Here is a 53,158-nt window from a genome sequence, read left to right as displayed (position 1 = left end):
ATTTTATTTATATTTTTTTACATAAAAAACAAATAATTATAATAGTGGCACAAAATCAGCTTATAAGTATTCAACGTATCTAAGCAGCAATAATAAAACCCAATAGTTGGAGGACACATGTCACAATCGGTTTTAGATTTTATTAAAGAAAATGACGTTAAGTTCATTGATTTACGCTTTACTGACACAAAAGGTAAAGAGCAACATGTTTCTATTCCTCATCATCAAGTTGATGAAGACTTTTTTGAAGATGGAAAGATGTTTGACGGTTCTTCAATTGCTGGCTGGAAAGGCATCAACGAATCAGACATGGTGCTATTACCCGATGCAGATTCAATTAAACTTGACCCTTTCACAGAAGAAACAACGCTCATCGTTCGTTGTGACGTGGTTGAACCTTCTACATTACAAGGTTACGAACGCGACCCTCGCTCAGTTGCTAAGCGCGCTGAAGAGTACATGCGCTCTACGGGTATTGCTGACACCGTTTTATTTGGCCCAGAACCAGAGTTTTTCGTATTTGACGACGTTAAATACAAATCTGACATGTCAGGTTCAATGTACAAAATTGATTCTAAGCAAGCAGCTTGGAACTCAGATAAAGAATATGCAGATGGCAACACAGGCCATCGCCCAGGTGTTAAAGGCGGTTACTTCCCAGTTGCACCTGTTGATGATTTCCAAGATTGGCGTTCTGCAACGTGCCTAGTTTTAGAAGAAATGGGTCAAGTTGTTGAAGCGCATCACCACGAAGTGGCGACTGCCGGTCAAAACGAAATTGCAACGCGCTTTAACACTATGGTGTTAAAAGCCGATGAAATCCAAGAAATGAAATATGTTATCCACAACATGGCTCACCTTTACGGTAAAACGGCAACGTTTATGCCTAAGCCGGTTGTTGGTGATAACGGTTCTGGTATGCACTGTCACCAGTCTTTAGCAAAAGATGGCGTAAACTTATTCGCAGGTGATAAATACGGCGGCCTTTCTGAAGACGCACTTTACTATATTGGCGGGATTATCAAACATGCTAAAGCGATCAACGCATTTGCTAACGCATCAACTAACTCGTACAAACGTTTAGTACCGGGTTTTGAAGCACCGGTCATGCTTGCATACTCTGCACGTAACCGTTCAGCGTCAATTCGTATTCCAGTGGTTCCATCTGCAAAAGGTCGTCGTATTGAAGTACGCTTCCCAGATCCAACTGCTAACCCATATCTTGCATTCTCAGCAATGCTTATGGCTGGCCTTGACGGAATTAAAAACAAAATTCACCCTGGCGATGCTATGGATAAGGATTTATACGACTTACCAGCTGAAGAAGCAGCAGAAATTCCAACAGTGGCAGCCTCATTAGATGAAGCACTAGCGGCATTAGATTCAGACCGTGAATTCTTAAACCAAGGTGGTGTATTCACCAATGACTTAATCGATGCTTACATCGCACTTAAGTCAAAAGAAGTTGAAAAACTTAACATGACAACTCACCCAGTTGAGTTTGAAATGTACTACAGCTGTTAATTTATTAACCGATAAATAATGTGTGTTTTAAGCCCGCTTTGCGGGCTTTTTTTATGGTAAATTTAACGGTTCTACACTAAAGTGAAGTTAGTTTAAACAATGCAGGATAGCTGGATGGTAGGTAAGATTTTGTTGCTATTAATAGCTTTAATGTTAAGCCTTAATAGCCATGCGAGCGATAAAAAAATTTACGCATGGAAAGACAAAAATGGGGTGCTGGTTTTTTCAGATACTCCTCAGCCTGGCGCTAAAGAGGTTAAACTCACGAGCCAACACTTAAACATGCCTGCAACTAATACTGACATACTTGATACTTCACCAACTAAAACAGCAGTAAAGTTTAGTATTAGTATTTCATCGCCAGAGCCCAACCAAACTATAAGAGAAAACACCGGCTCTGTGTATGTCTCTACCCGTATTGCCCCTCGATTTGAAGCTGGATTTACCATTGGTTTATTTTTAAATGGCGTTGCCATTGGTGAACCTAGCGACACCACTACGCTGGCGTTAAGAGATGTAGAGCGCGGGCAACACACACTGCAAGTTAAACTTTATAATAAACAAAATCAGGTAATTGCAACCAGTCCTGAAAGTGTATTTTTTATGCACCGTAAAGGCCTTAACATAGGTCGATAATTACAATTAAGTACGCGTGTTTAGCGTATATTTTCTAAAAACCTTGCCTACCTTCCCAGGCGCACTAAAATGGTGCAATGATGATTAATAAAACACATTTTAGCCCAGAGCTACTGAATATAATTTGGCAAAACCAAACCACCGCCCTGATGTTACTCAATGAAAGCTTTAAGCTTATTTACGCTAACACCAGTGCCAGTGAATTACTTGGCTTAGGCGAAAAACGTTTGCTAGGACAAGCATTCGACGATTTATTTAACTACCATTCTATCGACTTAAAACGCATTGCACAGTACTCGTTAGTTGATGGTGTAGACTGCCACCAGCACAGAGCTGACGTGGTGTTTATCGATTCTCGCCATGCAAAATTAGCGGTAAGTACTCGGCGAATAAAACATAACGACACCTATTATATTTTATTTGAATGTCGACAAACCGATGACGAAATAAAGCACGACCAAGTCTCAAATCAAATGCATCAATACCAAGCTGCACGTAACTTAATTCGCGGTTTAGCCCATGAAATTAAAAACCCGCTGGGTGGAATTCGCGGGGCGGCGCAATTATTGCAGTATGAGGGTGATCAACAAGAAAGAGATCAATGTGCAGAACTGATAATTGAACAAGCCGATCGGTTGCGTGAATTAGTTGATAAACTCCTTGGGCCTAACCAACTACCGCAAAAATCGTATGGCAATATACATCAAACATTAGAGTCGGTTGTTAAACTCAGTACGTTAGATAACAACCGCAATATTCGGTTAGTTAAAGACTACGACCCGAGTATTCCTGATGTTTATATTGATCAGAGCAAGGTTCAACAAGTGGTGCTAAACATTGTGCGTAATGCACAACAGGCATTGGTAGATGGTGGCGAAATAAAAATAAAAACACGGATTAATTATCAGCATCGTCGTCCGGGAAAAGCCCCTAAAAAGGCATTGCTTATTCAAGTAATGGATAACGGCCCAGGTATTGATGCTAATTTACGCGACACCTTATTTTACCCTATGACCACTAATAAAGAAGGTGGCTCGGGACTTGGATTATCTATAGCGCAAACCTTGATTGATCAACATGATGGCTATATCGAATGCGATAGTTGGCCAGGACATACTGAATTTAATATTTATCTGCCATTTACAGATTAATACTTTGGAGTTTTCATGAAAACAGCTTGGCTTGTAGATGATGATGCCTCAATTCGCTTTGTACTAGAAAAAGCACTGACTCGCGCAGGGTTTGAAGTAGAGAGCTTTGCAGATGCACAAAACGTACTTAACGCGCTAAAATTTAGTCAACCCAGTGTGTTAATTTCAGATGTAAGAATGCCGGGGATGGACGGGATGGCGTTACTTGAGCTAATAGCTGAGCAAACCCCTGGCCTACCCGTTATTATTATGACTGCACACTCTGATTTAGACTCAGCGGTAAATGCTTTTCAAAAAGGTGCGTTTGAGTACTTAGCTAAACCGTTTGATTTAAATGAAGCCGTTGCGCTAGTGGAAAGCGCCTATCGTGCTAATTCGACCAAAAAAACCAAACGAAAAAGCGCGCCACCCAAAAGCGCTCATATTATTGGCGAAGCCCCTGCTATGCAGGAAGTGTTTCGTGCTATAGGTAAGCTGTCAGCATCCAGTATGAGCGTACTCATCAATGGTGAATCAGGTACCGGTAAAGAGTTGGTTGCCAGCGCCTTGCACAATCACAGCCCGCGCAAAGAAAACCAATTTATTGCTCTTAATATGGCCGCTATTCCTAAAGAGTTAGTTGAGTCTGAATTATTTGGCCATGAAAAAGGCGCTTTTACGGGGGCCGATAGCGTGCGTAAAGGGCGCTTTGAACAAGCCAATGGTGGTACCTTATTTTTGGATGAAATAGGTGATATGCCACTTGATGTACAAACCCGCTTGTTACGCGTATTAGCCGATGGCGAGTTTTACCGCGTTGGCGGCCATCAAAGTATAAAAGTGGATGTGCGCATCATTGCTGCCACTCACCAAAATTTAGAAGAGCTGGTAAAACAAGGTAAGTTTAGAGATGACTTATTTCATCGTTTAAACGTGGTTCGCTTACGCTTGCCGGCTCTACGCGAGCGTCCCGAAGACATAGAACGCTTAGCACTACACTTTTTACATAAAAGTGCAAAAGACCTGCAAGTAGATAGTAAAGTACTTAGCCCTAAAGCGATTAAACAACTGTGTTTATTTAATTGGCCAGGAAATGTTCGCCAGCTTGAAAACACCTGTCGATGGTTAACCGTAATGGCACCTGGGGAGCTGATTGGTGAGCAAGATTTACCCCCTGAAATTATTGATAATGCCGCCGCAACTCAAGAAGGCGATTGGCTAGATTCATTTCAGCAATGGCTTAATCAAGAGTTTAAACAAGGTAAAGAAAATATTTGGCCGGATATTCAAGCCCAGCTGGAAACCCGCTTAATAAAAACAGCACTCGCTAATTGTTCAGGCCATAAGCAAGAAGCCGCGGTAAAAATTGGTTGGGGTCGCAATACGTTGACCCGTAAATTAAAAGAGCGCAATATTAGCTGATATTTTATAAGGCTAGCGCCCTAGGTTATTGATGAAGTTAATTGAAAACATCCCTTTGTTTAAGCAAATGGAAATTATAAATCGCTTAGAATTCTTTAAAGAGTTCACGCTTAATGAACGTCAAATTCTTTTAGAGTCGTTTGGATTATTATACTTAGTAAGTAAAAATCAGTTTTTATTTAAAGAGTTTGATAATGACAAGCGACTTTTTATTGTCCTCAGTGGCTCTTTGATGGTGTTTAAGCATAGTCACCTACTGGAACTGGGTAGTATAGAGCCTGGTGAATTTATTGGTGAAGGCGCGTTTATTAATAACCGAGAGCGCAGCATTAATGCACGCGCCAAAGAAAATGCCATCGTACTGGCTATTACTGCCGATGCCCTTACCCGCCTACCTAATGTTATACGCGAAAAAATTAAAGACCGTATTATTGAAGGAATGAGCCTGCGCATAGCTAAACTAAGCGAACATATAGAAACCCACGGTTAAATCAGTCCATATAAACAATTTGTAGTGAGCAATCAAGCCAACCTGGGGTGTTAACGCTTGCGGTATATGTGTAGGTATCTGACGGCTTGGCGCCAAAGGGGGTATTTACAAGCGGCTGCGAATGACTGTATGTTTGCGAATAGTCTTTAAAATAAACAACAACATAACCATATAAATATTCCCAGTTTAGCCTCACGATTGCGCCACTTGGTAATGTAAACTCAACAGCTTCATTTGCAAATTTGACTGCTAAATCATTGTATTTATCTTCGCTGCAATGAGTTGTTCTCAGCTGTTTAGGCATAACAAAATTTCTATTGGCATCAGCATTTTTTAAATAAAAGCCTATATTGCCATCACCATAAAAATGATTTGAACGACTTGTATAATTAACTTGTGGCGCGTACCCTAACTCTTGCATTATAGCTGCAAGTTGCTCCGTCTCTTTGGGGTAAATTTTATCGCTTGAGAGTAGTAATGTGGCCTCACCAAAATCTGATGGGATTGCTAGTTCTACATATTCATAGGGGAGAGTTTGTGCATTTAGTGCAGCATCTAGCTGGTTGCGCTGTTCACCTTGCAAGTTTTCAATAAAAACATAAACAGTAGGTCGCTGGCACGCAGCTAATAAAAACACCAATACACATATTAAAATTCCATTTTTCATTATCACCCCAATAGATTACAAGTGTAGTCTATAAGGGTGATTTAAAATGGCAATTTAATTTATTTGGTTATTTAACCATGCATCAACACTCTGGCGATTATAAAGTACTTCATTAAATAAACGATGTCGTTCAAATACCAGCTCGCTTTGTTTGGTTTTAAGCCCGCTGACTAACTGACTATGGGTGTCATTAAACTTGGAGATAACTGAAAAACCACGTTCAGTGTCTTCTTGTACCTGCTGAGCCAAATGCTTTCTAACATCATCAGCAGTTAACATATCTGAATTATCTAAGCCCATTAGCTCTTTTTTCATCGCTAATCTTATGCCCATGTTTTACTCCACTGTTTATATTCAATCTCTTTTTACGACAGATATTGGCAACAAGCGCGCCAATGTGTAATTTTTTTCACGCGAAGTGTAGTCTTGAATTACTTCAGTTTTTTTAAAGACAAATGAAAGAGGTAAAAAGTTTCATAAAAATGCACAATCATCGCATCTAACAAACGCACTTTGGTGCAAAATAACCAGCTAGCCTTTATACTACAGCTAATGCCACCCCCACAGAGAAACATGATGAACGAAGAATATATAGAAATTGAATTAGAAGAAGAGCCTATAGAGCTTTGTAAATTATTAAAAGTATTAGATCTAGTTGAAGGTGGTGGCCAAGCAAAAAATCTAATTAGCGGTGGCTATGTAGGTGTTAACCATGAAATTTGTACAATTAAACGGAAAAAATTATACAGTGGCGATGTTCTTACATTTGATGGTGAGTTGTTCCAACTGACGCTAAGTGAAGATGCCACTCCTGCAGAGCGTCCTGTTATTGATGAAACAGTTACAGCAGAAAAAGCCGCGCCCGTAGCAACAACAGAGCCAGCTAAAAATAAGCGCAAACGTACTAAAAAACCTAAAGTGGATGAAAAAACGGGTCGTCGTCCTATTTCGTTTGGCTAACATTCGCTTACGTCATATGTGTTATTAAAAGCCAGTTTGCATCACTGGCTTTTTTATTCTTTAATAGAATATCAATAATAAAAAATCGATGCTTACATGTCAGAAAACACTGCAAACCGCTGGATAAAACCCGTACTCATCACCGCCCTATTATGGAATATATTAGGTGTTTTTGCATTTATCATGCAGCTATTATTAACACCCGAAATGGTAAGTAAACTCCCACAAGAACAACAACTTGCTTATAACAGCCAACCTCTATGGGCTACTTTAGCGTTTGCTATTGCAGTATTTGGCGGCGCATTAGGGTGCGTACTTTTATTATTCAAAAAGTCACTAGCCACATTAACATTAATAATCTCTTTGGCAGCGGTTTTAGCTCAGCAATACTATAATTTTATGATTATTAATAGCATCCGCTTGTTTGGCGTTAGCGCTATTTTTATGCCTATTGCAGTGACCTTAATTGCGATTGCATTGGTGTATTTAAGTTTCCACTTAAAACAACAGGACTACTTTAAATAACACTTTTTTGACTTTAGTTTTGTGGCCAATTATTACTCAGAGCATCCCTTGAATTTTAACTTTTGGCCTTCATCTCTATTTATATAACAGTCAAAAAAATTACACTGCATGGTATTTTTTTATCATGGTACACAGTTTGCAAACTACTACAGAGGTCACTTTTTCAAGAATATCAATCTAATTTATTGAAGGGACAAATAATGAAAAATAGTTTCGACACCCAACAACAGCTTACTATCAATGGCGAGCAATACCATATTAACTCGCTCATGGGACTTGGCGATAAAGCCAAACGCCTGCCTTTTTCGTTAAAAATATTACTAGAAAATTTATTGCGTAATGAAGATGGTGTGAATATTAAAGAGCAAGATATTCAGGCACTACTAGATTGGGATCCAAAGGCTAAGCCCTCGGCCGAAGTAGCCTTCACCCCTGCCCGCGTAGTAATGCAAGATTTTACCGGTGTCCCTGCTATTGTTGACTTAGCCGCCATGCGTGATGCGATGGAAAAGCTTGGTGGCGATCCTGCAAAAATAAATCCGCTTTCTCCGGCTGAACTGGTGATAGATCACTCAGTACAAGTGGATGGTTACGGTAAAGATGGCTCATTCGACTTAAATTCAAAACTAGAATATGAACGTAATAAAGAGCGCTACGAGTTTTTACGTTGGGGTCAAACCGCATTTGATAATTTAAAAGTGGTGCCACCAGCCACAGGTATTGTCCATCAAGTAAATTTAGAATACTTAGCACGTGTAGTGTTCAATGATACAAAAAACGGTAAATCGTTAGCCTATCCAGATACACTGGTTGGTACTGATTCTCACACAACCATGATCAACGGCCTAGGCGTACTCGGTTGGGGTGTAGGCGGTATTGAAGCCGAAGCCGCCATGCTTGGCCAACCTATTAGCCTACTTATTCCTCAGGTCGTTGGCGTTAAATTAAATGGCCGCTTACCTGAGGGCACTACAGCAACCGATTTAGTACTTACTGTTACTGAAATGCTGCGTAACCACGGTGTGGTAGGTAAGTTTGTTGAGTTTTATGGTGACGGGCTTGCCGACTTACCACTGGCCGACAGAGCGACTATTGCCAACATGGCACCGGAATATGGCGCAACCTGTGGTATTTTCCCTATTGATGATGAAACGATTAATTACTTACGCTTAACTAATCGCGATGAAAAGCAGCTTAAACTGATTGAAGATTACGCAAAACATCAAGGTTTATGGCGTAATGATGGCGATGAAGCACATTATACCGATAAGCTAGAACTAACTTTAGATGATGTAGTACCAAGTCTTGCTGGCCCGAAACGTCCACAAGACAGAATCACACTGGATAAAGCCGGTGATGTTATTGGTCAACACTTAAAAGACTTCCAAGACGAACGTATGGCACGTCGAGATAAAAGCGATGAAGAGCAAGCGCGTATTGAAAGTGAAGGCCCTACTACCAATCCTGACGAACCCACTGATGAAGCGCAGTTTATGGGCGCAGCAAAAGTTAACTTTAATGGCCAAGAGTTTGAATTAAACGATGGCGCCTGCGTCATTGCTGCAATCACAAGCTGTACTAATACCTCTAATCCAAGCGTAATTTTAGCGGCAGGATTAGTGGCTCAAAAAGCACGTCAATTAGGTATTAATGTAAAACCTTGGGTTAAAACGTCTTTAGCACCAGGTTCGCAGGTGGTTACCGATTACCTTGAAAAAGCAGGGTTAATGGATGATCTAGATGCGCTTGGTTTTAACTTAGTTGGTTATGGCTGTACCACCTGTATCGGTAACTCAGGCCCATTAGCGGATGAAATTTCAGAAGCTATTCAAAAACATAAACTAATTGTAAGTTCTATTTTGTCGGGTAACCGTAACTTTGAAGGGCGTATTCACCAAGACGTTAAAATGAACTTCCTCGCGTCGCCACCACTTGTAGTAGCTTATGCTATAGCAGGTAGAACCGATATTGATGTATACAACGAACCACTTGCGCAAGATAAGCATGGTAACGATATATACCTTAAAAATATTTGGCCAAGCGTTAAAGAAGTGAGTGAGCTTGTAAAAAATACGGTAACTAAAGAAATGTTCGAAAAAAGCTACGCCAATGTTTACGATGGTGACAGTCGCTGGCAAAAAATTCAAATACCTGATGGTAAGCTTTACGATTGGGATGCTGCCTCGACTTATATCAAAAAAGCGCCATTCTTTGATGGTATGAGTGTTGAACCACCGGGGATCCCAAAAATAGAAGGTGCGCGCTGTCTAGCTAAACTAGGCGATTCAGTGACTACCGATCATATTTCACCAGCAGGTGCGATTAAAGCGGAGGCACCCGCAGGACTTTACCTGCAAGAAAATGGGGTAGAAAAAGCACAGTTTAATTCTTATGGTTCTCGCCGTGGTAATCACGAAGTGATGATGCGTGGTACATTTGCTAATGTGCGCCTTAAAAACTTACTCGCCCCCGGTACTGAGGGCGGTGTCACTCGCACTCAACCTGACGATAAGCTAGAGAGTATTTATGATGCGGCAATGGCATATCAAGAGAGTGGAACACCGTTAGTGGTTCTAGCAGGTAAAGAATATGGTACCGGCTCCTCACGAGATTGGGCTGCAAAAGGCTCATTACTACTCGGTATTAAAGCTGTGATAGCACAAAGCTATGAGCGTATTCACCGCTCGAACCTGATTGGTATGGGCGTATTACCTTTACAATTTAAAGAGGGTGAAAGCCATGAATCATTGGGCTTAACGGGGCAAGAACAATTTGATATTCAAGGTTTATACGACAAAACCGACGAAGTCAGTGTCATTGCCACTAACAGTGAAGGTAAACAAGTTAGTTTTAGTGCCGATGTGCGTATTGATACCCCTAAAGAGTGGGATTACTACAAACATGGCGGGATTTTACAGTACGTATTACGCAATATGCTCGACTAACTAGCCATTAAACAGTAGTAGCTTAAAAGCCCAGCTCAGCAATGAGCTGGGCTTTTTTACATTCGCTATAGAAGTAAATATTGATACACCCTTGCGCTAAATCAATGTTGCTCTATCAAGATACCATACACTAAGAAGACACGCTGCGCAGAGGTCGCCATGTCTTCAATAGTAATGATAAGACTACTTAAAACATCTATTTTGCTTGGGTTATGCCTGATTGTGACAGGCCATGTATTAATTGTATCGAGCTACTTTACCAGCGAGTACGGTATTAAAGGCATTATTACTGCAGCAGCGTGCATTGCAATTGGTGTGTTTTTATCACTGCCAACTAAAATTTATTTAACCATATTATTAATGGAAGCAGAAAAGCGCTACTTGAAATCGCAGTAACCCCCTAGGGCTAAAAGCCGCTGAAACTTTCGACTTCTTTACTGCGTTGCTCAATTCTCTTTTTGGCTTTTTCAGCATCTTCAAACAACTTATTAATTGACTCACTGTTGTATATTTCAGGCGCTCGCTGAGGAAAAGGTTGTGCCGCAGATTTAGCACTGCCACTTAATATAGCCGTATCTTCGGCTACCACAACATTAATATCTGCGGGATCAAGATGCACTTCAATACTTTTGCCATTTTTATTTGGCACATCGGAGAAATGCCACTGCCCTTGCTCATCTTGCCACTTATAAATTTTACTTTGAGAGTCAGATGCTAACGGTGACGATGTGATTTTATCTCCTACTTTTTTAAGCTCAAGTGTGAGCTGTTCGAATGTATCAGATGAAAGCGCTACCACTTTATCTTTAATAGAAAAAGATTCATTTTTAATCAATGAGCTGGTGAGCCAAGGTTGCCCATTTGGCTTTTTAAGATAAAACAAAGAGATAAGAGCAATGACCATTACTGATATTGCTAAGTAAGTAAAGTATTTCATAGCGTTCCTGCTGTAAATTTAATCCTTTATTATCATTAATATAATAAAAAAACAGCAGTCAGGCAATTATTTTCCACAAAATAAAAACGCAGCTTTAGCTGCGTTTTTAAATTTATAGCTTTGAATAATAAGGTAATTAAATTCCATCACCATCAATATGCAAGCCACACTCACGGTTCAGCCCAAAAAAGCGGGTTTCTTCTTCGCTCATTCCTGGCTCTAATTTACGCGTAGTGTGTACATCACCCATAGACACATAACCTTGCTCCCATAATGGGTGGTATGGCAGATCATGTTTAGTGAGGTATTGGTACACATCACGATTATTCCACTCAATAATAGGGTACACTTTTACTGTACCCCGGCTTATTTCTAGTACTTGTTTTTCAGCACGGCTCGACGATTGATCTCGACGCAAGCCACTAAACCAAGTGCTCGCGTTAAGCTCTTTTAAAGCACGCGTCATTGGCTCTACTTTATTGAGCTGGTTGTATTGCTTAATACCTTCTTCACCAAGCTCCCATAGTTTTCCAAATTTAGCCTCTTGCCATGCAGGGCTCAGCTGCGCTTTATACACTTTTAGGTTAAGTGATAACTGCGAAGTCATTTGCTCTATAAACTGATAGGTTTCTGGAAATAGATAACCCGTGTCTGTTAATACAACAGGTATATCGGGGCGCTGTGATGTCATTAAATGCAACATAACTGCAGCCTGAATACCAAAGCTCGATGATAAAAACGCAGTGTCAGGCAAATTTTCAAGTGCCCATGCAACGCGCTGCTCAGCATTCATGTTAGCCAGCAAACCATTCGCATCAGCTAACATAGCCTGTTGGCTTTGCTTATCTAGCTGTAATATGTTTTTAAATTCACTCATGGTCAATTTTAAACCTCACCAGCGCGGTGCGCTGCTTTTAAATTATGCGTAAAAATCGGTAACAGATACTTTTACTTCTGCAACAATACCCTTGCGAATAACAAAATCACCAAAGCATTCGCCTTCATTGCGCTCACTAACCCATTGCCCAATCAGCTTATCAAATGCCTCTAGGTAAACTTCTTCGCCCACATTTTCAAGATAAAGCTTAGGGATACGCGTACCCTCCGTATTCCCGCCAAGGTAAACGTTGTACTTACCTGGGCCTTTACCTACTAATCCAGCTTCAGCTAGCATGGCACGACCACAGCCGTTAGGGCAACCAACCACACGCATAATAATGCTGTCATTAGGTACTCCATGCTTGGCCAATAAGCCTTCTATTTTTTCAATTAAACTCGGTAAGTAACGCTCGGCTTCGGCCATCGCTAAAGGACAAGTCGGCAGTGATACACACGCCATTGAGTTTTTACGTTGCTCAGTGTCTTTGTCATCAATCAAACCGTGTTCACGCGCTATTTTTTCAATGATTGCTTTTTGATCTGCAGGTACACCGGCAATAATTAAGTTTTGATTGGCGGTCATGCGAAAATCACCTTGATGAATTTCTGCAATCTTACGACACCCTGTTTTCAGTGGCTTATTGGGGTAATCTAAAATACGACCACTTTGAATAAAGAGCGTTAAGTGATGTTTACCGTCAATGCCTTCAACCCAACCAATACGATCCCCTCGATGAGTAAACTCATAAGGGCGGCTTGGCGCAAAGCTCACGCCTGCACGTTTTTCAACTTCTGCTTTAAATACATCAGACCCAACACGGTCAAGTGTGTATTTAGTTTTTGCGTTTTTGCGATTTGAGCGGTTGCCCCAATCACGTTGCACAGACACTACGTGCTCCGCAATTTTTAAGGTATCTTCAAGGGCAATAAAACCAAAATCATCGGCTTTTCGTGGATACGTTGCAGTATCACCATGAGTCATGGCAAGGCCACCCCCTACTAGCACGTTAAAACCAACTAATTTACCGTTATCAGCAATCGCCACAAAGTTTAAGTCGTTAGCATGTACGTCCACCTCATTATTAGGTGGTATCGTCACTGTGGTTTTAAACTTGCGCGGTAAATACGTTGAACCTAAAATAGGCTCTTCTGTGGTTTCAGATTTTTCACCATTGAGCCAAATCTCTGCATACGCTTTGGTTTTAGGTAATAAGTGTTCAGAAATCTTTGCCGCCCACTCATACGCCTCCTGGTGTAACTCAGACTCAACAGGGTTAGTGGTACAAAGTACATTTCGGTTCACGTCACCGGCAGTTGCAATAGAATCAATACCCACGCTATTAAGTAATTGGTGCATACCTTTAATTTCAGGTTTTAATACACCATGAAACTGAAATGTTTGGCGCGTAGTTAAACGAATACTGCCATAGCTGGTTTTCTCCCCAGCAAACTTATCAATTGCTAACCATTGCTCGGGCTTAATAATGCCGCCAGGCATACGCGCACGCAGCATGACATTATGTAGTGGTTCTAGCTTTTGTTTAGCACGCTCAGGACGAATATCGCGGTCATCTTGCTGGTACATGCCATGAAAACGAATTAACTGGAAATTATCGGCAGTAAAACCACCGGTAATTTCATCTTTTAAATCTTGCGCTATAGTGCCGCGTAAAAAGTTACTTTCTCTTTTTAAACGTTCGTTATCAGAAAGCTTTACGGTTTTATCTTGTTCGCTCATTTTAAATCCTAAATTTGTTACAGTGACGGCTGTTAGCTTTTAATAAAATAAACAACGTGCACTTAGTACACGTCTTTCTGATAGCGATTTGCGCTACGCAAATCTTTTAAGTATTGATCGGCTTCTTCATTACTTTTGTCGGTATTTTCTGTGATGATATCAATTAAGGCATTGTGTACATCTTTGGCCATGCGGTTTGCATCGCCACACACATAAAAATGAGCACCCGCTTCTAACCAGTCAAACACTTCTTTTGAGTTTTTACGTAACTTATCTTGCACGTAAACTTTTTCTGCTTGATCACGGCTAAACGCCACATCGACTTTACTTAACAAGCCTGATTTTAAGTAACCTTGAATTTCTACTTGGTATAAAAAATCTTGGGTAAAGTGTGGGTTACCAAAAAACAGCCAGTTTTTACCCGTAGCCTCTCGCGCATCACGTTCTTGTAAAAAAGCACGGAACGGTGCAATACCTGTACCTGGCCCTACCATGATGATCGGTGTGTCATCATTTACTGGTAAGCGGAAGTTGTCGTTATGTTCACTAAATACTTTTACTTTACAGCCTTCTTGCGCACGGCGTGCTAAATAGCCTGAACAGCCACCTAAATGCTCTGTGCCAAACGCTTCAAACTCAACCAATGCAATAGTTAAATGCACTTCGTCCTCAACCTCGCTTTGGCTAGAAGCAATTGAATATAAGCGCGCTTGCAGTTTACGTAGGCAATCAACCAGTGTTTGCGCCTCTAATTTAGCTGGGTTTTGTGCAACCACATCAAAAATTTGGCGAGGCTCAATATATTCGCGCATTGCGGCTTTATCTTCTACTAGTTTAAGCAGCTCAGGCGTGCCTGTAGCCGTGGCATATTTTTCGACAAAACCAGGGTACGATTGTGTCAGCTCTAGTTTTTCAATTAAGGCATCACGCACGCTAAGTTCTTCATCGCCAAGTTTAACGCGGCTAGTTGGATCAATTTGCGTTTGCGCTAGTAGCTCATCTACACGGGCTTCATCATTTAAAAAGTAAATGCCTAACGAGTCACCCGGCGTATAGGTAATGTCAGAGCCTTCAAGTGAAATTTCAACATGGCGTACATCTTTGGTTGAGTCACGACCGGTAATTTTTTGCACTAAGCTTAGCTCTGCCGCAAACGGGTTTTGCTTAGTGTATTGGCTAGCCGCTGTCGTGGGCGTGCCAAATGGCATTGATACAACTTGGCCGCCTGTGGCATCTTGCTGGGCTTTTAAGTCTGGTTCAAACGCATTTAACGCGCCCTCAATCCAAGTGGCGGCTTCATCATCGTAATCAACGTCTAGGTCGGCACGTTGATAAATAACCTCTGCACCGAGTTTAGTTAAACGCTCTTCAAAGTCTTTAGCGGTTTGACAGAAAAATTCATAGCTAGAATCACCTAAACCTAATACCGCGACTTTAACGCCATCAAGCTTTGGCGCTTTTTTGGTAATTAAAAATTCGTACAGTGTTTCAGCATCTTCAGGTGGCTCACCTTCACCATAAGTTGATACAACAACGGTTAAAAACTTTTCTTTTTTCAATGCGGTTGGCTTGTAATCTGACATGCTAACCAGCTTTGCAGCTAACCCACGAGATTCAGCTTGCTCTTTAAGCTTAGTCGCCACCGCTTTAGCGTTACCTGTTTGTGAACCATACAAAATAGTAAGTACTGCTGCCTCAGAGGTTGCTGGTGTACCTGCAATTGGCGCACCTAGCGCTGCTGAATTAGCATTAGCAGCCAAATAGCCGCTAACCCACGCTTGCTGAATTGGATTAAGCTCAGCCACTAAACCTTGTAGCTTTTGTACTTGCTCTTGCGAAAGCGGACTTGCTAGCGCATTGAGTTGACCTAACAACATGAATTTTTCCTCATAACCCTGAACGTTAAACACAATGCTTGTTCACATTGTTTAAAATGAGTGCCACCTCATTCAGAAGGTTCTGTTGAGGTTAATTGAGTATGCAGGATAGCCGTCTAAGCATAGATAAAAAAAGAATAGAATCTGCTTTGATATTCCATTTAGTTATTAATCTAGTTAAAAACCAGTGAAATTAACCTAAAGGGTTTTTATTGCCTTTTATGAAATTCTAATTTAACAATTTTGTAACCTTTATGATCTAATGTATATTGCTTAAAACTATAAAATAGGAACACCTATATTACACGGCATATATAAAAACAAATTACTTTTGAGCGCGTTGTTATTGAGCTCTTTGCCTGCGATGGCTAATGTGGTTAATGGCAACTTTGAACAATGGACAGGCAACACTCCACAAGCATGGACGGTGATTGATAGCGGTATTAACGTATCTGCCAACAGCGCAGTCGTGAGTACAGGCTTACAAGCAGCAGCGATTAGCGTAAATACTGGCACACAAAGTAACACTGAATTTTTTACAGCAAGTCGCGGTGGAAATGGGTGAAACTTATGAATTTTCAGTGGATGTGTTTCATACCGAAGGTCATCTTAAGGCCCGTTTGTTCATAGATGGTTATCAAGGCTACTCAAACCCTGCTTTAACAAACCAGTGGCAAACCATAACTTACAGCTATACCGCTGATAGTAGTAAAACGATTGATGTCGGTTTACGCTTTTACGATACAAGCGGCTTTGATGGTAGTGAGTTAGTTTATGTTGATAACTTCTTACCTAATAATGATAGCGGCGGCGGTTCTCCAAGCTGCGCAGATAATAGCCTTACTTTTAACCTAACTACAGATAACTACGGCGAAGAAACCAGCTGGCAAATAACACACAACCAAGTCGGTATAGTTGCAAGCGGCAGTGATTATGCCGCAAATACTCAATACACCGAACAATTATGCGTAGTCGATGGTGAGTATACATTTACTATTAATGACAGCTATGGCGATGGTATTTGCTGTTCATATGGCAGTGGTAGCTACGCCTTGAATAATGAAAGCACATTGCTCGCCAGTGGAGCTAGTTTTCAAACAACCGAGGCTACCGCTTTCTCATTAGGTGCTACTCAGCCAACACCGACGCCAACCGGCTACTATGTGACAACCCAAGGCTTGTCTGGTTACACGCTAAAAACTGAGCTTTATAACATTATTAATAATCATAATGCTCAAGGGTATTCTGCTATTTGGAATTTTTACGACGCATCAGCACGCGATAAATACTTTGAAAATGATAACAGTATTTTAGATATGTACAGCGAGAAGCCTAATGGCTCTGATAGCTACACATACACAGCCGTTAGCGATCAATGTGGCACCTACAGTGGTGAGACAGATTGCTACAACCGAGAGCATTCGTTCCCTAAAAGTTGGTTTGGTGGAAAAGTTGAACCGATGAACTCTGATGTTCATCATATTTACGCCACTGACGGCTATGTAAATTCAAAACGAAGCAACTTCCCGTTCGGTGAAGTAGCAAGCGCTTCGTTTACCTCAACCAACGGCAGTCAATTAGGCTCTGCAAGTAATGCGATTAATTACAACGGTACCGTGTTTGAACCTATTGATGAATTTAAAGGTGACTTTGCTCGTGCTTATTTTTACATGGCAACCCGCTATCAAAACGTCATTGGTGCTTGGCAAAATAACACCGCAGCAAGTAATGACGTGCTTAATGGCACCAGTACCCAAGTATTTGAAAGCTGGGTTGTGGCCATGCTGTTAAAGTGGCATAACAACGACCCTGTTAGCCAAATGGAATTAGATCGCAACCAAGCAGCGTTTGAATTTCAGGCAAATCGTAACCCGTATATCGACCACCCTGAATTTGTAGAGATGATTTGGTAGGGCTTCGGGCTTCAGGCTTCGGGCTTCGGGCTTCGCAGAAAAGCATATGCCTTTGCACTTGCAAAGGCTTTTCTTACGCCTATTTTATAATAATATTTTATTGCACTTAGGTTCGTAACACTCAACCCAAACTACGGCGCTATAATTTACTTCTGCCAGCTAAAGGCTGAAAGCTTACCGCTAAAAACTGCTCTAAACGTAAAAAGCCCCAGCTAATGCCGGGGCTTTTCATAAAACAGACTTAATTAAAAATTAAGCTTGTTTTGGACGTTCAACAACATCTACCAAAGTCCAAGATTTGTTCTTAGAGATTGGAGCGCATTCACGGATAGTGACAGTGTCACCCGCTTTTGCAGTGTTATTTTCGTCATGTACGTGTAACTTAGTCGTACGTTTGATGAATTTCCCATAGATTGGGTGCTTCACGTAACGTGCGATAGCAACAGTGAAAGATTTTTCCATCTTGTCGCTGATTACACGGCCTTGAAGAGTACGAATTTTATCGCTCATTATTGACCTGCCTTCTGGTTAATAATTGTTTTTACACGCGCGATATCGCGACGTACTGTTCTTAGCGTGTGTGTCTGAGCTAGCTGACCAGTGCTTGCTTGCATGCGCAGGTTAAACTGCTCACGAAGAAGACCTAGAAGTTCAGCATTAAGCTCTTCTACGCTTTTATCTTTTAGTTCGTTTGCTTTCATCACATTACCGTCCGAGTTACGAAAGTTGTTTTGAATGGCAGTTTACGAGCAGCAAGGTTAAACGCTTCACGAGCAAGCTCTTCTGAAACACCTTCCATTTCGTAAAGTACTTTACCAGGCTGAATTTCAGCAACCCAATATTCAACAGAACCTTTACCTTTACCCATACGAACTTCAAGAGGCTTTTCTGTGATCGGCTTGTCAGGGAAGACACGGATCCAGATTTTACCTTGACGTTTCACGTGACGTGTCATAGCACGACGAGCTGCTTCGATTTGACGAGCAGTCATGCGGCCACGACCAGTAGCTTTCAAACCGAAAGTACCGAAGCTTACTTTGTTACCGTTTTGCGCTAGACCACGGTTGCGGCCTTTATGCATTTTACGGAATTTTGTACGTTTTGGCTGTAACATTACTCGCTACCTCTACTTAGCACTTTTTTTGGCTTTCTTTGGTGCGCGTTTAGCTGGCTTCTCTTGCTCTTGTACTAGTGGTAAACCACCAATAACTTCGCCTTTGAAAATCCAAACTTTAACACCAATGATACCGTAAGTGGTTAAGGCTTCAGAAGTTGCGTAGTCGATATCAGCACGAAGAGTATGTAGAGGTACACGACCTTCACGATACCATTCTGAACGTGCGATTTCTGCGCCGCCAAGACGACCGCTAACTTCAACTTTAATCCCTTTAGAACCGATGCGCATTGCATTTTGTACCGAACGCTTCATAGCGCGACGGAACATAACACGACGCTCTAGCTGAGAGGCAATGCCGTCTGCTACTAGTTGTGCATCTAGTTCTGGTTTACGTACTTCAGAAATATTAATCTGAGCAGGTACACCAGCGATTTTAGTTACCGCTTGACGTAATTTTTCTACGTCTTCGCCTTTTTTACCGATAACAACACCCGGACGAGCCGTGTGAATAGTTACTCGGATAGATTTTGCTGGACGCTCAATAACGATTTTAGACACAGAAGCCGCTTTCAATTCCTTAGTAAGGAATGTACGTACTTTGTGATCGCCAAAAAGCTGTGCAGAGAAATCTTTTGAATTCGCGTACCAGGTAGAAACCCAAGGTTTAGATATACCTAGGCGAATACCAGTAGGATGAACTTTTTGTCCCATTACTTATATCTCCTAGCTATCTGAAACCACAACAGTGATGTGGCTTGTACGCTTAAGGATGCGGTCTGCGCGTCCTTTAGCACGTGGCATAATACGTTTCATTGTTGGACCATCGTCCACAAAGATCGTTGTTACACGTAGCTCATCAATGTCAGCACCTTCGTTATGCTCTGCGTTAGCAATAGCAGACTCAAGTACTTTCTTAACTAATACAGCCGCTTTTTTCGGGCTGTACGCCAGGATTTCTAGTGCGCGATCGACAGGTAACCCGCGGATCTGATCTGCAACTAGACGTGCTTTTTGCGCCGAACCAGAGGCGAATTTATGTTTAGCTAATGCTTGCATTTATCTTCCCCTCTTAACGTTTCTTCGCTTTCTTATCCGCAGCATGGCCACGGTAAGTGCGAGTTGGTGCAAATTCACCTAGTTTGTGACCGATCATTTCGTCAGAAACGAAAACTGGTACATGCTGGCGACCATTATGGACAGCAATGGTCAATCCGATCATGTTAGGTATGATCATTGAACGACGGCTCCAAGTTTTAATTGGCTTCTTTTCACCGCTTTCCAAAGCTTTCTCTACCTTCTTCAGCAAGTGTAGGTCTATAAAAGGACCCTTCTTGAGAGAGCGTGGCATGGCTATTCCTCAATATTACTTAGTACGACGACGTACTATAAATTTATCCGTACGCTTGTTCTTACGCGTCTTAGCACCTTTAGTCGGTTTACCCCATGGAGACACAGGATGACGACCACCAGATGTACGACCTTCACCACCACCGTGTGGGTGATCAACCGGGTTCATGGCAACACCACGAACTGTCGGACGAATACCACGCCAGCGATTTGCACCTGCTTTACCAAGTGAACGAAGCATATGCTCAGCATTGCCTACTTCACCTAGCGTAGCACGACAATCAGATTCAACTTTACGAACTTCGCCTGAACGAAGACGTAATGTTACATATTGACCATCACGAGCAAGGATTTGAACGTATGCACCAGCAGAACGTGCGATTTGAGCACCTTTACCTGGTTTTAATTCTACGTTGTGAACAGTCGAACCTACAGGCATATTACGCATTGGTAATGCATTACCAGGTTTGATTGGTGCATCAACACCAGACTGGATTGCATCGCCAGCTTTTAAGCCTTTAGGTGCGATAATGTAACGACGCTCACCGTCTGCATATAATACAAGAGCGATGTTTGCGCTACGATTTGGATCATATTCTAAACGCTCAACAGTGGCTGGAATGCCATCTTTAGTACGTTTAAAATCGATTAAACGGTAATGCTGCTTATGACCACCACCGATATGACGAACCGTAATACGACCATTGTTATTACGACCACCTGATTTAGAGTTTTTCTCTAATAGTGGTGCGTAAGGTTTACCCTTATGTAAATCTGGGTTAACCACTTTAACTAGGTGACGACGACCCGCAGAAGTTGGCTTACACTTTTGAAGTGCCATAATTCTAACTCCCCTTATTACTCGGCGCCGCCGACAAAGTCCAGCTCGCTACCTTCTTTAAGAGTAACGTAAGCTTTCTTCCAGTCGCTACGACGACCGAAACGCATGCCAGTACGTTTTGTTTTACCCTTAACGTTAAGTGTGCGAACACCAGTTACTTCTACTTCAAAAAGCTTCTCAACTGCCGCTTTAATTTCAGCTTTAGTTGCATCATTTACTACTTTGAAAACAATTGTGTTGTTTTCTTCAGCAGCAATTGTGCTTTTTTCAGAGATGTGTGGAGCAAGGATCACTTTTAAAAGACGTTCTTCACGGATCATGCTAGCGCCTCCTCAAGTTGCTTAACAGCAGCAGCTGTAATTAGTACCTTATCGAAAGCAATTAAGCTTACAGGATCGATACCAGCTACATCACGTGTGTCAACCTTGTACAGGTTACGTGCCGATAAGAAAAGATTTTCATCTACTTCTTCAGTCACGATAAGAACATCTTTAAGCTCAAGTTCTTTAAGCTTAGCAACTAGTTCTTTAGTTTTTGGTGCTTCAAGACCAAAACTTTCAACAACGATTAAACGCTCTTGACGAACTAATTCAGATAAGATGCTTTTGATCGCACCGCGGTACATTTTACGGTTTACTTTTTGGCTGTGGTCTTGTGGTTTAGCTGCGAAGCTAACGCCACCTGAACGCCAAATTGGACTACGGATTGTACCAGCACGTGCACGGCCAGTACCTTTTTGAGCCCATGGTTTTTTACCACCACCGCTTACTTCAGAACGTGTCTTCTGAGCACGAGTACCTTGACGAGCACCTGCTGCGTATGCAACAACTACTTGGTGTACTAATGCTTCGTTAAACTCACGTCCAAAAGTAGCTTCAGAAACTTCAAGAGCGCCAGAAGCGTCTTTAATTGCTAATTCCATCACTAAATCTCCAGGACTTATGCTTTAACAGCTGGTTTAACGATAACGTCACCGCCGATAGCGCCAGGTACTGCACCTTTAACTAAAAGCAGGTTACGCTCAGCGTCAACGCGAACTAGTTCAAGGTTCTGAGTTGTTACTTGCTCATTACCCATTTGACCGGCCATTTTCTTACCTTTAAACACCTTACCAGGTGATTGGTTTTGACCGATTGAACCAGGAGCACGGTGAGATAGAGAGTTACCATGTGTAGCGTCTTGCATGCTGAAATTCCAGCGTTTAACACCACCTTGGAAACCTTTACCTTTAGAAGTACCGGTTACGTCAACTTTGTTGATTTCGTTGAATAATTCAACAGTAAGCTCAGCGCCTACTTCAAAATCGCCTTCACCACCATTTAGGCGGAATTCCCACAGACCGCGACCCGCTTCAACACCAGCTTTAGCGAAGTGACCCGCTGTTGCTTTGTTTACACGGCTTGCTTTTTTAGTGCCTGCGGTTACTTGAAGCGCGTTATAACCGTCTGTTGCGTCAGATTTGATCTGAGCAATGCGGTTAGGAGTCGCTTCAATAACTGTCACAGGGATAGATACACCATCTTCAGTGAAGATACGTGTCATACCCACTTTACGACCGACTAGACCTAATGCCATTTTCCTAAAACCTCTCTAATCTTCCGATTAACCCAGGCTGATTTGAACATCAACACCAGCAGCAAGGTCTAAACGCATAAGTGCGTCTACAGTCTTGTCAGTTGGTTCTACGATGTCGATCAGACGTTTATGGGTGCGGATCTCGTACTGATCACGCGCGTCTTTGTTAACGTGCGGTGATGTAAGTACAGTAAAACGTTCAAAGCGTGTAGGTAGTGGAATTGGACCACGTACTTGTGCGCCAGTGCGTTTCGCAGTTTCCACGATTTCCGCCGTTGATTGGTCAATCAAACGGTGGTCAAAAGCTTTTAGGCGAATACGAATGCGTTGATTTGACATTCTTAAACCTCAATATAAAGAGCATTTAAAGAGCATAAAAAAACGACCGAAACAATCTTAATAATTAAGATGCCGGTTGTTTGATTATATCTACGTTGAGTTCCAAATCGGAACTCCTGTTTATTAGCTTGAAATCCAAGCTTAATTTATTCTTTCTTGTTCCCGAGGGAATTTTGAAAGCCTGCGTATTATAATGATACTGGTGATAAATGCAACAACTATTTAGACATTATTACTTTGTTATTGTCGTTTAAAAAATAGCTAAGTTTATTAATAGTGAACGCAATAGAGGTGATGATGTCTTTATAATGTCATAGCTTGTCGATTAATCTGCAGGGGATTTTTTAGATATTATGTTATCCTATGCGCTAATTTTGCTGTTATATACCCATATTGGTTTGGGTAACTACTCTCTTATGGTGAGTCAATGCGTATTTTAAATTATGGTTTAAATCTTATCTCTGGTGGTATTAGCCGCTTGTTTGTTAAAAGCAAAGTACTGCCTGAAAAACCTTTAGAGCAATTTGAGTTAAACCCTAAAAACCCGACATTTTATATAGTGCGTTTAAACTCACGCTTTGATTTAGCGGCACTGGCACGTGTTTGTAAACGAAATGGTTTACCAGACCCAACAGAGCAGCAAGTATTAGGTGACGAGGCGTTAGATCGATTTATCGGCATTAAAAACCCTCCCCCGCTATTTGGTGATAAAGAAAAACCTACTAATGCATTAGCGCAAGGCAAACACATTGTTGAGCATTTATTAAATAGTGGCCAAAAAAATGTCCAGGTTGTGCCTGTGACTATTTTATGGGGCAGAGCGCCGGGTAAAGAAAAGCCAGGATTAAGCACTTTACTTTCGCACTCACTTACGCCCAGCTGGTTTAGAAAAATCTTTGTGGTACTTTTTTCAGGAAGAGATAACTTTATTCGATTTAGCCAGCCACTCGACCTATCTTTATTGGTTAATGAAAAAGCCGACGTTAATGAATTGCCTCATAAGCTGTTGCGTGTAGCTCGAGTTCACTTTAAGCGTCAAAAGCTTGCTGCTACAGGGCCTAAAATACCATCTCGTGATCAGTTATTTAGCTCACTACTGGCATCACCAACAATAAAAAAAGCAATTCAAACCGAGGCCACTGAAAAAAACATCAGCCAAGCCCAAGCGCGACAAAACGCCTTGAAGTTGCTGGATGAAATTGCCGCTAATTATAGTGATGCCACCATCCGCGTTGCGGATCGTATATTAACGTGGCTTTGGAATAAGCTTTATAATGGCATTGATATAAAGTACACCGAGCAAATTCATGACCTAACCAATAAAGGCCATGAAATAATCTACATGCCTTGTCATCGAAGTCATATGGATTACTTACTGCTAACCTACTCTATTTATCATCAAGGCCTTGTACCACCGCATATTGCAGCTGGGATCAACCTCAACTTTTTCCCTGCAGGTGGCATATTCCGCCGCAGTGGTGCATTTTTTATTCGTCGCTCATTTGCTGGTAACAAACTCTATTCAGCGGTATTTAAAGAGTACTTGAGCCAGTTATTTATAAAAGGTTATTCGGTTAAGTTTTATACCGAAGGTGGCCGCAGCAGAACAGGACGTTTACTACCCCCTAAAACCGGCATGCTCGCAATGACAATGCAAGCCATGTTACGCGGTATAGACAGACCTATATCTATTGTGCCGGTATATATTGGTTACGAGCACGTCATGGAAATCAATACCTATTTAAAAGAGCTGGCTGGGAACGATAAAAAAGGCGAGTCGATATTAGGTATTTTTAAAGCGATTAAAAATTTAAAAAACTATGGTCGTGGTTATTTAAACTTTGGCGACCCTATTTCTATCAATCAGTATTTAAATGATAACCAGCCTGACTGGCGTGAATCAATTCATGCAACCGATGTGCAAAAACCACAATGGTTAGGGCCGCAGGTGGCTAATCTTGCTGATCAGGTTATGGTTAAAATTAACAATGCCGCCGCACTTAACTCAGTTAACTTACTGGCGATGATACTGCTGGTAAACGATAAGCAGGCATTGAGTAAGCCAAAGCTGTTAGCTCAGCTTGAGTTTTACTTACGATTGCAACGTGAAGCCAGCTATAGCAGTAAAATAACCGCACCAGATGAAACACCAGAGCAGCTACTTGAACATGCCTTAAAGCTTAATAAGTTTGATGTGATCAGTGATGAGTTTGGCGAAATAATTGCGATAAACGATAAAGAAAAAACCTTATTCAACTATTACCGTAATAACATTTTACATATTTTTGCGGTGCCTAGTTTAGTGGCGCTGCATTTATTTAAGCAGCATCAAAGTACCGTTACTCGCTGCCATCAATTGGTAAAATCTTTTTATCCATTGTTTGCTAAAGAGTGGTACTTGCAAGAGTTAGATGAGAGCTACGTTACTCGTATTTTAACTAACTTTAGCGATCAAGGCTTAATTGAGCTTGATGGTGATAACATTAAAGTGACTCAAAATAACGATAGCTTTGCCAAACTCGAAATGCTCGGTCGTGCATTAAGCTTTACTCTGCAACGTTATGCGATTGTGATTGGCTTTATTCAAACCAGCCAAGGTATTGCAAAAGCAGAACTGGAACGTGAAAGCTATGTGTTGGCACAGCGTTTGGGTACGTTACATGGTATTAAAACGCCGGAGTTTTTTGATAAGAAGGTACTTAGTAGTTTTATTTCCAATCTTCGCGAACAAAAGCTTATTAGTGAATCTGATACAGGCTTACAAGGAAGCCAAGAGCTGTGCGAGACCTACAAGCAACTGCAAACACTGTTGCCAGCACGTATTTGGCAATCAATTACTGACATTGTTCACGCTCAATGTCAGTAACATACTCTTATTATCCACTGTATTGAATTAACTCAATATAGTGGATTTTAAAGAGTTAGCGCTGGCGCATTACCCCTTCTTGAATCGTCGAGGCAACTAAATTTCCTTGGCGGTCAAAAAACTGCCCACGTACCAGCCCTCGTCCCGAACTCGCGCTTGGGCTATCAATGGTATATAACATCCAATCATCCATTCTAAATGGACGATGAAACCACATAGCATGATCTATGGTCGCTACTTGCATATTCGGCTGCATAAACGACACACCATGTGGCTGCAGCGCGGTTGGTAAAAACTCAAAGTCAGACGCATACGCCAATAAGTAATTATGAATACGTTGATCGTCCGGCATATCGCCATTGGCTTTAAACCAAATATGTTTTACTGGTTCAATGGCTTCAGGTTTAAAGGGGTTATGAAAGTTCACCGGGCGCATTTCAATCGGCATTTCACGAATAAACTTATTACGGATTGCTTCAGGAATATGCTGTGCATTTTCTTGATAAAACTCTAATGAAGAACGTAGCTCTTCAGGAGCTGGAACATCAGGCATGGTCGCTTGATGCGATAACCCTTGCTCTTCACCTTGAAACGACGCCGTCATGTAAAAAATAGGCTTACCGTACTGAATCGCGCTAACACGACGCGTACTAAAACTTTTACCATCGCGAATCGTTTCAACGTCATACACTATCGGCTTTGCAGCGTCGCCTGGACGTAAAAAATAAGAATGTAAGGAATGAACAATACGCCCCGCAGGCAGTGTTTCTTTAGCTGCTGAAAGCGCTTGCCCCATAACTTGACCGCCAAACACCGCTCTAAAACCTAAATCTTGGCTTTGTCCTCGATATAAACCTTGTTCAATTTCTTCAAGTGACAACAACGATAATAAATCATCTAATACTTGGCTCATTATTTCTTCCTCAATCCCCTAATTTATAAATGATACTATACAATAGTTAAAAAATACTAACTCACTGATTGAGGAAATCTAATATGGCATTTTGGCTTTTTAAAACCGAACCCGACGCCTTTTCAATTGATGACTTAAAGCAAGCGCCAGAGCAAACAACGCTATGGGAAGGTGTACGCAACTACCAAGCGCGTAACTTTATTCGCGATGATGTAAAGCAGGGCGACTTAGTGATGATTTATCATTCTAGCTGCAAACAGGTTGGCGTTGCAGGACTTGGTGTGGTTACTAAGGCTGCTTACCCTGATCCAACGCAATTTGATTTAAGTAGCGACTATTACGATGCTAAGGCAACCACTGAAAACCCTCGCTGGTTTGTGGTAGAAATAACCTATCAGGCGCATTTGAGTAGTTTAGTCAGCCTGCAAGCGATCAAAGCAAATACTGCTATAACTGATATAGCACTTAAAAAAGGCGGGCGTTTATCGGTCATGCCAGTGACCGAAAATGATTGGCATGAAATTTTAAATATGGCGAAATAAGCCACTAAAATAACTACATTTTCTTCATTAAAATAGTACTCCACCAGCGCAGCATGTCACCGCTCGATTTTCTTATGGAGCCAAATTTGTTATGATCTGCGGCTTGCGTTTACTGGAGGAAAAATGAAATTACTGTATTGGTTAGATGAATGGTTAACTCTCAGCGATGATGAGAGGCAAGCAAAACTACCAACCTCTGGTGGAGATTTACTCGGTGATGTGTATGTAAAATATCACTTTGTTGATCTCAACAAACCCCTACTTTTTACTTTTTCTCCTGCGGGCACCGATATACAAGAACGCGATCTAAATGAAGACTTTGCCCCTTGGGGCTATCATTTAGCGCAAAAGCAAGATGTTAATATTATTGCGTTTCAGCATTTGGGTAAAAGCAATTGGTTTCGTAACCGCAATTTAATCTTTTTTATTGAGCAGCTATCAACTTTACTCTCTCCTTTTAAAACTAAGTTAGGCTATGGGCTCAGTCGTGGCGGCTTTGCTGTGGGTGCATTTGCTAAGTTACTCAAACTCGATAAAGTACTGCTTTTCCATCCTGTTAGCACTAAAAACAAACTTATCGCCCCTTGGGATGACCGCTCAAGTACCGACATTGCCCAGCAATATGACTGGCAAGGTGACTACCATGATTTAGATTTAGGGGATGCACAGGGCTACATTATTTACGACCCAACCAATCGCATTGACCGCCAACATGCTAAACGCTATAAGCAGCTCACTCACTTACGCGTGTTTGGGATGGGGCACGGCACCCATGCCACCTATTTAAATAAGTTTGGGTTTTATAAACAAGTGGCTGTTGATTTTATTGCTAATCAACAAATCGACATTGCACAATTTAGGCTACAAACAAAAACACTGCGTTTAAAAGAGGATTATTATAAAAAACTTAATAAATCCAATGCTAATTCGCCGCATCGTCAAGCGTTATTAAGTACCGCTCACACTATTTTAATCGACGAAAAAGCAGCGCACGTGCAAGAGCACCAAGAAAAAATTGATATTCAACCTTTAATAGACGTAGCCATTAAGCATCAAGATGAAAATCCAAATGATGCCATTAAACTATTAGAAGTGGCTCAACAGCTAGCGCCAGACGACCCGCTGGTTGAGCATAAGCTGAGACAATTAGAATAAGTAACAAAAGGTACTCATTCTTTACTTTTTCTTGGCGTGCCCTTGCTTGGGCACAATCGAAAAGTAAAGAATCAGCGCTATCCACGAAAAGAAGATAGCGCCTACTAGCCAGCCATTTTTTTCATGGCCTTGGCTACGCTTACTGTTAAGAATTATCATAATAGGGAAAATGTAAGCACATAAAACGATAATTAAAAACGCAATTTCAGTCATTATTTTTCCAAGCTAGGCCAGTCAACTTCATTACTCAATACTCGCTCTTGCGCAATGTAATGCAAAATATCTCCGGCGTTTACTGCATAATCTAAAGGCGGATTTAAATCCATATTTTTTGCACTTAAATTATGAGCCACACCTAACAATATTGCATCATGATCGTACTTAAAGTGATGAAATAATTTACCAAACTCCATAGTTTTTACATTACTAGGGATTTGTAAACTAAACTGCGTATCACCATGCAAAGTTGATAATAATTCCTCTTGAACTCGACTTGAACCTGGGTCTTGCATTGAGCGCACCAAAATCTCTGCTGACTTAGTGCTACTACACTCTACATTGTGGCAATGCTCTAATAACATTTCCACTTTCGTTTCATCAAAAAAGTGTGCACTTATGTGACAATCTTCTTTGACTAAACGGCTAATACGCAATGCAGTGGTAAATGTTTGGTCGTCATCTTGGCCATCAATAATCACTTTATCGGCGTGGCGAATGGCAACGCGTTCTAATTCATCCAAATCGGTGAAACTGGTTAGGCGAGCAAAATCAACATTCTCATTACTTAAAAACGGATGCTCTATTTGTTCAGTAACCGCTAATAAAATACGGCGATCTGTCCGCTTAGTATCAGCCAAAATGTAGTCGATCATTTTTTTGGTACGAGCATTATGCCAACCAAAAATAATAATATGATTGCTACTGTGAGCAAAGTTTTTATCACCAGTCATAGCGCGCCTAATTAAGTAAGTTACTGTTTGTCCTGTTTTACCCAACAAGACACCAAATAAAGCCAAACCAAAAGGTATTTGTATTAATGCGACAATCCATCGACCTAAGTCAGTTGATGGACTTAAATCCCCATACCCTACCGTTGAAGTGGTTACCGTGTAGTAGTAAAAAAAAGTACCCGGTGAAAGCAGTGCCTGCTCATTTGCCACTAACAATAAGCACCAAGTAAGCAGCATATGTAAGGATGTTGCTATTACAACAGACTGCCAACTTACCTGATCAATATGGCTGCGCAACAGCACAACAATACGTTTAAAAATATGATGCATAATTTTTTGTTAATCGATTGATTATTTAAATCATTTAGTAACACGATACTGCACATGATAACACTTAAGCAACGTTTTACTGTAATCGAAATATTCACGGTTCGTTATGAATAAAAATAAGAGTAAACTATAGTTATTAAGTTATGAGGAAAGAATGGATCTATTATGTCAGGTGTTTTAGCGTCAGTTGATCAACGTACTCAGCTTGTAGGTGAGAATCGTTTAGAATTGCTACTTTTTTATTTACATAGTCGCCATTTATTCGCACTCAATGTATTTAAAATTAAAGAAGTGGTAAAGCTTCCCCGTTTAAGCAAAATACCGCATTCTCACCCTAAGGTAACCGGTGTAGCCAACATACGCGGTGAATCTATCCCAGTGATTGACCTTCGCCAAGCCATTTCTATGGCTAAAAAAGAATATGGTGAAGATTGTAACCTGGTCATAACTGAATATAACCGTACCACCCAAGGTTTTTTAATTGGTAAAGTTGATCAAATCATGAATATGACCTGGTCTGACATTATGCCGCCACCCAGCTCTGTGGGTAAAAATCATTATATTACGGCACTAACTAAAGTGCAGCGTGATGGCCAAGAGCAATTAGTTGAAATTATTGATGTAGAAAAAGTACTCGCTGAAATAGTTGAGTACGAGGTCAATATTACTGATGGGGTGTTGGATGAAACCATAGTAAACGAATTTGCAGGACGCAAAATATTGCACGCCGATGATTCGCCAACAGCACGTAAACAAGTTAGCGATACGTTATCGCAGCTTGGCATCGAAATTATTCCTGCCAGTAACGGCCTAGAAGCCCTACAAATGCTCAAAAGCTGGGCTGATGAAGGACGCGATGTTGAAAAAGAGCTGCTAATGGTGATTACCGATGCCGAAATGCCTTCAATGGATGGCTATCGCTTAACCTATGAAATACGTAACGACAACCGCTTAAAAAACTTACATGTGGTGCTTAACACGTCCCTGAGTGGTAGCTTTAACCAAGCCATGGTGGAAAAAGTAGGCTGTAATGCATTTTTATCAAAATTTCAGCCCGACTTACTCGTTCAAGAAGTACAAAATCGCTTAAAGCAAGTGCTTGGTGATTCTTAATTGAGCATAACTAGCAAATACCGACCAAGGTAAGTATTTGCTAGCGACATTCCCTCATCAACAACCTTTAAAAAGTCTGCCTTGCTGAGCGTTTATTCAAAGCGGTGTTTGCTAATCCTAAGATTTCATGATTAATTAACAAATAAGTTTTCACTAACTCGTTATTAATTATGCTTAATAAAGTTGCCAGTCCATTTACCAAGCTCGTCGAGCGCTACTTACCCGACCCATTTATATTTGTCATTATGCTCACTATTATTACCTTGGGTATTGCGAATTTAGCGACTCCTGCAACTACACTTGAGGTAATCACATCATGGGGTAGCGGGTTTTGGAACTTACTAAGCTTTGCCATGCAAATGCTGTTGGTGCTAGTAACAGGCTACATGCTCGCCAGTACCTCGTTAATAAGTAAGTTATTAACAAAATTAGCAACGCTTGCTAATACGGCTCCAAAAGCCATTATTTTAGTGACATTTATTTCGCTGTTAGCAAGCTGGCTTAATTGGGGATTTGGCTTAGTAATTGGGGCTTTATTTGCTAAAGCAATTGCCAAACAAACTCGAGTAGATTATCGGCTATTAGTAGCAAGTGCTTACTCAGGTTTTGTAGTATGGCACGGCGGATTAGCAGGTTCCGTACCACTAACCATTGCCAGCGAAGGGCATTTTTCACAGGCGACAATGGGTATTATTGGCACCGAGCAAACCTTATTCGCAGGCTTTAACATTGCGATTCTGATTGGCTTATTTATTATTATGCCGCTGGTAAACCGCTACATGCTACCGAGTGAAAAAGACAGTGTTTATATTGACCCATCACTGCTTAAGAATACTTTAGCCGATAAAGTAACAATAACACGCCCTGCGCAACATTTAGAGCAAAGCAAACTGCTTGGCATGGGCATTGGCTTACTCGGACTTGCCTACTTAGGTTATTACTTTTTTATCGCAGGTGGCGGCTTAAATCTCAACAGCGTGATAGCGCTTTTCTTATTTTTAGCTATCACACTACATCAGACCCCCCACAATTTACTAAATAGCCTACAACAAGCGATTCCAAGTGGCGCGGGAATTGTAATTCAGTTCCCTTTTTATGCCGGTATCATGGCGGTAATGGTCGATACAGGGCTAGCACAACAAATATCACAGGGCTTTATTGCCATAGCAGATGCCGATAGCTTGCCATTTTACAGTTTTATAAGTGCAGGACTCGTTAATATGTTTGTACCCTCAGGTGGCGGACAATGGGCAGTACAAGCGCCTATTGTTATCCCTGCAGCACAAGAGCTTGGTGCAGATATGGCAAGGGTTGCTATGGCTGTAGCATGGGGAGATGCTTGGACTAATCTAATTCAACCCTTTTGGGCATTACCGGTATTAGCCATTGCAGGATTAAAAGCTAAAGACATTATGGGCTTTTGCGTGGTACAGCTGATTATTACTGGGGTGTTTATATCCTTGATGCTAAGTTTTTATCCATGAGTATTTTGGTAATAAATAGGCGCGATTTTATATCGCGCTTGCTAGCTGCAAACCAAAAGAACTAAGTAAGAAAGTAAAGTTAACTGATAAGTCATTTAATCTCACCAAATAGTCTCACCTAGTGCTAATAAATTACAGATCATGTGAGCGATAATGCAATACCACAAGTTACCCGATAGATGACGAATTAATCCCATCAAGCAAGAAAACACAAACAGAGAAATAAAAATTTCAACTTGATCATACTGCCCATGTAACAATGTAAACACGATACTTGGGATAATAATTGCGCCAATAGCTCCCAAAGCTGTTTTTTTCAGCCTGTAGAATGCTACTCCTCGAAAAACTACTTCCTCAAATATAGGCCCAATAAATACTACGGCTAAAAACAGCATAATTTTAGCTAAAAGCGAGTTTGTTTGTGCTTCAACTTCTAACATAAAATCTGGCAAGGCGACTTCCATAAAGCCAAAAAGCCATTGTTCCAGTAAAACGTAAGCCGCTGTTAATAGCACTGTAATGATTAAATGAAAAAGAGCCACCTTCTTTATTGCTAAACGCCCAATAACTTCGCTTTTATTTTGCGCATCAAGAGTAGACTTTAAAAATGGCAGCGTAAGTACAGCAGTGAGGAAGGTAGATATAAAAACTAAGCCGGGATTCGAATCTAGTTGCTCTAAATAAGTAATGTCATTTAATAATAATGCCCCACCACCCGATAAAAAATAATCAAGTATGAAGCCATTGGGAGCGCCAGTGAAAAAAAGGCCAACCAATAAAGCGTGTACAATAAAGATTCCACTGTACTTTGATTTACTTGTTGTTTTATCGCATCATCCATAATTTTATCAGCTCACGGCTTCTTGTTATTTTTCATTCTGAGGGATAGTACCATACCAATTCCCCCATTAAGAAACAAACCAAAACTAACATCTTGCCATCGCCACACAAACCTTAAAAAATACCATGCAAAAAACAGCATGGTGAGCAAAATTCGATCTACCATACTGTTTTTTAGCTCGATAAGATTTTCATCGGTAAGCTTAATATCGGATTTTCAGAATCTGCAAAATGCATCATCACTGCTACATGGCCTACAACTACCAGCGCATACATTACTGCTGAAAAGCCTTGTCCATATTTATCTAATGGCAGTAAATGTGAGTAATGGCGGCCGCGCCATTCAAACACAATTTCTAGCGCCCCAACAAACAAAAAGAACACTAATAACATTAAACCAAAGGTGTAACTTAGCCATAAACCAAATAGCACACCTAGTAAGCACACACTTAAACCAACCCAAGAGCGCATTGAAAAGCTAATGCTTTTTAGTACATGCCCGCCATCAAGCGGTAAAATAGGCAGTAAATTGAATAAATTAAGCAGTGCACTAAGCACCGCAACACCTGCAAATATTTCCATTTCCGTAGCGTAATAAAGCACTACACCAAATACAGAAGTAAACAAACCAAAGGCAGGCCCCATTAGTGATATAACCACATCTTGCCAGCGCGTAGTTATTTTATCGTCGCTAACGGCTAACCCGCCTACAAAAGGAATTAAATAAATGCCTTTGGTTTTAATGCCAAAATACTTCATAGCTCGTAAGTGGCCATATTCGTGTACGACCAGGCAAGCAATCAGCATTAACGCAAATTCAATGGTAAACAGCCACGCATAACCCGCTACCGATGCACTGGCAAGCGCCACTTTAACAACTTTAGCACTTTTAAATAATTTAAAGCCAAGCGCCGCGAGCCCTAAAAACCCTTTTTTAGGTTCGCCTTGTGCTGCTGCAGGTAAAGCTAACTGAGTTGCAAACTGATTATTTACATATAGCGCCAAGCTTTGCTGGCTTACTTCGCTGCTATCAATACCAATTAACTGCTCATCAAGCATAAACTCGACATAATTTTCACGTGGATTTTCAAATGCAATCGCTTGCTGATCATGAAATATTTTTACAACTTGCTGCTCTGCTATCATCAGCGTAAACGGTTGCTCTGCCAGAGAGAGTTCGACTTTTATCATTATTCTAACCATTATAAATTATGCCGCTAGTATACCTTTCCACCAAAAAAACACGAGTGAGCTAGCATCATTTTATTAGCGATAATTTAAGGTAAAAATGCCTGAAATACTGACAAAAACAATTCAAGCGACTATTTTTAAAACAGAAGGATATAAATTACGACCGTTAAGTTAAGGACAACAATGCACACAAAATTACCAAACATACTCGTTGTCGATGACTCAAAAGCCATTTTGATTGTCATGAAAGCTATTTTTAATGAGCTCGAAATGCCAGAAGTCACTACTTGCTTAAGCGCAGTTACAGCATTAGAGAAAGTAAAGCCTGATATAAACTTTTATGACGCCATATTTACTGATCTGAATATGCCAGAAATGGATGGTATGGAGTTAATTCGTAATTTAGGTGAAATAGGCTATTGCGGTGCGATTATTATTATTTCTGAAATGAACCCTAAAATAATCAGCCTAGCAGCTGACCTAGCCAAGCAGCACAATGTGCATTTAGTTGGTAACCTTACCAAGCCTGTGCAATTAAATCAGGTAAATACGTTACTTGCCAAAATAGCGCAGTTAAACAGCCACACGCTTGTAAAAGAGCGCCCAATTACTAAAGCTAAGCTTATTAGCGCATTAAAAAATAATGAAATAACACCGTATTACCAACCTAAAATAAATATAAACAATAACCAAATACAAAGTGTTGAAGTGCTGGCTCGCATTGTATCAAGTAAAGACGAACGAGTTATTTTACCAAGCCGTTTTATCAGCCTGGCTGAGCAATGCGATTTAATCAATGACATTACGTTTACGCTATTTGAAAAAGCCTGTGGTGACATCAAGCAACTAAAAGAGCAGCTGGGTACAAATTTGAAATTGTCATTTAACTTATCGCCGTGTCAGTTAGATGATTTAAACAGCCCCAATAAGTTATTACAGCTTCTACAAAAACATGATGTTTTACCTAGTGATGTGGTGCTTGAAATAACCGAGCAGCATGCCCTTTCAAGCTACACTCAACTCGAAACCTTAAATAGATTAAGAATATTCGGCTTTGGTATTTCACTCGATGACTTTGGCACTGGTTTTACTAATATTAACCAACTGAAACAGCTGCCATTTACAGAAGCAAAAATAGATCGCTCTTTTATTAGCCACATAGAAACCGATAAGTTTTCTCAAGTGGTAGTCAGTTCACTAATTAATATGACAACCCAAGAGCAGCTTGAATTAGTGGCCGAAGGGGTTGAGCGCCCCGAAGAGCTGGCCTACCTCAAGCATTATCAAACAAATTTAGCTATACAGGGCTTTTTATTTAGTTGCCCAAAAGCAAAAGCTGAATTTATCTCATGGGCCCAACACTGGATAAAAACAGCTGCTAAAACAAAAAACAGCTAACGAGATTCATTATCGTCGGCGCTGACGATATGCTCACTATCAGCTAAACGCTGGTGCCAACGCTGCTTTGCTACGGCGCGCATATTGGTTGATTGATCTCGCTCATCCACAATTTCTAAGCCCATTAACGCTTCTATCATATCCTCGAGCGTTACAATTCCTTGTACATCACCGTATTCGTCAATCACTAAGCAAATGTGGGTACGTTGGGTGAGTAATGTTTGTAATAACGACGACACGTTTTGCGTACTCGGTACCGTATAAATAGGCTTAACCAGCTTACTAATTTTGTAGTCTGTACCTAAGCGGTGGTATGCCAACATAATATCGTTTTTATGAACAAACCCTATGATATCGTCAGCGTCTTTGTCATAAATTAGCACTCGAGAGAATGACGAAGAGCCATGTTCACTTAAGTACTGATTAACAGTAAGGTCTTTATGAATTTTAAAAATAACCGTACGCGGTGTCATTAAATCGGTTAGTTTTGCATGCCTAAAGTGCAGCAAGTTACGAATGATTTCTGATTCATCGGCATGAAGCGCCCCAGACTCACTACCAATGTCGGCCATTGCTTCTATTTCTTGGCGAATATAATAGGCCTCATTATGCTTTTGACCCATCAAATTAGTAAGCTTTTGTGCAGCCCAAACAAAAGGCTTCAGGACTAGTACCAAAATACGTAAACCATAAGTCACACTAGGCGTTAAAGCACGCCAATAATTAGCCCCCAGCGTTTTAGGAATAATTTCAGATAACACCAGTACCAATAAAGTCATAATCGCAGACGCAATCCCCACAGCCGCATCTGAAAACACCACGGCAGCCTGTGCGCCCACACCCGCAGCACCGGCAGTATGTGCAACAGTATTAAGTGTTAAAATAGCCGCTAATGGCTGATCGATATTACTTTTTAGCTTCTCTAGTTGCTTAGCCAGTACTGGCCGCTCTTTACGAAGCAGCGCAACATAACTAGGTGAAATGCTCAATAGCACCGCTTCCATGACAGAACATAGAAACGAAATCACAATCGCTGTAACTATGTAAACGATTAATAGTGTCACTTTTTTTCCTCTAAATTGGATATATGAGCATCATAACAATACATGCTATATTTGGCCAAATCTCCAATAATAATAGGCATAGTAATGAATTTAAGCGCACCTTGGCATCGTTACGCAAAACGTTTTACTCACTTGGCAGCCCTACTCACATTAAGTAGTTTAAGTTTAACGGCATTAGCTGCCCCACTCGATCAATCAAAAATTCAGTTTATCGGGCCTCTTGCAGAAGACATGCAAGCAAAGCCATTTCAAACACCGCATGGCGACGTGATTATCAATAATCTGCTTGCACAACTTGAATCAAATAAAGAAAGCTTTGTTGTGTTTGGTAAAAAGCATAAGTGGCAACCACTTGATAAAATTAACGCGCTTACTTTAGGCGGTTTACAAGCACTTAAATTTAATATTGAAACTAACCGATTTACTCAAGGCTCCTTAAACATTAAAGGAATAGAGCAAGGCCAGGTTTTTATTAACGGTGAGAAACAAAGTGGTGAAAACCAACGCTATCAACTTGCTTTAAATAACGGCTCACACACCGTTATTGTCATTGCTCAACAGGTTGCTAATTGGAATGATGTCACCTTAGAGTTTGTGCCAAAAGCAGAAACTGACGCCGTGACCCTAACGACAAATAAGACCAAGCGCTTATCGGCTAAGCAATTGTTTGACACCCCAACTATTAGCGGCTTGTTTTTGTCACCTGATGCTAAGCATTACTTAAGTACAACAAAGCGTTACAGCGATAAAACAGGCAACGACGCCATTACCACAACCGAGCTTAAAAATACTAATAACCAAACGGTATACCGATTTGAAGAAGCGCAGCCTAGCCAATTCACCTGGAGTCCTGATAATCAATTTTTAGTCTATTTACTCAACGGCGAATTAAAGCAGTTAAACCGTAAAACTTTCGCTATAAAAACCTTAGCCTCAGGCCTTGAGGGGGCAAGCAACTTTAGCTATTACAACGATAATAGTATTCTTTTTAGCTGGTCCAAATCACCTGAAGAAACCAATAGCCTCACTAAACATCATAAAGGCTTGCAAGACCGTTGGTCTTACGCCCGTACGGTTAGTCAATTATATTTACTCGATACCCACAGTGGTTTAACCAAAGCGCTGACCGAAGGCGTATTAAGCCATCAACTTGAAGATGCTAACAGCAACCGTGGAAAACTATTAATAAGTCGTCCAGTAATGGCGATGCAAGCCTCAACTCATCCAGAGACTGAGTTGGTTGAACTTGCATTAAAATCTAACAGCATAAAATCATTAGGTAAGTTTAAAACCTTTAATCAAGCGAAATATACCGCAAACAATATTTATGTTGTTGCAGGCCCTGATTTTAAAAATGGCGCAGGCAGAGTACTACCGCAAACCATGCTGGCGAATAATTATGATGGCCAGCTGTATTTACTAACCGATAACGCTAAAAAAGTAACGGCGTTAAGTAAACAATTTGACCCTGCGATTGGCACATTGGAAGTACTAAGCAATGGCGATGCGTTAATCAAAGTGACAGAAAAAGACACCCAACCACTGTATTTATATGATCTTAGTAAACAACGCTTTAAAAAGTTAGATACAGGGTTTGATATTGTAGAACAGTTTAGTTTTTCAAATACTCGCAATACCCAGCTACTACTCTCTGGCAGTAATGCTTCAAGCGCCCAACAACTCAAGCGCTTTGACGTAAGCAAAAATAAGGTGGAGTTAATCTGGGATTCAAACCCGATTGCATATGCCAATACCACGATTCCTAAGCTTGAAGAATTTAACTTTACCAATAAGCGTGGCGTAGAAATATCTGGTCGTGTTTACTTGCCAAGTAATATTGATAAAACTAAAAAGCACCCAGCTCTGGTCTATTACTATGGTGGCACCTCACCAGTAACACGCGGGTTTACAGGGCGTTACCCTTTTAATTTATGGGCAGCAAACGGGTATGTGGTTTATGTTGTACAACCAACCGGCGCAACGGGTTTTGGGCAAACTTTTTCAGCACAACATGTCAATGCGTGGGGCGACTATACCGCCGATGACATTATGCAAGGCACAGAGGCATTTTTAGCTAAATATGATTTTGTAGACAGAAGTAAAGTAGGTAATTTAGGAGCATCTTACGGTGGGTTTATAACGATGCTGCTTGCTACTAAAACCGATATGTTCAGCGCGTCTATTGCTCATGCGGGAATTTCAAACTTAACTTCTTACTGGGGTGAAGGATGGTGGGGATATTTATACTCAGGCGAAGCCTCTAAAAATAGTTTCCCGTGGAATAACTCTGAACTTTATAGCCAACATAGCCCAGTGTTTCATGCCGATAAAGTGACCACGCCATTACTGCTTATTCATGGTGACAGCGATACGAATGTGCCAGTAGGTGAAAGCTTAACTATGTACACCGCGCTAAAACTGCTAAATAAAGATGTTGAAATAATTGAGTACAAAGGAGCCAATCATCAAATATTTGCTCGCGATAAGCGCTTTAATTGGTGGAACACTATGTTGGCTTACTTTGATAAAGAGTTAAAAAATGAACCACAATGGTGGGATTCAATGTACGGCCAATAGTCATTTAAATGCGCACTTAAAATAATTTATATAAAGTGCGCAATACAAAGGTAATTTCATTATTCTTTTTTGTAATATAAAGTTACCGAAAAAATTAAACTCTGTGTTATGCATGTAACGAATAATGCTAACATGCAAGGCTACTATTAAAAAAATAACAGACTATGGCAATTAATGTTTTATTGGTTGAAGATGACGAGCTGCTAGTAAAGCGCATCCAAAATCATTTTATAAATACCGAGTTCTCTATTGACGTTGACGCAACGGGTGCCGATGCTTTAAGCATGGTCAAAAGCCGTGTAAATCAGCGCAGTGCTATTTCCTTGGCAATTATTGATATTGTGCTGCCAAAGCGCAATGGTTTACAACTTGCCAAAGAGTTAAATACGCTCACCGATATTGGTGTTATTTTGTTATCGAGCCGTGACTCGCAAGCTGATCGTATTGCTGGTCTTGCTCAAGGTGCCGATGACTATATTTGCAAGCCTGTCGATTTACTCGAGCTTGAGTTGAGAATGCGCGCTTTATACAAACGTATTGCAAACAATCAACACGACGATGACAGTGAAGAGTTTATCGAATACGCTGATTTTAAACTCCATCCAGATAACCGCACACTCATTACAGCCAGTGGGATTGAATCACGGCTCACCGAAGCAGAGCATAAAGTGCTTATTTGTTTAATCGGCAATGCCGGTAAAGCCACTTCACGTGAAAAAATATCAGAAGAAATTGGCCAGCCTGATTGGAGCCCCAACGATCGTACCGTAGACGTGTTAGTGGGTCGTTTACGTAAAAAGCTTAACGATGAGAAAGATCAAAAACGTATCGTCACCGTGCGTGGTAAAGGCTATATGCTGTCTATTTAATATTGGGTTAGCTGCGATAATAAACGCTCAAATGCCCGATAATTAAGCGCTTCTTTAAGCTCATTTAAACTAATTTGTGGCGCGCCTTTTAAATCACTAATGGTACGCGCTACTTTTATCACTCTATGATAAGAGCGCGGTGATAACGCCAGCTTTTCACTGGCTCTAGCTAAAAACTGTAGCTCCGCAGCAGGTAACTCACAGTATAAGCTCATTTCTTTGTTATTTAGCCGCGCATTCACTTTACCTTGGCGCTTTAGTTGTATTGCATAAGCCGCTTCTACTCGCGCTCTCACTTCTGCACTGGTTTCTTCTGCGGTCGTACTTTGTAGCTCCACGCTGCTTAACCTTGGTAGTTCAATTTGCAAATCAATTCTATCGATAAACGGCCCCGATACCCGCGATAAATAACGCATAACTTGATCAGGGGTCGCTCGCTTATCATGATGACACCCTGTCGGGCTGGGATTAAGTGCTGCAATAAGCTGAAACTGTGCCGGAAATTCCATTTGCCTTGCCGCACGCGAAATAGTCACGGTTCCGGTTTCCATTGGTTCTCGTAACGAGTCCAGTACTTTGCGCTCAAATTCAGGAAGCTCATCTAAAAATAATACACCATTGTGCGCTAACGATATTTCACCGGGTTTAGGGTTAGACGAACCGCCTACCAGCGCAACGGCAGAGCAGGTGTGATGCGGATTTCGAAATGGTCGCTGACGCCAGTTGGTTAAATCGATTGAGTGGCCAATAATGGAATACAAAGCAGCGGTATCAATGGCTTCATCATCTGACATAGTTGGCATTATTGTAGACATCCGTTGCGCAAGCATTGATTTGCCGGTTCCTGGTGGCCCTAAAAATAGTAGGTTATGTCCACCTGCGGCAGCAATTTCTAGTACTCGTTTAGCACCGGGTTGGCCTTTTACATCACTTAAATCGAGTAAAAAGTCTGGCGCTTGGGTACAGTCAGGGTAGGTAATATTCAATGGTAAAGGTTGTTGGTTGAGTAAGTCTCCCCACACCTCTTGTATAGAGCTTACCGCTTTTCGTTTTACACCGCTGACAAGGCTGGCCAAACTATCGTTTTCAAGAGGAAGAAAACAGCAACGGTTTTGCTCTTTAGCTCCGAGCACTGAGGGTAAAATAGCATTCACTGCACGTATTTCACCATTAAGTGCAAGCTCACCATAAAACTCATACTTATGAATATCAGGGCAGACTATTTGCCCCGATGCGACCAAAATGCCTACCGCAATCGCAAGGTCAAACCGCCCGCCGTCTTTTGGTAAATCGGCAGGTGCTAAATTAACGGTGATACGTTGATCGGGAAATCCAAATTGAGAGTTTTCAAGGGCGCTGCGTACTCTATCCTTGGCCTCTTTAACCGATGCTTCGGGTAAGCCGACAATATGAAATGCAGGTAAACCATTCCCTAAATGCACTTCAACCATAACCTCGGGGGCATTAATTCCTACTTGTGCGCGAGAAAATATACGGGCTAACGACATTCCTTATCCTAGTTAACTGCTGTATTAAACCAGTTTAGTCAGGATATTTAAAAACATGTAATATAATCTTCCATTTAATGGCCGAAAAGCGCAGCAATAAGGTCATTAACATACTCAAGATCATCGCCACTTCCACCGTTAAAGATAGGTTTATAGCTAACGTATACACAATACCACCAGCAATACAGGTAATAGCATAGAGCTCACCTTTGAGCAGCATAGGAATATCGCGGGCAAGCACATCGCGAATCAATCCACCAAAACAGGGGGTGATCACCGCCATAATAATAACCGTCATATCAGGCATACCGGCCAATTGCGCTTTTTGTGCTCCCATTACCGCAAAAAAGGCTAAACCAAATGCATCGGCTGTTTGTAAAACATAATAAGGAATCGATTTTTGTTTATTGATCAGTCGTGTTGTAACAAGCACTGCGGCTAAAATAGCATAGAAGTAGCTTTGATCGTGTAACCAAAATACGGGTTGATCGAGTATCACATCGCGAACAGTACCGCCACCAATAGCCGTAACGGTTGCAAGCACAACCACACCAAAGCCATCCATTTTCTTTTCATAGGCAACCAAGGTGCCCGATATAGCAAATACCGCTACGCCAATTAAATCAAACCAGTGATAGAGTTCAGTCATAATTTTGATTACAAAAAGTTTTAAAGAGTTTAACGCATAGCATACTAAATATTCAGCAATAACACTTTCAAAAAGTAGAATTAGAAAAGAACAGCAGAAATACGTGTTAAAAATAGCGTGAGGGAATATGAATTTTAGGCATAAAAAAACACGCTTTAGGCGTGTCGATTTAATAAAACATGTTATTTCAGTGGTTGCGGGAGCCAGAGTTTGTAAGGAGCGAACCAACGACCTTTGCTGGCTAATGGAGAGCTGAGTCCGACGCGCTTTTAGACGCACGAATTTCAGGCATAAAAAAACACGCTTTAGCGTGTCGATTTAATAAAACATGTTATTTCAGTAGTTGCGGGAGCCAGAGTTTGTAAGGAGCGAACTGACGACCTTTGCTGGCTAATGGAGAGCTGAGTCCGACGCGCTTTTAGACGCACTGAATTTTAGGCATAAAAAAACACGCTTTAGGCGTGTCGATTTAATAAAACATGTTATTTCAGTGGTTGCGGGAGCCGGATTTGAACCAACGACCTTCGGGTTATGAGCCCGACGAGCTACCAGACTGCTCCATCCCGCGCCTGAAATTGCAGATTTATTTATAGTTGCTTACATTACAACTTGGCTTCCAATGAAAAATTGGTTGCGGGAGCCGGATTTAAAGCGACTACCTTTGCTGGCTAATGAAGAGCTGAGACCGACAAGCTTTTCCTTAACTAACACTCTACAGTAACCTCAAACCTCTAAAGGAAATTGGTTGCGGGAGCCGGATTTGAACCGACGACCTTCGGGTTATGAGCCCGACGAGCTACCAGGCTGCTCCATCCCGCGCCTGTAATTTCTTTGTAACAGTATCGTGTTATTCACAAGCCTGTTTCGAAGAGAGCGCTATAATATAGGAATAAACCTATAATGCAAGGTTTTACTAATTAAAAACGTTTAAGTGAACAAAAACCCATCAAACGGCTATTATTACACTAATCGCTGATGTGGGTTTATCATTTTTTGCCACTCCCAATCGGGATGCCCCATAACAATAAAGTCTGGGTTTTCTGTGCTTTCTCTTTGGTTATAGGTCAGAGGGTTAAACTCAGCATCGGTAATACACCCCCCCGCCTCTTCAACTATTACTTGTGATGCGCCAGTGTCCCATTCACCAGTGGGACCAATTCTTAAAAAGCAGTCAGCTTTCCCTTCAGCAACAATACAGGCTTTAAGCGAACATGAGCCTAAAGCCACCGTTGCAAATTGCGCATTTAAATACTGACTCACGGCTTCTATTTTTTGGCGGCGACTTACAGCCAAAGTTAAACTTTCGGGAGGCGCTACAAATATTTGTTTATCATGCTCGCCTTTACGCTTAAACGCCCCATTATTAGCGGTAGCAAAATAGGTCACGCCCTTTGCTGGCCAATGAATCACTCCCAATACAGGATGATTATTTTCTATCAGCGCAATATTAACGGCAAAGTCGCCGCTTTCTAATATAAATTCACCGGTGCCATCCATCGGATCAAGCAGCCAATAGCGTTGCCAGTGCTGTCTGTCTTCCAATGCTGGGATCGGCGTTTCTTCGGACATAATAGGAATATCGGGAGCTAGCGCTTTTAAGCCAGCAACAAGTACATCGTTTGCGGCTAAATCTGCTTTAGTAACTGGCGTATTGTCTGATTTTTCTTGTTGACCAATATCATCTTTTTTATAAATAGCCATAATTGCATCACCTGCACTTTGGGCAAGTGTTATGCATGGTTCAAGTAATTTATCCATTAGTCGCTCCTGAGGCTAAATACTTATCTAATAATAGCAGAGCGGCAACACTACGTGCTTCAGTAAAGTCAGGTTGTTCTAATAGCGACTGCCACTGTGCAAGTGGCCATTTAACAAGCACTAATGGCTCTGGCTCATCACCTAATAGGGTTTCAGGGTATAAATCTTTAGCAAAGAGAATATGCATAGTGGCATTGAAATAACTAGGCGCCATAGTGACCGTTTTAAGTGCTTCAAAGTATTCTGCACCAAAGCCAATTTCTTCTTTGAGCTCTCGGTTTGCCGCTTGCTCAGGTGTTTCACCGGGGTCAATTAATCCTTTAGGGAAACCTAACTGATAGTTATTGGTGCCGGCGCAATACTCTCGAACGAGTAGTAGTTCGTTTTCAGCTGTGATGGGTACAATCATAACGGCTCCACGGCCACCGCCGCGAATTCGTTCATACTGACGCTCTTCGTCATTTGAAAATTTTAGTTCTAAAGACTCCACAGTAAATAAGCGACTTTTAGCGACAACATTATTACTGAGAATTTGTGGTGGTGTTGGGTGCTTTTTCTGTGTCATGGGCATCAATTTGCTATCATTGCAGTTATACTAATCATATACCCAAATGAGTATAAGATGCGAGTTTCAGTTTGAATTAAAAGCAATTTAAATGCAGAATTAATCATAAATATCTTACCCGTAGTTAAGGTTAAATATTTATCTGGCGTTATTGAATTCGCCCTTAATATTTCATCATTGGGTATATGTTTTTAAAGTTCAATTAACAGAGCCCATTATATTTCGCTTGCAAGCATTTCATCGCAACGTAATCATTTAACGCCTCAATCTCCACAAGGATGTATCATGCTCAATTGGTCAAAAATCGATACTGTATTACTCGACATGGACGGGACTTTACTTGATTTACATTACGACACTGACTTTTGGCTCAATGTTGTTCCACAACAACATGCTCTGGCTCAAAATATCAGTTTTGAGGAAGCCCGCGCAGATATCTTAAAACGCTATCAGGCTGTGAGTGGCAAAATTCAGTGGTACTGCTCTGACTATTGGGAAGCACAGCTAAACTTACCTATTCTCGAATTAAAGCGTCAATCTGCACATTTAATTAAAATACGTGAAGATGTTCCACATTTTTTAACTGAACTTCGACGTGCAGGTAAAGAACTCATTTTACTTACCAATGCTCATCCAGAATGCGTAATGCTTAAATTTGAACATACCGCCATTGATAACTACTTAGACGGGGTGGTGTCAACGCATGAATATGGGGTAAGTAAAGAGCAACAAAGTTTATGGCACAAGGTTCAAGGGGATTTAGGGTTTGATAAACGCCGCACATTATTTGTAGATGACAGCTTACCGGTATTAAATGCCGCACGAGAATACGGCATTGAGCATTTACTTGCGATTGCTAACCCTAATAGCCAGCAACCACATAACGAAATAACCGATTACTTAAGCGTCACCGATTACCGTAAGCTTATTTAGCTTATTCGCCCTGAGGGTAACGCGCTACTAAGCCTTGATATACCTGTTTTGCAAAATCTACATGCTCAGTATCAAGGCTTTTAACTACTTCAACTAAGTGTTCGTTATCTTCTTTGCCATGCCACACTTTAATGTAGCTACCCTCTTTGTAACCATGATCCTGACGGAAAAAGTTCAGCGTATTTTTACCCACATAGCCACGATATAAATCATCAATATCCATACCGATTTGTGCCATACAACCGGCAAAAGCAGCCGCGTTAAAAGTTTTATTGGCAACCGCACTGGCCGCTAATAATTCAAGCGTTTGTTTAAAATCATCGCCTTGCTGTGGGGCGCTCATTTGAGTTTGTAGCTGCGTAGCGATTTGCTCATAGCTGGTCTCACCGTCAATACGCAACGATAAGCCAAAGTGAAAAATATCAACCAGCTCTAAAATCACCTGTTCAGTATCTGGTGTTTGTTTTTTCCACCATTTCCAACCGTAATGGTCTAACATTTCTGCACATTCAACCCAAATAGCTCTGTACCATTCGAAGCCTTGGCTAAACCATTGCTCATGTACTTTAGTATTCATGGCATTTTGCATTTCTAGCATAACAACTAGCTTGTTTAAATTCGCAGACATATTGGTTCCACTGTTGGATTTATAATTAGGGTAATAATACAGATAATATAACTTAACGACCAGCCGAAAACTCATGCCATGAGTTGATCAGGTCAACAAAGTCTTCAAAACCACAACCACTGCTTAAATCATTCTCTTCAAGCATTAATTCGTCATCTTGGTAGGCTAATATATCTTCGTTATCTTGATGCAGCGCATGCGCTTCAAATAACGCTTCATCTTTAGAAAGGATCAGGTCAATTTCTTGGCCTTTAAGTGTTAACGGTTCAAAGCTTGAACTCACCGAGCTAATAAGCGCCAGCACCATAGCCACTTTGTCTTTGCCTATTTCTTCATTTAACCAACGGCCTATAATCGCATGCTCGCTGCTTATTTTAATTCTTAACCCACTAATAGGGTCGCGAATAAATTGGTATTCCATAACTTTATTCCAGTACTGCTAATTACAACAGATTATAACCTAGTCAGTTATGAATAACGCAAGCCAGATACAAAAATAGCGCCGCAAGGCGCTATTTCAATATCATCAATATAGCTAACCGCCTGAGCGATAGCGGGCAGCATCAATAATTGCCCATAAATGGAATACGGCTCCAACAATAGCTGGAACAACTAAGAACCATAACGCGTAACCGCCAAAAACCAAAATGGCAAACACCAGCGCCGATAAAATACGACCCTGTACCAACTGCCCTAAACCCGGGAAAAAAATATTACATAGAGCGGCTATTACATTTCCGCCAGAACCTTGTTGAGACATACTAACCTCTGTAGTTTAATTAATTTTGTATTTGTACTTATTATTTATACTTACACACTTTATGCCAATTTATTAAGGCTTACAAATCATACAGTTAAATTATTACGAATTTATCGCTTTAGTATTTTTTGCCAAAAATAAGTCAAATTAGCTATTTTAAATAGCTATTTTAGTTACTTGCTCAGTTTATACTGTTCACTATTCAACAACTTAAATACCTATTTTATAAATAGCTGTTTATAAAAACAGTATTTTATTTAGCCTAACAAAAACACCTGTTATACTGCTCTCATTATTGATTAAAAAGGCGTAACGATGGACGTTTCAGAATTACTCGATGGCTTAAATGATAAACAACGCGATGCCGTTGCAGCGCCATTACAAAACATGCTGGTATTAGCAGGAGCAGGTTCAGGTAAAACTCGAGTATTGGTTCATCGTATTGCCTGGTTAATGCAAGTAGAGCAAGCCTCTGCCTACAGTATTTTTGCGGTAACCTTTACCAATAAAGCCGCTAAAGAGATGCGCTCAAGAGTTGAAGAAACTCTAAAAGCCCCTGTTGGTGGCATGTGGATTGGTACTTTCCATGGTTTATCGCACCGAATTTTACGGGCACATCACCGTGAAGCAAATTTACCTGAAGCCTTTCAAATTTTAGACTCTGACGATCAGCTTCGTATGATCAAGCGTTTGTTAAAATCTATGAATATTGATGATAAAAAATGGCCAGCCAAACAGTTTGGTTGGTACATAAGCGCTAAAAAAGATGAAGCTTTACGCCCTAAAGATATTCAGGCATACGATATTAACGAGCAAATGATGCTGCGCGTTTACGCAGCCTATCAAGAAGCTTGTGATAGAGCGGGCCTAGTTGATTTTGCTGAAATATTACTACGTAGCTATGAGGTACTTAAAAATAACCCAACCTTGCTGCGTCATTATCAGCAGCGCTTTGCGCACATGCTAGTAGACGAGTTTCAAGATACCAATACTATTCAGTATGCATGGTTAAAACTACTTGCTGGCGACACTAGTAGTATTATGATTGTAGGCGATGATGACCAAAGTATTTACGGTTGGCGTGGCGCTAAAATAGAAAACATTAAACGCTTTTTAACAGACTTTGATGCTGAAACAATTCGCCTTGAGCAAAACTATCGCTCGACTGCCACTATTCTTAAAGCGTCTAATGCGCTTATACAGAATAACTCCGAGCGTATGGGTAAAAGCTTGTGGACTGACGGTAACGACGGCGAACCAATTTCTATTTATGCTGCCTTTAACGAGCTAGATGAAGCGCGCTTTGTGAGTAGCAAATTACGCAGCTGGTTAAATGCCGGAAATGCGCTACAGGATGCGGCTATTTTGTATCGTAGTAATGCGCAATCGCGGGTACTTGAAGAAGCGATGCTACAAGAAGGTTTAAAATACCGAATTTATGGTGGTATGCGATTCTTCGAACGTCAAGAAATTAAAGATGCCCTCTCATACTTACGCTTAGTGGGTAACCGCCAAGATGATGCCGCATTTGAGCGTGTAATTAATACCCCAGCCCGAGGCATTGGTGACAAAACATTAAGCCATATTCGTGACTGCGCTCGCGCTGAATCTTTGCCGCTTTGGTATGCTGCTAAAGCCATTGTAGAACAACAGCATTTATCGGGTCGCGCTTCTGGAGCTGTTGCCAAGTTTGTTGAGTTAATTGAACATATTGAAGATAAAATTAGTGACTTAACGCTGCAAGAGCAAGCCAAATACACTATCCAAACCTCTGGCCTTATGGCCATGTATCAAGCTGAAAAAGGCGAAAAAGGCCGCGCTCGAGTAGAAAACTTAGAAGAATTAATTAGTGCCTGCGATCAGTATGAACTCCCTGAAGAGGAAGAGTTTAGCTCGCCACTACAAGGCTTTTTAGCTTACACCTCACTTGAGTCTGGCGAAGGCCAAGCCGATGAGCATGAAGACGCCGTACAAATGATGACGCTTCACTCAGCTAAAGGTTTGGAGTTTCCTTTAGTGTTTATGGTCGGTGTTGAAGAAGGTATGTTTCCATCTCAGCAAAGTAATGAAGAAACCGGCCGTTTAGAAGAAGAGCGCCGCCTTTGTTACGTGGGTATGACCCGCGCTATGGATAAGCTCTATATAAGCCATGCCGAAAGCCGCCGTTTATATGGCCAAGAGAAATATCACAGCCCATCGCGCTTTTTACGTGAAATACCCGAAGACTGCGTAGAAGAAATTCGCATTAAAACACAAGTATCTCGCCCGCCTGCAGCCGGTCGCTTTAGCGCATCGGTTAGCCATGCTGCATTTGAAGAAAGCGGATTTAACTTAGGTCAACGCGTGCTGCATGCAAAGTTTGGCATTGGCACCGTACTCAACTACGAAGGCAGTGGCGCACAATCTCGCGTACAAGTTAACTTTGACGACTTAGGCAGTAAGTGGTTAGTAACAGCTTATGCAAGATTACAAGCCGTTTAACCACGTTGTAGAGCGTGTACAGCAACAACTTGCGTATGCGAAACATCGCCAGTTACTGCTGCTTACAGGCGATAAAAATTGGTGTTATGAGCAATGTACTCAGCTGCTTGCTCATTTGCAGCACCCTTCTTTTGTACTGTCAAAAAGCACTCATTTAATTAATGCACATTGGCCAGAGCATACCCACCAAATTTTAGGGCAAGAGTGCGCCCATGCTGTTTATGACGGCTACAGTGGACTGGTGCCAGATAAACTAGCTGCGCTTAGTGGCGTTGTGCAAGCAGGTGGTTTTTTTATTATATTGCTACCCGAACTTAAAGAACTTGAACACTGGTGTGATGACGCCCTTCCCTTATTTCAATCTTTTGGGCAAATGCACCCTTACAGCTTTTTTAACCAACGCTTAGCTCACTTACTAAGCAAAACTACTTTACTGCATTTGAGCCAACAAAATGGTTGGCGGTGTATTACCGATACGAATCTATCAACTGGTGAAATTGACTTTACCGAGCAACAACAGTGTATTGAATTAATAATAAAAACGGCAAACGGACGAGCAAATCGACCATTATTAATTAATGCAGATCGGGGAAGAGGAAAATCAGCCGCATTAGGTATTGCAGCAAGTAAACTCAGCGATAAAAAAATCCTCATCAGCTCTATGCAATTTCGCGCATTGCACAGCAGCTTTAAACATTTAGCAAACGCACTTAATTTAGAGTATCAAGCAGGCAATAAATGCATTGCAAACATGCAATATATTGCACCTGATCAACTACTTAACGAACAGCCTGAGTGTGACTTGCTATTAATTGATGAAGCGGCAGCAATCCCTGTTCCAATGCTAATAAAACTACTCCACCTTTATCCTCGCGTGGTATTTTCAAGCACCATGGTTGGCTATGAAGGCAATGGTCGCGGCTATATTTTAAAGTTTACTCGCTACATTAAAACGCATTTTAAAAATATGCGCAGTATGACTCTTGAGCAGCCTATTCGCTTTGCAAAGCAGGATCCATTAGAGCTGCATATTCGCACGTTATTAGCCTTAGATGCTGAACATCACAGCCTCACCTTACACTCTACCCCTTTGCAATTTAAGCAATTACAGGCACATCAACTTGCTAGTAACGAGTTACTACTTTATCAAGTGATTGGGTTGCTAACGCTGGCACATTATCAAACCAGTGTGAATGATTTACGCCACTTACTAGACGCCACTAAACAACATGTATTTGTTTGCCAACAAGGTGATAATATTCTCGGTGTCTGTTTAATTGCGATTGAAGGTGGATTTAATGCTTCCATGAGCAATGAAATAGCACTAGGAAAGCGTAGGCCTCAAGGTCACTTAATGGCACAAACGCTAGCACAATTGAGTTTTAATGCTGATGTTTTAAAACAACACTGCGCCCGCGTGGTGCGTATAGCCATTGATCCACAGCATCACAACAAAAAAATAGGCACACAGTTACTTAAATACTGTGAACAGCAATTGCAGAGCGAGTGTCATTGGTTTGGTGCCAGCTTTGGTGGCAATGCGCAATTACTCAGTTTTTGGCAAAGTAATGGCTTTGATTTAGTTAAACTCGGTTTTCAAAAAGATAAGGCAACGGGCGAGCATAGCGCATTAGTTGTTAAAAGCTTAACTAAAAGTGACCATCTAGTAGAGCAATTAGTAGCACAGTTCGAAGCCGATTTCCCTTTGCAACTACTCGATCACTATAGTCAGCTTGATTATCAACTGGTCGCGAAAATTGTCTCTCATTTTAATACTCATACCGACAGTATAACTGAGCAATCAAGATTAAAGTCTATGTTAACAAGTGACTACCAGCTTTTTAATATAAAACCATTACTCTGGCGACGTTTTTGGGCATTGCCGTATAGCTTGCCAACCGATGACGATAATTTCCAATATGTTTTTATTAGGCTAGTATTACAAAATTGGACACCGAAAAATATCCAAAGTCAGTTAGGTTTGAATGGCACAAAGTCATTTAATACATTATTTAAAAAGGCTGTAAATAATTGGTATGAGCGCATTTCGCATAATAGTAAACCTTAACATTGTCCTTATAGCATTAGTGCTTGGGCAAACTTTCGCGCATGCCGAGCAAACCAACAACAAAGTAATTAAGCTGGGCATGTCTACTGCACTGACTGGCCCTGCTAAAAATATTGGCCAACAGTTACATAAAGGTAGCAGCGTTTATTTTGACAAAGTTAATAACGCTGGCGGTATTAATGGCGCTAAGGTGCTACTTTTAGTTGCTGACGATCACTATGAACCCAAACAAACCGTTAATAATACTCGTGAGTTTATTTACACAAATAAAGTTGATGCCCTGTTTGGTGCAATGGGTACCCCAACCAGCCATGCAATTATACCTTTACTAGAGCAATCAAAAATTCCGTTCTTAATGCCTTTTAGCGGGGCGAGCTTTCTACGTGAAAAACCGTCAGTTAAAGCATTTAACTTAAGAGCAAGCTATAACGACGAAGCACAAGAACAAATCAAATACCTCGTTGAAGAGCATAAGCATACTAAAATAGGGCTACTTATACAGGCTGACGAATTTGGCTTATATGTAGAATCAGGACTAAGAGAAGCACTCGCTAAATATAATCTTACACCGGTAATAGTTGCTCGCTACAAACGCAATAGCCAAGATGTGGAGTCGGCACTTAATACCTTAAAATTAAGCGGAGTTACGGCAATCTGTTTAGTCGGCACTTATGAACCACTCTCTGAGTTTATTAATAGTGCCCAAAAGCAAGGGTTTAATCCTGAATATACTAGCGTTTCGTTTGTAACCAGCTTTGACTTATTTGATGAAATAAACTCACCATCAAATATTATGGTAACGGAGATTGTTCCAAACCCACTAAATTGTAACGATAATTTTTGTACTGAGTTTTTAGCCGATATGCAAGCGAGCAACATTAAAAAACCAAGTCGTCTTCATTTTGAGGGTTATATTAACGCTATGGCATTTAGCAAAGCAGCGAAAAACTGTCAATTCCCCCTTCAGCAATCCTGCCTGATGAATGAGCTTAATTCTTTATTAGTAACCGATATACTTATCCAAAAGTTATTCATAAATACTGAAAACAACAATAAACGTAATGTTTATCGCTCTTATTATGTGAATAAATAAATACCTTGCAAATATTGTTCCATTCTTAGTATACAAACTTAGTATGTGAGGAAGCCATGGACTTAATTAATTTTAAAGTGGGTTATAAAACCATTTCACTTAAGATTCTTGATATCTTATTAACAGAAAAATTTCATAATAACCTCACGGTGCTGCCTAACGATAACAAGAGCTTCCTAGGCGTTAAAGATTATATGGGGATCCCAACCCCAGTATTTGACTTAGGAATAATTTTAAATGGCGTGTCTACAGAGCACAGTAACCGAGATGCGTTAAAGCAACTTAAATCTTGGCAAAAACAACTCAATACGTGGTTTAATCAATTAGAACAAGCGTTACTAAGTTCGCAAAATTCGTTAAATACGAGTCAATGTGAGCTTGCTGACTTTGAACAATTTTATATGGAATTTAAAACCGATAACGACGAATTAAAAAGTACAATGTCACGCTTTAATGAGCCGTTTAAATCACTTTTACAAAAAGTAGAAGACGCTATTAAAGTACATAAGTAAAAGATCCACCTTCTAAAGAAGGTGGCTTTGAATTAGCCCCCTAAAAGGG

General features: G+C 40.9%; 52 protein-coding genes, 2 tRNA genes and 1 pseudogene. 23 read left to right on the top strand and 32 right to left on the bottom strand.

Annotation, left to right across the window (positions count from 1 at the left end):
* Positions 1-117: 117 nt before the first annotated feature.
* The 5 genes from glnA (at position 118) to QMA00_RS10465 (ending at position 5,202) form a co-directional block, all read left to right on the top strand.
* Positions 118-1,524, top strand: coding sequence for a glutamate--ammonia ligase (glnA, locus tag QMA00_RS10485; protein ID WP_290157115.1), 1,407 nt, complete (start codon positions 118-120; stop codon positions 1,522-1,524).
* Positions 1,525-1,638: 114 nt separating this feature from the next.
* Positions 1,639-2,160 (top strand): DUF4124 domain-containing protein, encoded by a 522-nt coding sequence (locus QMA00_RS10480; protein ID WP_076922867.1) that lies wholly within the window; start codon positions 1,639-1,641, stop codon positions 2,158-2,160.
* Positions 2,161-2,240: 80 nt separating this feature from the next.
* The gene (gene glnL / locus QMA00_RS10475; protein ID WP_076922866.1) at positions 2,241-3,311 is read left to right on the top strand and encodes a nitrogen regulation protein NR(II); all 1,071 of its coding nucleotides are present in this window, start codon (positions 2,241-2,243) and stop codon (positions 3,309-3,311) included.
* A 15-nt stretch (positions 3,312-3,326) separates the two neighbouring features.
* Complete coding sequence (gene ntrC, locus QMA00_RS10470; RefSeq protein ID WP_010391999.1) at positions 3,327-4,712, top strand: nitrogen regulation protein NR(I); 1,386 nt, start codon at positions 3,327-3,329, stop codon at positions 4,710-4,712.
* Positions 4,713-4,743: 31 nt separating this feature from the next.
* Positions 4,744-5,202 (top strand): cyclic nucleotide-binding domain-containing protein, encoded by a 459-nt coding sequence (locus QMA00_RS10465; RefSeq protein WP_013463792.1) that lies wholly within the window; start codon positions 4,744-4,746, stop codon positions 5,200-5,202.
* Position 5,203: 1 nt separating this feature from the next.
* On the opposite strand, the gene QMA00_RS10460 is transcribed toward QMA00_RS10465, so the two are convergent.
* Positions 5,204-5,869 (bottom strand): hypothetical protein, encoded by a 666-nt coding sequence (locus tag QMA00_RS10460; protein WP_013463791.1) that lies wholly within the window; start codon positions 5,867-5,869, stop codon positions 5,204-5,206.
* A 54-nt stretch (positions 5,870-5,923) separates the two neighbouring features.
* Positions 5,924-6,202, bottom strand: a complete 279-nt coding sequence (locus QMA00_RS10455; RefSeq protein ID WP_013463790.1) for a hypothetical protein — start codon at positions 6,200-6,202, stop codon at positions 5,924-5,926.
* Between the two features lie 243 nt (positions 6,203-6,445).
* Here QMA00_RS10455 and QMA00_RS10450 point away from each other — a divergent pair, with 243 nt between their 5' ends.
* The 4 genes from QMA00_RS10450 to QMA00_RS10435 all read left to right on the top strand — a co-directional run bounded on the left by QMA00_RS10450 (position 6,446) and on the right by QMA00_RS10435 (position 10,695).
* Complete coding sequence (locus QMA00_RS10450) at positions 6,446-6,829, top strand: RNA-binding S4 domain-containing protein (RefSeq protein WP_013463789.1); 384 nt, start codon at positions 6,446-6,448, stop codon at positions 6,827-6,829.
* 96 nt (positions 6,830-6,925) lie between these two features.
* Positions 6,926-7,354: a hypothetical protein gene (locus QMA00_RS10445; RefSeq protein WP_076922864.1), complete on the top strand. Its 429-nt coding sequence runs from the start codon at positions 6,926-6,928 to the stop codon at positions 7,352-7,354.
* A 200-nt stretch (positions 7,355-7,554) separates the two neighbouring features.
* Positions 7,555-10,299, top strand: a complete 2,745-nt coding sequence (acnA, locus tag QMA00_RS10440) for an aconitate hydratase AcnA (RefSeq protein WP_033102717.1) — start codon at positions 7,555-7,557, stop codon at positions 10,297-10,299.
* 159 nt (positions 10,300-10,458) lie between these two features.
* Positions 10,459-10,695 carry a hypothetical protein gene (locus QMA00_RS10435; protein ID WP_076922863.1) on the top strand — a complete coding sequence of 79 codons (237 nt, stop codon included), beginning with the start codon at positions 10,459-10,461 and terminating at the stop codon, positions 10,693-10,695.
* A 10-nt stretch (positions 10,696-10,705) separates the two neighbouring features.
* Here the strand turns inward: QMA00_RS10435 and QMA00_RS10430 are convergent, their stop codons facing one another.
* The 4 genes from QMA00_RS10430 to QMA00_RS10415 form a co-directional block, all read right to left on the bottom strand.
* On the bottom strand, positions 10,706-11,236 hold the full coding sequence (locus QMA00_RS10430) for a DUF4124 domain-containing protein (protein ID WP_076922862.1): 531 nt from the start codon (positions 11,234-11,236) through the stop codon (positions 10,706-10,708).
* Positions 11,237-11,372: 136 nt separating this feature from the next.
* Positions 11,373-12,113: a phosphoadenylyl-sulfate reductase gene (locus QMA00_RS10425; protein ID WP_290157109.1), complete on the bottom strand. Its 741-nt coding sequence runs from the start codon at positions 12,111-12,113 to the stop codon at positions 11,373-11,375.
* Between the two features lie 42 nt (positions 12,114-12,155).
* Positions 12,156-13,853 carry an assimilatory sulfite reductase (NADPH) hemoprotein subunit gene (gene cysI, locus QMA00_RS10420; protein WP_028835920.1) on the bottom strand — a complete coding sequence of 566 codons (1,698 nt, stop codon included), beginning with the start codon at positions 13,851-13,853 and terminating at the stop codon, positions 12,156-12,158.
* Between the two features lie 62 nt (positions 13,854-13,915).
* A complete protein-coding gene (locus tag QMA00_RS10415; protein ID WP_076922860.1) occupies positions 13,916-15,730 on the bottom strand; it encodes an assimilatory sulfite reductase (NADPH) flavoprotein subunit in 1,815 nt (604 codons plus the stop codon).
* Positions 15,731-16,028: 298 nt separating this feature from the next.
* Between QMA00_RS10415 and QMA00_RS10410 the strand changes: the two are divergent.
* A pseudogene (locus QMA00_RS10410) lies at positions 16,029-17,643 on the top strand (endonuclease).
* A 252-nt stretch (positions 17,644-17,895) separates the two neighbouring features.
* Here the strand turns inward: QMA00_RS10410 and rpsQ are convergent.
* The 11 genes from rpsQ to rpsJ are packed head-to-tail and all read right to left on the bottom strand — an operon-like array spanning position 17,896 to position 22,862.
* Positions 17,896-18,153, bottom strand: coding sequence for a 30S ribosomal protein S17 (gene rpsQ / locus QMA00_RS10405; protein WP_008108356.1), 258 nt, complete (start codon positions 18,151-18,153; stop codon positions 17,896-17,898).
* Positions 18,153-18,344: a 50S ribosomal protein L29 gene (gene rpmC / locus QMA00_RS10400; RefSeq protein WP_008108355.1), complete on the bottom strand. Its 192-nt coding sequence runs from the start codon at positions 18,342-18,344 to the stop codon at positions 18,153-18,155. The genes rpsQ and rpmC overlap by 1 nt, the downstream gene beginning before the upstream one ends.
* Entirely contained in the window at positions 18,344-18,757 is a 414-nt protein-coding gene (gene rplP, locus QMA00_RS10395) for a 50S ribosomal protein L16 (RefSeq protein WP_008108352.1), read from the bottom strand. The genes rpmC and rplP overlap by 1 nt, the downstream gene beginning before the upstream one ends.
* A 12-nt stretch (positions 18,758-18,769) precedes the next feature.
* Positions 18,770-19,471 carry a 30S ribosomal protein S3 gene (gene rpsC, locus QMA00_RS10390; protein ID WP_008108350.1) on the bottom strand — a complete coding sequence of 234 codons (702 nt, stop codon included), beginning with the start codon at positions 19,469-19,471 and terminating at the stop codon, positions 18,770-18,772.
* Positions 19,472-19,483: 12 nt separating this feature from the next.
* On the bottom strand, positions 19,484-19,816 hold the full coding sequence (gene rplV / locus QMA00_RS10385; protein ID WP_004588690.1) for a 50S ribosomal protein L22: 333 nt from the start codon (positions 19,814-19,816) through the stop codon (positions 19,484-19,486).
* 13 nt (positions 19,817-19,829) lie between these two features.
* Positions 19,830-20,108: a 30S ribosomal protein S19 gene (gene rpsS / locus QMA00_RS10380; RefSeq protein WP_004588689.1), complete on the bottom strand. Its 279-nt coding sequence runs from the start codon at positions 20,106-20,108 to the stop codon at positions 19,830-19,832.
* A gap of 15 nt (positions 20,109-20,123) precedes the next feature.
* Entirely contained in the window at positions 20,124-20,948 is an 825-nt protein-coding gene (rplB, locus tag QMA00_RS10375) for a 50S ribosomal protein L2 (protein WP_007376192.1), read from the bottom strand.
* 17 nt (positions 20,949-20,965) lie between these two features.
* A complete protein-coding gene (gene rplW, locus QMA00_RS10370) occupies positions 20,966-21,268 on the bottom strand; it encodes a 50S ribosomal protein L23 (protein WP_006791359.1) in 303 nt (100 codons plus the stop codon).
* Positions 21,265-21,870, bottom strand: a complete 606-nt coding sequence (gene rplD, locus QMA00_RS10365; RefSeq protein ID WP_008108340.1) for a 50S ribosomal protein L4 — start codon at positions 21,868-21,870, stop codon at positions 21,265-21,267. Before rplD ends, rplW begins: the two co-directional genes overlap by 4 nt.
* Before the next feature lie 17 nt (positions 21,871-21,887).
* On the bottom strand, positions 21,888-22,523 hold the full coding sequence (gene rplC, locus QMA00_RS10360) for a 50S ribosomal protein L3 (RefSeq protein WP_008108338.1): 636 nt from the start codon (positions 22,521-22,523) through the stop codon (positions 21,888-21,890).
* A 27-nt stretch (positions 22,524-22,550) separates the two neighbouring features.
* Positions 22,551-22,862 (bottom strand): 30S ribosomal protein S10, encoded by a 312-nt coding sequence (gene rpsJ / locus QMA00_RS10355; protein WP_002957900.1) that lies wholly within the window; start codon positions 22,860-22,862, stop codon positions 22,551-22,553.
* Positions 22,863-23,289: 427 nt separating this feature from the next.
* On the opposite strand from rpsJ, the gene plsB reads away from it, so the two are divergent.
* Positions 23,290-25,728 (top strand): glycerol-3-phosphate 1-O-acyltransferase PlsB, encoded by a 2,439-nt coding sequence (gene plsB, locus QMA00_RS10350; RefSeq protein ID WP_076922859.1) that lies wholly within the window; start codon positions 23,290-23,292, stop codon positions 25,726-25,728.
* Between the two features lie 55 nt (positions 25,729-25,783).
* Here the strand turns inward: plsB and tesB are convergent, their stop codons facing one another.
* Entirely contained in the window at positions 25,784-26,641 is an 858-nt protein-coding gene (gene tesB / locus QMA00_RS10345) for an acyl-CoA thioesterase II (RefSeq protein WP_076922858.1), read from the bottom strand.
* An 83-nt stretch (positions 26,642-26,724) separates the two neighbouring features.
* Here tesB and QMA00_RS10340 point away from each other — a divergent pair, with 83 nt between their 5' ends.
* Together QMA00_RS10340 and QMA00_RS10335 are read left to right on the top strand one after the other, a co-directional pair.
* Positions 26,725-27,183: an EVE domain-containing protein gene (locus QMA00_RS10340; protein WP_010391941.1), complete on the top strand. Its 459-nt coding sequence runs from the start codon at positions 26,725-26,727 to the stop codon at positions 27,181-27,183.
* A gap of 123 nt (positions 27,184-27,306) precedes the next feature.
* Complete coding sequence (locus QMA00_RS10335; protein ID WP_076922857.1) at positions 27,307-28,338, top strand: cytosolic protein; 1,032 nt, start codon at positions 27,307-27,309, stop codon at positions 28,336-28,338.
* A gap of 21 nt (positions 28,339-28,359) precedes the next feature.
* Here QMA00_RS10335 and QMA00_RS10330 read toward each other — a convergent pair whose 3' ends face one another.
* Entirely contained in the window at positions 28,360-28,551 is a 192-nt protein-coding gene (locus QMA00_RS10330) for a hypothetical protein (protein ID WP_013463775.1), read from the bottom strand.
* Positions 28,551-29,618: a potassium channel family protein gene (locus QMA00_RS10325; protein WP_013463774.1), complete on the bottom strand. Its 1,068-nt coding sequence runs from the start codon at positions 29,616-29,618 to the stop codon at positions 28,551-28,553. The genes QMA00_RS10330 and QMA00_RS10325 overlap by 1 nt, the downstream gene beginning before the upstream one ends.
* 165 nt (positions 29,619-29,783) lie before the next feature.
* Here QMA00_RS10325 and QMA00_RS10320 point away from each other — a divergent pair, with 165 nt between their 5' ends.
* Together QMA00_RS10320 and QMA00_RS10315 are read left to right on the top strand one after the other, a co-directional pair.
* A complete protein-coding gene (locus QMA00_RS10320; RefSeq protein ID WP_013463773.1) occupies positions 29,784-30,731 on the top strand; it encodes a chemotaxis protein CheV in 948 nt (315 codons plus the stop codon).
* Positions 30,732-30,901: 170 nt separating this feature from the next.
* Positions 30,902-32,215 (top strand): TIGR00366 family protein, encoded by a 1,314-nt coding sequence (locus tag QMA00_RS10315; protein ID WP_076922856.1) that lies wholly within the window; start codon positions 30,902-30,904, stop codon positions 32,213-32,215.
* Between the two features lie 101 nt (positions 32,216-32,316).
* Here QMA00_RS10315 and QMA00_RS10310 read toward each other — a convergent pair whose 3' ends face one another.
* Both QMA00_RS10310 and QMA00_RS10305 read right to left on the bottom strand, forming a co-directional pair.
* Positions 32,317-32,991, bottom strand: a complete 675-nt coding sequence (locus QMA00_RS10310) for a CPBP family intramembrane glutamic endopeptidase (RefSeq protein WP_254843686.1) — start codon at positions 32,989-32,991, stop codon at positions 32,317-32,319.
* A 238-nt stretch (positions 32,992-33,229) separates the two neighbouring features.
* Positions 33,230-34,246: a site-2 protease family protein gene (locus QMA00_RS10305; RefSeq protein ID WP_076922855.1), complete on the bottom strand. Its 1,017-nt coding sequence runs from the start codon at positions 34,244-34,246 to the stop codon at positions 33,230-33,232.
* A 183-nt stretch (positions 34,247-34,429) separates the two neighbouring features.
* Here QMA00_RS10305 and QMA00_RS10300 point away from each other — a divergent pair, with 183 nt between their 5' ends.
* A complete protein-coding gene (locus QMA00_RS10300; protein WP_076922854.1) occupies positions 34,430-35,644 on the top strand; it encodes an EAL domain-containing response regulator in 1,215 nt (404 codons plus the stop codon).
* Here QMA00_RS10300 and QMA00_RS10295 read toward each other — a convergent pair.
* A complete protein-coding gene (locus QMA00_RS10295; protein WP_076922853.1) occupies positions 35,641-36,708 on the bottom strand; it encodes a hemolysin family protein in 1,068 nt (355 codons plus the stop codon). The two genes, QMA00_RS10300 and QMA00_RS10295, sit on opposite strands and share 4 nt — an antisense overlap.
* Positions 36,709-36,792: 84 nt before the next feature.
* Here QMA00_RS10295 and QMA00_RS10290 point away from each other — a divergent pair, with 84 nt between their 5' ends.
* Positions 36,793-39,285 carry a prolyl oligopeptidase family serine peptidase gene (locus QMA00_RS10290; RefSeq protein WP_076922852.1) on the top strand — a complete coding sequence of 831 codons (2,493 nt, stop codon included), beginning with the start codon at positions 36,793-36,795 and terminating at the stop codon, positions 39,283-39,285.
* A 164-nt stretch (positions 39,286-39,449) separates the two neighbouring features.
* Entirely contained in the window at positions 39,450-40,154 is a 705-nt protein-coding gene (locus QMA00_RS10285) for a response regulator transcription factor (RefSeq protein WP_013463763.1), read from the top strand.
* On the opposite strand, the gene QMA00_RS10280 is transcribed toward QMA00_RS10285, so the two are convergent.
* The 6 genes from QMA00_RS10280 to nudE all read right to left on the bottom strand — a co-directional run bounded on the left by QMA00_RS10280 (position 40,151) and on the right by nudE (position 44,634).
* Positions 40,151-41,662 (bottom strand): YifB family Mg chelatase-like AAA ATPase, encoded by a 1,512-nt coding sequence (locus QMA00_RS10280; RefSeq protein ID WP_036980878.1) that lies wholly within the window; start codon positions 41,660-41,662, stop codon positions 40,151-40,153. The genes QMA00_RS10285 and QMA00_RS10280 overlap by 4 nt on opposite strands.
* A 34-nt stretch (positions 41,663-41,696) precedes the next feature.
* Positions 41,697-42,311 carry a trimeric intracellular cation channel family protein gene (locus QMA00_RS10275; RefSeq protein ID WP_024601286.1) on the bottom strand — a complete coding sequence of 205 codons (615 nt, stop codon included), beginning with the start codon at positions 42,309-42,311 and terminating at the stop codon, positions 41,697-41,699.
* A 491-nt stretch (positions 42,312-42,802) separates the two neighbouring features.
* Positions 42,803-42,879, bottom strand: a tRNA-Met gene (locus QMA00_RS10270).
* Positions 42,880-43,053: 174 nt separating this feature from the next.
* A tRNA-Met gene (locus tag QMA00_RS10265) sits at positions 43,054-43,130 on the bottom strand.
* Between the two features lie 141 nt (positions 43,131-43,271).
* The gene (gene cysQ, locus QMA00_RS10260; RefSeq protein WP_028835908.1) at positions 43,272-44,069 is read right to left on the bottom strand and encodes a 3'(2'),5'-bisphosphate nucleotidase CysQ; all 798 of its coding nucleotides are present in this window, start codon (positions 44,067-44,069) and stop codon (positions 43,272-43,274) included.
* Complete coding sequence (gene nudE / locus QMA00_RS10255) at positions 44,062-44,634, bottom strand: ADP compounds hydrolase NudE (protein WP_171036872.1); 573 nt, start codon at positions 44,632-44,634, stop codon at positions 44,062-44,064. Before nudE ends, cysQ begins: the two co-directional genes overlap by 8 nt.
* A gap of 285 nt (positions 44,635-44,919) precedes the next feature.
* On the opposite strand from nudE, the gene yrfG reads away from it, so the two are divergent.
* Positions 44,920-45,567, top strand: a complete 648-nt coding sequence (gene yrfG / locus QMA00_RS10250; RefSeq protein ID WP_076922850.1) for a GMP/IMP nucleotidase — start codon at positions 44,920-44,922, stop codon at positions 45,565-45,567.
* Position 45,568: 1 nt separating this feature from the next.
* Here the strand turns inward: yrfG and QMA00_RS10245 are convergent, their stop codons facing one another.
* The 3 genes from QMA00_RS10245 to QMA00_RS10235 form a co-directional block, all read right to left on the bottom strand.
* Entirely contained in the window at positions 45,569-46,195 is a 627-nt protein-coding gene (locus QMA00_RS10245) for a dUTP diphosphatase (protein ID WP_024601290.1), read from the bottom strand.
* A gap of 52 nt (positions 46,196-46,247) precedes the next feature.
* Positions 46,248-46,616, bottom strand: coding sequence for a YacL family protein (locus QMA00_RS10240; RefSeq protein ID WP_008108271.1), 369 nt, complete (start codon positions 46,614-46,616; stop codon positions 46,248-46,250).
* A 114-nt stretch (positions 46,617-46,730) separates the two neighbouring features.
* Positions 46,731-46,955 (bottom strand): hypothetical protein, encoded by a 225-nt coding sequence (locus QMA00_RS10235; RefSeq protein WP_054202800.1) that lies wholly within the window; start codon positions 46,953-46,955, stop codon positions 46,731-46,733.
* A 315-nt stretch (positions 46,956-47,270) separates the two neighbouring features.
* Here QMA00_RS10235 and uvrD point away from each other — a divergent pair, with 315 nt between their 5' ends.
* The 4 genes from uvrD to QMA00_RS10215 are packed head-to-tail and all read left to right on the top strand — an operon-like array spanning position 47,271 to position 53,109.
* Complete coding sequence (gene uvrD / locus QMA00_RS10230) at positions 47,271-49,436, top strand: DNA helicase II (protein ID WP_076922849.1); 2,166 nt, start codon at positions 47,271-47,273, stop codon at positions 49,434-49,436.
* Positions 49,414-51,504 (top strand): GNAT family N-acetyltransferase, encoded by a 2,091-nt coding sequence (locus tag QMA00_RS10225; RefSeq protein ID WP_076922848.1) that lies wholly within the window; start codon positions 49,414-49,416, stop codon positions 51,502-51,504. The genes uvrD and QMA00_RS10225 overlap by 23 nt, the downstream gene beginning before the upstream one ends.
* Positions 51,473-52,597: an ABC transporter substrate-binding protein gene (locus QMA00_RS10220; RefSeq protein WP_076922847.1), complete on the top strand. Its 1,125-nt coding sequence runs from the start codon at positions 51,473-51,475 to the stop codon at positions 52,595-52,597. The genes QMA00_RS10225 and QMA00_RS10220 overlap by 32 nt, the downstream gene beginning before the upstream one ends.
* 56 nt (positions 52,598-52,653) lie before the next feature.
* The gene (locus QMA00_RS10215; RefSeq protein WP_249928776.1) at positions 52,654-53,109 is read left to right on the top strand and encodes a hypothetical protein; all 456 of its coding nucleotides are present in this window, start codon (positions 52,654-52,656) and stop codon (positions 53,107-53,109) included.
* Positions 53,110-53,158 lie beyond the last annotated feature (49 nt).

The sequence above is a fragment of the Pseudoalteromonas sp. APC 3694 genome (genome assembly GCF_030407565.1).
Classification (GTDB): domain Bacteria; phylum Pseudomonadota; class Gammaproteobacteria; order Enterobacterales; family Alteromonadaceae; genus Pseudoalteromonas; species Pseudoalteromonas tetraodonis.
The sequence above is the reverse complement of the archived record's forward strand: the minus strand, read 5'-3'. Positions and strand labels throughout refer to the sequence as shown.

Coding starts and splice junctions, on each gene's coding strand:
- QMA00_RS10445 (WP_076922864.1), top strand. CDS start 6,926: ATGTCAGAAAACACTGCAAACCGCTGGATAAAACCCGTACTCATCACC.
- QMA00_RS10450 (WP_013463789.1), top strand. CDS start 6,446: ATGAACGAAGAATATATAGAAATTGAATTAGAAGAAGAGCCTATAGAG.
- ntrC (WP_010391999.1), top strand. CDS start 3,327: ATGAAAACAGCTTGGCTTGTAGATGATGATGCCTCAATTCGCTTTGTA.
- rplW (WP_006791359.1), bottom strand. CDS start 21,268: ATGATCCGTGAAGAACGTCTTTTAAAAGTGATCCTTGCTCCACACATC.
- cysI (WP_028835920.1), bottom strand. CDS start 13,853: ATGAGCGAACAAGATAAAACCGTAAAGCTTTCTGATAACGAACGTTTA.
- QMA00_RS10215 (WP_249928776.1), top strand. CDS start 52,654: ATGGACTTAATTAATTTTAAAGTGGGTTATAAAACCATTTCACTTAAG.
- rplC (WP_008108338.1), bottom strand. CDS start 22,523: ATGGCATTAGGTCTAGTCGGTCGTAAAGTGGGTATGACACGTATCTTC.
- QMA00_RS10300 (WP_076922854.1), top strand. CDS start 34,430: ATGCACACAAAATTACCAAACATACTCGTTGTCGATGACTCAAAAGCC.
- rpsS (WP_004588689.1), bottom strand. CDS start 20,108: ATGCCACGCTCTCTCAAGAAGGGTCCTTTTATAGACCTACACTTGCTG.
- QMA00_RS10320 (WP_013463773.1), top strand. CDS start 29,784: ATGTCAGGTGTTTTAGCGTCAGTTGATCAACGTACTCAGCTTGTAGGT.
- nudE (WP_171036872.1), bottom strand. CDS start 44,634: ATGACACAGAAAAAGCACCCAACACCACCACAAATTCTCAGTAATAAT.
- QMA00_RS10415 (WP_076922860.1), bottom strand. CDS start 15,730: ATGTTGTTAGGTCAACTCAATGCGCTAGCAAGTCCGCTTTCGCAAGAG.
- tesB (WP_076922858.1), bottom strand. CDS start 26,641: ATGAGCCAAGTATTAGATGATTTATTATCGTTGTTGTCACTTGAAGAA.
- rpsJ (WP_002957900.1), bottom strand. CDS start 22,862: ATGTCAAATCAACGCATTCGTATTCGCCTAAAAGCTTTTGACCACCGT.
- QMA00_RS10455 (WP_013463790.1), bottom strand. CDS start 6,202: ATGGGCATAAGATTAGCGATGAAAAAAGAGCTAATGGGCTTAGATAAT.
- cysQ (WP_028835908.1), bottom strand. CDS start 44,069: ATGGATAAATTACTTGAACCATGCATAACACTTGCCCAAAGTGCAGGT.
- QMA00_RS10435 (WP_076922863.1), top strand. CDS start 10,459: ATGTCTTCAATAGTAATGATAAGACTACTTAAAACATCTATTTTGCTT.
- QMA00_RS10340 (WP_010391941.1), top strand. CDS start 26,725: ATGGCATTTTGGCTTTTTAAAACCGAACCCGACGCCTTTTCAATTGAT.
- QMA00_RS10460 (WP_013463791.1), bottom strand. CDS start 5,869: ATGAAAAATGGAATTTTAATATGTGTATTGGTGTTTTTATTAGCTGCG.
- QMA00_RS10285 (WP_013463763.1), top strand. CDS start 39,450: ATGGCAATTAATGTTTTATTGGTTGAAGATGACGAGCTGCTAGTAAAG.
- QMA00_RS10330 (WP_013463775.1), bottom strand. CDS start 28,551: ATGACTGAAATTGCGTTTTTAATTATCGTTTTATGTGCTTACATTTTC.
- QMA00_RS10465 (WP_013463792.1), top strand. CDS start 4,744: ATGAAGTTAATTGAAAACATCCCTTTGTTTAAGCAAATGGAAATTATA.
- rpsQ (WP_008108356.1), bottom strand. CDS start 18,153: ATGAGCGATAAAATTCGTACTCTTCAAGGCCGTGTAATCAGCGACAAG.
- QMA00_RS10315 (WP_076922856.1), top strand. CDS start 30,902: ATGCTTAATAAAGTTGCCAGTCCATTTACCAAGCTCGTCGAGCGCTAC.
- QMA00_RS10225 (WP_076922848.1), top strand. CDS start 49,414: ATGCAAGATTACAAGCCGTTTAACCACGTTGTAGAGCGTGTACAGCAA.
- QMA00_RS10480 (WP_076922867.1), top strand. CDS start 1,639: ATGGTAGGTAAGATTTTGTTGCTATTAATAGCTTTAATGTTAAGCCTT.
- acnA (WP_033102717.1), top strand. CDS start 7,555: ATGAAAAATAGTTTCGACACCCAACAACAGCTTACTATCAATGGCGAG.
- QMA00_RS10430 (WP_076922862.1), bottom strand. CDS start 11,236: ATGAAATACTTTACTTACTTAGCAATATCAGTAATGGTCATTGCTCTT.
- rplV (WP_004588690.1), bottom strand. CDS start 19,816: ATGCAAGCATTAGCTAAACATAAATTCGCCTCTGGTTCGGCGCAAAAA.
- uvrD (WP_076922849.1), top strand. CDS start 47,271: ATGGACGTTTCAGAATTACTCGATGGCTTAAATGATAAACAACGCGAT.
- rplB (WP_007376192.1), bottom strand. CDS start 20,948: ATGGCACTTCAAAAGTGTAAGCCAACTTCTGCGGGTCGTCGTCACCTA.
- rplP (WP_008108352.1), bottom strand. CDS start 18,757: ATGTTACAGCCAAAACGTACAAAATTCCGTAAAATGCATAAAGGCCGC.
- QMA00_RS10240 (WP_008108271.1), bottom strand. CDS start 46,616: ATGGAATACCAATTTATTCGCGACCCTATTAGTGGGTTAAGAATTAAA.
- QMA00_RS10305 (WP_076922855.1), bottom strand. CDS start 34,246: ATGATAAAAGTCGAACTCTCTCTGGCAGAGCAACCGTTTACGCTGATG.
- QMA00_RS10275 (WP_024601286.1), bottom strand. CDS start 42,311: ATGACTGAACTCTATCACTGGTTTGATTTAATTGGCGTAGCGGTATTT.
- QMA00_RS10335 (WP_076922857.1), top strand. CDS start 27,307: ATGAAATTACTGTATTGGTTAGATGAATGGTTAACTCTCAGCGATGAT.
- yrfG (WP_076922850.1), top strand. CDS start 44,920: ATGCTCAATTGGTCAAAAATCGATACTGTATTACTCGACATGGACGGG.
- rplD (WP_008108340.1), bottom strand. CDS start 21,870: ATGGAATTAGCAATTAAAGACGCTTCTGGCGCTCTTGAAGTTTCTGAA.
- QMA00_RS10425 (WP_290157109.1), bottom strand. CDS start 12,113: ATGAGTGAATTTAAAAACATATTACAGCTAGATAAGCAAAGCCAACAG.
- QMA00_RS10245 (WP_024601290.1), bottom strand. CDS start 46,195: ATGTCTGCGAATTTAAACAAGCTAGTTGTTATGCTAGAAATGCAAAAT.
- glnA (WP_290157115.1), top strand. CDS start 118: ATGTCACAATCGGTTTTAGATTTTATTAAAGAAAATGACGTTAAGTTC.
- rpsC (WP_008108350.1), bottom strand. CDS start 19,471: ATGGGACAAAAAGTTCATCCTACTGGTATTCGCCTAGGTATATCTAAA.
- QMA00_RS10235 (WP_054202800.1), bottom strand. CDS start 46,955: ATGTCTCAACAAGGTTCTGGCGGAAATGTAATAGCCGCTCTATGTAAT.
- plsB (WP_076922859.1), top strand. CDS start 23,290: ATGCGTATTTTAAATTATGGTTTAAATCTTATCTCTGGTGGTATTAGC.
- rpmC (WP_008108355.1), bottom strand. CDS start 18,344: ATGAAAGCAAACGAACTAAAAGATAAAAGCGTAGAAGAGCTTAATGCT.
- QMA00_RS10290 (WP_076922852.1), top strand. CDS start 36,793: ATGAATTTAAGCGCACCTTGGCATCGTTACGCAAAACGTTTTACTCAC.
- glnL (WP_076922866.1), top strand. CDS start 2,241: ATGATTAATAAAACACATTTTAGCCCAGAGCTACTGAATATAATTTGG.
- QMA00_RS10280 (WP_036980878.1), bottom strand. CDS start 41,662: ATGTCGTTAGCCCGTATATTTTCTCGCGCACAAGTAGGAATTAATGCC.
- QMA00_RS10325 (WP_013463774.1), bottom strand. CDS start 29,618: ATGCATCATATTTTTAAACGTATTGTTGTGCTGTTGCGCAGCCATATT.
- QMA00_RS10220 (WP_076922847.1), top strand. CDS start 51,473: ATGAGCGCATTTCGCATAATAGTAAACCTTAACATTGTCCTTATAGCA.